The 57,671-nt window shown below is 65.3% G+C and carries 40 protein-coding genes; 24 read left to right on the forward strand and 16 right to left on the reverse strand.

From position 1 onward, the window contains the following. Positions 1-146: 146 nt before the first annotated feature. A complete protein-coding gene (locus H6718_25195; protein MCB9588731.1) occupies positions 147-323 on the reverse strand; it encodes a hypothetical protein in 177 nt (58 codons plus the stop codon). 549 nt (positions 324-872) lie between these two features. Here H6718_25195 and H6718_25200 point away from each other — a divergent pair. Further along, a complete protein-coding gene (locus H6718_25200) occupies positions 873-2,216 on the forward strand; it encodes a DUF4350 domain-containing protein (GenBank protein MCB9588732.1) in 1,344 nt (447 codons plus the stop codon). Next, positions 2,213-3,184, forward strand: a complete 972-nt coding sequence (locus H6718_25205; protein ID MCB9588733.1) for an AAA family ATPase — start codon at positions 2,213-2,215, stop codon at positions 3,182-3,184. The genes H6718_25200 and H6718_25205 overlap by 4 nt, the downstream gene beginning before the upstream one ends. Before the next feature lie 110 nt (positions 3,185-3,294). Here the strand turns inward: H6718_25205 and H6718_25210 are convergent, their stop codons facing one another. Further along, positions 3,295-4,230 (reverse strand): LysR family transcriptional regulator, encoded by a 936-nt coding sequence (locus H6718_25210; protein ID MCB9588734.1) that lies wholly within the window; start codon positions 4,228-4,230, stop codon positions 3,295-3,297. A gap of 99 nt (positions 4,231-4,329) precedes the next feature. Between H6718_25210 and H6718_25215 the strand changes: the two genes are divergently transcribed. The 4 genes from H6718_25215 (at position 4,330) to H6718_25230 (ending at position 7,287) form a co-directional block, all read left to right on the forward strand. Next, positions 4,330-4,947 carry a glutathione S-transferase gene (locus H6718_25215; protein MCB9588735.1) on the forward strand — a complete coding sequence of 206 codons (618 nt, stop codon included), beginning with the start codon at positions 4,330-4,332 and terminating at the stop codon, positions 4,945-4,947. 9 nt (positions 4,948-4,956) lie between these two features. Beyond that, the gene (locus tag H6718_25220; GenBank protein MCB9588736.1) at positions 4,957-5,922 is read left to right on the forward strand and encodes a pyridoxamine 5'-phosphate oxidase family protein; all 966 of its coding nucleotides are present in this window, start codon (positions 4,957-4,959) and stop codon (positions 5,920-5,922) included. A gap of 44 nt (positions 5,923-5,966) precedes the next feature. After that, a complete protein-coding gene (locus tag H6718_25225; GenBank protein ID MCB9588737.1) occupies positions 5,967-6,788 on the forward strand; it encodes a haloalkane dehalogenase in 822 nt (273 codons plus the stop codon). A 184-nt stretch (positions 6,789-6,972) separates the two neighbouring features. After that, entirely contained in the window at positions 6,973-7,287 is a 315-nt protein-coding gene (locus tag H6718_25230; GenBank protein MCB9588738.1) for a hypothetical protein, read from the forward strand. A 105-nt stretch (positions 7,288-7,392) separates the two neighbouring features. On the opposite strand, the gene H6718_25235 is transcribed toward H6718_25230, so the two are convergent. Together H6718_25235 and H6718_25240 are read right to left on the reverse strand one after the other, a co-directional pair. Then, positions 7,393-8,877, reverse strand: coding sequence for a GtrA family protein (locus H6718_25235; GenBank protein MCB9588739.1), 1,485 nt, complete (start codon positions 8,875-8,877; stop codon positions 7,393-7,395). Between the two features lie 591 nt (positions 8,878-9,468). Further along, a complete protein-coding gene (locus tag H6718_25240) occupies positions 9,469-11,304 on the reverse strand; it encodes a hypothetical protein (protein ID MCB9588740.1) in 1,836 nt (611 codons plus the stop codon). A 140-nt stretch (positions 11,305-11,444) separates the two neighbouring features. Here H6718_25240 and H6718_25245 point away from each other — a divergent pair, with 140 nt between their 5' ends. The 4 genes from H6718_25245 (at position 11,445) to H6718_25260 (ending at position 15,025) form a co-directional block, all read left to right on the forward strand. Then, positions 11,445-12,008 carry a hypothetical protein gene (locus H6718_25245; protein MCB9588741.1) on the forward strand — a complete coding sequence of 188 codons (564 nt, stop codon included), beginning with the start codon at positions 11,445-11,447 and terminating at the stop codon, positions 12,006-12,008. Positions 12,009-12,086: 78 nt separating this feature from the next. After that, positions 12,087-13,646, forward strand: a complete 1,560-nt coding sequence (locus H6718_25250; GenBank protein MCB9588742.1) for a DUF58 domain-containing protein — start codon at positions 12,087-12,089, stop codon at positions 13,644-13,646. A 69-nt stretch (positions 13,647-13,715) separates the two neighbouring features. Further along, a complete protein-coding gene (rsmA, locus tag H6718_25255; protein MCB9588743.1) occupies positions 13,716-14,552 on the forward strand; it encodes a ribosomal RNA small subunit methyltransferase A in 837 nt (278 codons plus the stop codon). Next, the gene (locus H6718_25260; GenBank protein ID MCB9588744.1) at positions 14,549-15,025 is read left to right on the forward strand and encodes a hypothetical protein; all 477 of its coding nucleotides are present in this window, start codon (positions 14,549-14,551) and stop codon (positions 15,023-15,025) included. Before rsmA ends, H6718_25260 begins: the two co-directional genes overlap by 4 nt. Before the next feature lie 89 nt (positions 15,026-15,114). Here the strand turns inward: H6718_25260 and atpC are convergent, their stop codons facing one another. From atpC to H6718_25275, 3 genes are all read right to left on the reverse strand, one after another. Then, positions 15,115-15,654, reverse strand: a complete 540-nt coding sequence (gene atpC, locus H6718_25265) for an ATP synthase F1 subunit epsilon (GenBank protein ID MCB9588745.1) — start codon at positions 15,652-15,654, stop codon at positions 15,115-15,117. 22 nt (positions 15,655-15,676) lie between these two features. Then, on the reverse strand, positions 15,677-17,128 hold the full coding sequence (gene atpD / locus H6718_25270) for a F0F1 ATP synthase subunit beta (GenBank protein ID MCB9588746.1): 1,452 nt from the start codon (positions 17,126-17,128) through the stop codon (positions 15,677-15,679). Positions 17,129-17,520: 392 nt separating this feature from the next. Then, complete coding sequence (locus tag H6718_25275) at positions 17,521-18,570, reverse strand: PA0069 family radical SAM protein (protein ID MCB9588747.1); 1,050 nt, start codon at positions 18,568-18,570, stop codon at positions 17,521-17,523. Positions 18,571-18,692: 122 nt separating this feature from the next. On the opposite strand from H6718_25275, the gene dnaG reads away from it, so the two are divergent. Continuing rightward, complete coding sequence (gene dnaG, locus H6718_25280) at positions 18,693-20,747, forward strand: DNA primase (GenBank protein MCB9588748.1); 2,055 nt, start codon at positions 18,693-18,695, stop codon at positions 20,745-20,747. A gap of 91 nt (positions 20,748-20,838) precedes the next feature. Then, a complete protein-coding gene (gene rpoD, locus H6718_25285) occupies positions 20,839-22,752 on the forward strand; it encodes an RNA polymerase sigma factor RpoD (protein ID MCB9588749.1) in 1,914 nt (637 codons plus the stop codon). Between the two features lie 88 nt (positions 22,753-22,840). Here the strand turns inward: rpoD and H6718_25290 are convergent, their stop codons facing one another. Then, positions 22,841-26,980, reverse strand: a complete 4,140-nt coding sequence (locus H6718_25290) for a zinc-ribbon domain-containing protein (GenBank protein ID MCB9588750.1) — start codon at positions 26,978-26,980, stop codon at positions 22,841-22,843. A gap of 212 nt (positions 26,981-27,192) precedes the next feature. On the opposite strand from H6718_25290, the gene H6718_25295 reads away from it, so the two are divergent. From H6718_25295 to H6718_25310, 4 genes are all read left to right on the forward strand, one after another. Then, complete coding sequence (locus H6718_25295) at positions 27,193-27,759, forward strand: hypothetical protein (GenBank protein ID MCB9588751.1); 567 nt, start codon at positions 27,193-27,195, stop codon at positions 27,757-27,759. 385 nt (positions 27,760-28,144) lie between these two features. Beyond that, the gene (locus tag H6718_25300) at positions 28,145-32,938 is read left to right on the forward strand and encodes a hypothetical protein (protein ID MCB9588752.1); all 4,794 of its coding nucleotides are present in this window, start codon (positions 28,145-28,147) and stop codon (positions 32,936-32,938) included. Beyond that, the gene (locus H6718_25305; protein ID MCB9588753.1) at positions 32,935-38,652 is read left to right on the forward strand and encodes a hypothetical protein; all 5,718 of its coding nucleotides are present in this window, start codon (positions 32,935-32,937) and stop codon (positions 38,650-38,652) included. Before H6718_25300 ends, H6718_25305 begins: the two co-directional genes overlap by 4 nt. A gap of 79 nt (positions 38,653-38,731) precedes the next feature. Beyond that, positions 38,732-39,490 carry a tetratricopeptide repeat protein gene (locus H6718_25310; GenBank protein MCB9588754.1) on the forward strand — a complete coding sequence of 253 codons (759 nt, stop codon included), beginning with the start codon at positions 38,732-38,734 and terminating at the stop codon, positions 39,488-39,490. A 96-nt stretch (positions 39,491-39,586) separates the two neighbouring features. Here H6718_25310 and H6718_25315 read toward each other — a convergent pair whose 3' ends face one another. Further along, complete coding sequence (locus H6718_25315; protein ID MCB9588755.1) at positions 39,587-40,006, reverse strand: acyl-CoA thioesterase; 420 nt, start codon at positions 40,004-40,006, stop codon at positions 39,587-39,589. A 235-nt stretch (positions 40,007-40,241) separates the two neighbouring features. Here H6718_25315 and H6718_25320 point away from each other — a divergent pair, with 235 nt between their 5' ends. Together H6718_25320 and H6718_25325 are read left to right on the forward strand one after the other, a co-directional pair. Next, positions 40,242-41,555: a VWA domain-containing protein gene (locus H6718_25320; GenBank protein MCB9588756.1), complete on the forward strand. Its 1,314-nt coding sequence runs from the start codon at positions 40,242-40,244 to the stop codon at positions 41,553-41,555. 468 nt (positions 41,556-42,023) lie between these two features. Continuing rightward, positions 42,024-42,953, forward strand: a complete 930-nt coding sequence (locus tag H6718_25325) for a hypothetical protein (GenBank protein MCB9588757.1) — start codon at positions 42,024-42,026, stop codon at positions 42,951-42,953. 35 nt (positions 42,954-42,988) lie between these two features. On the opposite strand, the gene H6718_25330 is transcribed toward H6718_25325, so the two are convergent. From H6718_25330 to rpsU, 4 genes are all read right to left on the reverse strand, one after another. Further along, positions 42,989-43,297 (reverse strand): DUF559 domain-containing protein, encoded by a 309-nt coding sequence (locus H6718_25330; GenBank protein ID MCB9588758.1) that lies wholly within the window; start codon positions 43,295-43,297, stop codon positions 42,989-42,991. Positions 43,298-43,878: 581 nt separating this feature from the next. Beyond that, a complete protein-coding gene (locus H6718_25335) occupies positions 43,879-45,333 on the reverse strand; it encodes a hypothetical protein (GenBank protein MCB9588759.1) in 1,455 nt (484 codons plus the stop codon). Between the two features lie 65 nt (positions 45,334-45,398). Then, a complete protein-coding gene (locus tag H6718_25340; GenBank protein ID MCB9588760.1) occupies positions 45,399-46,598 on the reverse strand; it encodes an aminotransferase class I/II-fold pyridoxal phosphate-dependent enzyme in 1,200 nt (399 codons plus the stop codon). Between the two features lie 171 nt (positions 46,599-46,769). Further along, complete coding sequence (gene rpsU, locus H6718_25345; protein ID MCB9588761.1) at positions 46,770-46,964, reverse strand: 30S ribosomal protein S21; 195 nt, start codon at positions 46,962-46,964, stop codon at positions 46,770-46,772. 211 nt (positions 46,965-47,175) lie between these two features. Here rpsU and H6718_25350 point away from each other — a divergent pair, with 211 nt between their 5' ends. Together H6718_25350 and H6718_25355 are read left to right on the forward strand one after the other, a co-directional pair. Continuing rightward, positions 47,176-47,523 (forward strand): DUF971 domain-containing protein, encoded by a 348-nt coding sequence (locus tag H6718_25350; protein MCB9588762.1) that lies wholly within the window; start codon positions 47,176-47,178, stop codon positions 47,521-47,523. Positions 47,524-47,532: 9 nt separating this feature from the next. Beyond that, positions 47,533-48,540 (forward strand): glycosyltransferase, encoded by a 1,008-nt coding sequence (locus tag H6718_25355; GenBank protein ID MCB9588763.1) that lies wholly within the window; start codon positions 47,533-47,535, stop codon positions 48,538-48,540. 23 nt (positions 48,541-48,563) lie between these two features. Here the strand turns inward: H6718_25355 and moaB are convergent, their stop codons facing one another. Then, positions 48,564-49,085, reverse strand: coding sequence for a molybdenum cofactor biosynthesis protein B (gene moaB / locus H6718_25360; protein MCB9588764.1), 522 nt, complete (start codon positions 49,083-49,085; stop codon positions 48,564-48,566). A 105-nt stretch (positions 49,086-49,190) separates the two neighbouring features. On the opposite strand from moaB, the gene H6718_25365 reads away from it, so the two are divergent. The 4 genes from H6718_25365 to H6718_25380 all read left to right on the forward strand — a co-directional run bounded on the left by H6718_25365 (position 49,191) and on the right by H6718_25380 (position 54,373). Continuing rightward, on the forward strand, positions 49,191-50,147 hold the full coding sequence (locus H6718_25365) for a DUF4013 domain-containing protein (protein ID MCB9588765.1): 957 nt from the start codon (positions 49,191-49,193) through the stop codon (positions 50,145-50,147). A gap of 263 nt (positions 50,148-50,410) precedes the next feature. Next, complete coding sequence (gene ggt, locus H6718_25370) at positions 50,411-51,988, forward strand: gamma-glutamyltransferase (GenBank protein MCB9588766.1); 1,578 nt, start codon at positions 50,411-50,413, stop codon at positions 51,986-51,988. Positions 51,989-52,154: 166 nt separating this feature from the next. After that, entirely contained in the window at positions 52,155-53,816 is a 1,662-nt protein-coding gene (locus H6718_25375; protein ID MCB9588767.1) for an NAD-dependent malic enzyme, read from the forward strand. Beyond that, positions 53,813-54,373 (forward strand): hypothetical protein, encoded by a 561-nt coding sequence (locus tag H6718_25380; protein MCB9588768.1) that lies wholly within the window; start codon positions 53,813-53,815, stop codon positions 54,371-54,373. Before H6718_25375 ends, H6718_25380 begins: the two co-directional genes overlap by 4 nt. Before the next feature lie 11 nt (positions 54,374-54,384). Here H6718_25380 and H6718_25385 read toward each other — a convergent pair whose 3' ends face one another. Both H6718_25385 and ftsZ read right to left on the reverse strand, forming a co-directional pair. After that, positions 54,385-55,824: a sigma-54-dependent Fis family transcriptional regulator gene (locus H6718_25385; protein ID MCB9588769.1), complete on the reverse strand. Its 1,440-nt coding sequence runs from the start codon at positions 55,822-55,824 to the stop codon at positions 54,385-54,387. 360 nt (positions 55,825-56,184) lie between these two features. Continuing rightward, complete coding sequence (ftsZ, locus tag H6718_25390) at positions 56,185-57,471, reverse strand: cell division protein FtsZ (protein MCB9588770.1); 1,287 nt, start codon at positions 57,469-57,471, stop codon at positions 56,185-56,187. Positions 57,472-57,671 lie beyond the last annotated feature (200 nt).

Consider the following 57,671-nt stretch of genomic DNA (forward strand, 5'->3'; position numbering starts at 1 on the left):
CACCTCTCATTGCGGCGCTGACTCGAACGGGGCTGGGCTGAAGGCCAGCTCGGCGGCGCTGCGGTGAAACGCAAAACGTAGTTGCTCCCGCGGCGTCTGCGCCTGGGCGAGCCCACGAGGCTCGCCCTGAGCTGGGTTTTGGAGCGTCAGGCGATATCCAAGATGATCACCCCACGCTCGGGTTTTTCTTCTTCACGCTCCACCTTCGGACGCGGCCGATCGTAGTCGAGGGGTAACTCGAGTCGCGGTCGGTTCCCGTCGCGCTGGCGGCGCTCCTCCTCTTCTAGTCGGCGTATTTGCTCGATGATGAAGGGCGGTAGCATCGCGACCTCGCTTCGGTTAAGAGCCTTGGCTAACCCAAGGCAGCAGTTGTTACTCTAATAACGCTGAACTGGTGGTCAAGTTCGCTCTCCGGCGGCCCCCATAAAGGTGGTCACGAGGCGGACATTGACGGCTTGTGGGGAGAACGTTCCAGTCACACCGCCGAGCGTGGCGAAGCGGCCGAGCGCCTCCAAGATCGTTGGGCTTTTTCCGTTCTTCACGACTGCACGGTCAGAGAGCAACGATTGCGCGTCCCATTCTTGGACACCGACTGAACGCTGCCTCGCTGGCTTCTGATCGGAAAACGTCCTTCTTGGTGTGCCTGGAACGCGCTGCGGAAACTTCGAACCACTCCATGTTGGACGCCCGACCCGACGGTTTGGTTCATCGGCCGCTGACTACGCTGAACGGCCGAACGCGCGTTCTCCGAAGGACAAACGCTCCTCAAAGGGGCGCGGAGGCTCGGGTGTTCATTTCTTGTATGGACGCCCGGTGCCAGCAACACCGCGCCAACCCTCCATCTCTTGGAGCGCGCTGCTATGGTTGCGCGAGTGATCCGCGAGGAGCAGAAGAGCCGCTGGAGCCGCCGCGCGTTGTGGGTGGTCCTCTCCCTGGCGCTGTTCCTCATCACCCACGCTGCCCATGCCGCGTTCAGCCTGAACGACACCAGCTGGGAGGGCACGAGCGACCTCTTGAGCCTCGCGCGAGAGAAGCTCGGCAAGCAGCGCGTCGAACTCGTCGCCACGCTGGACTGGGGTGCCCTCAAGCCAACCGATGGTGTGATCGTGATCCACCCGGAAGTGGACATCGACTACGACGAGGCGAGCGCGTTCATGCGCGACGGTGGGCGCATCGCTGTACTCGACGACCACGGCAAGGGTGCGACCTTTTTGGAGCGGTTTCAGATCCATCGCATCCCGGCGCCAATCCGCCCGGCGATTGCGCTCCGCCAAAACTCCAGCCTGCCCATCGCAATGCCAGCGGTTCAACAGGTCGCCGGTCATGAGCAAGGGCGACACCCGGTCGTGCGCGACGTCCAGCAGTTGGTGACCAACCACCCGAGCGGGTTTCGTCACCCAAACCTGACGCCAGTACTCACGATCCCAGCGGTGGGTGAACCGGACGTCACCCTCGCAGTAACAGGCATTATCGCGGACAGGGGCCGGCTCTTTGCGATGGGCGATCCCTCCGCGTTCATCAACCTGATGCTCCGCTATCCTGGCAACCGCGCGTGTGCCGAAGGGTTGATCGACTACCTCGTGGAGGACGACTCTTGGGGCAAGCGCCAGGGCCGCTTGTTCATCGTGGTGAATCGCTTCAAGCAAACGGGTCACTTCGGCGGACGTTCAGGATTAGCCCAAGAGCTGGAGGAGTATTGGGAGGGCTTCAAGGAGCTACTCGGCGATACCCACGATGACGGGTTACCCGACTGGCTTGCCCTGACGTTGGGTGGCCTGATTGCGCTCTCCGGTGTGGTCTGGATGGGGAGCGTCGCGACGCGCAGCTACAAACGTTTGGCTCCTCGCTACGCCCGAGAGACACCCCTCGTCGCGCAAGGTGGGTTGGCGGGGCGCGCGGCGGTTCTTTCTGCACCGACGACCCACCGCGCGCTAGCGATGCTCGAACTGAAGGCCGCACTAACGGAACGCCTTGCGGACCGCCTCGAACTGAATCAACCCGGAACGAGCGAGCTGCTTCATCAACTGGAGGAACGCGGCGTCTCCGCTCACTCACTGACTGAACTACGGCAAGTGCTGGCTGAGCTAGGCCGTATCGAAAACGCCGTTGTCACCTCTCAACCCTTACGCGTGACGGCGCCAGGCGTTCGGCGTATGCGGGAGCACATCACTCGTTTGTTGAGCGATGTGGAGGAACAGCTCGGGAGAGCCGCGTGAGTCAAGCACTGCAAGTTAGCGAAATCGAAGCAGCTCGGGAGCGTTTGAGCGACGTCCGACGACAAGTCGGGCGGGTATACATTGGGGCGGTCGGGCCGGTGGACCTGATGTTGGTCAGTCTGCTCGCGCGCGGGCACGTACTCCTCGAGGGCGTGCCGGGCGTAGCGAAGACCACCTTGGTCAAGGCGTTCGCCACTGCCCTCGGCTGTTCAGTACGACGCATCCAGTTCACACCGGATCTTCTCCCCGCGGATATAACGGGAACCTACGTGCTGTCGCCGAAGGACGGCACCTTCTCCCTGCGGGCGGGTCCGGTGTTCGCGAACGTCGTGTTGGCAGACGAGATCAACCGTGCGCCAGCAAAGACTCAATCCGCGCTGCTCGAGGCCATGCAAGAGCGTCAGGTGACGATCGAGGGCGATCGCTTCGAGCTGCCGAATCCGTTTTTCGTGCTCGCCACTCAAAACCCTATCGACCTCGAGGGGACGTATCCCCTACCGGAGGCTCAAATCGATCGCTTCCTAGTGCGCATCGCAATGGGATACCCGAGCACAGGTGAAGAGGTGTCCATGCTGAAGGCCCACGGCGTAGCGGCACCTGAGTTGGGAGCAGTGCTGAACTCGGCAGACGTGCTCCACTTGCAATCCATAGCGTCGCGGGTGCACGTGGAAGACGACATCTTCGAGTACGCGGTGAACCTAACCGCGTTCACCCGGAGCCATTCCAAGGTGGTTCTAGGCGCCTCGCCCCGAGCGTCGCTGGGCTTGCTGCGCGCCGCCAAGGCGCGCGCTGTGCTCACGGGGAAAGGCTACGTCTCCCCCGAGGATCTGCGGGACGTCGCAGATCCAGTGCTTGCACACCGCTTGGTCCTCGTGCCGGAGCTCGAGGGTGATCACCGCGCGCGCTCGAGCGTGGTGCAGGAAGCCCTCGCCAAGGTCGGCTACCGCCGCGCGGTTCGACCCGTGTAGATCTTCGGCAATTTTTCCGCGCGAAAACTTTCACGGTACCCGCGCGCCTCGACAATCAGGGCGCTTCGACAATCAGGGCGCTTCGACAAGGCGCCTCCCGAGAGACAGCGCTACTTTCTAGGTCGCGGTTTCGCAGTGGGCCGCTTGCCGTCCAGGAGTGGGATCGCTCGTAGGCGCGGAGTTGCGAAACTCAGAAACTCCCGTACATTCGCCGCCGCTGCCCGTCCCTCGGGGTAGACCAGGTGGACGGGCACAGCTCGCGGCTCGCCTGCCGTGAGCAGGACCCGCAAGCGGCCATCGCGGACCTCATCCGCTACCTGATAAGCGAGCGCGCGTGTCACTCCCAGGCCCGCAACGGCTGCCGCGATCTTAACGGAGTTCTCGTTCACCAGGAGTCGCTCGCTGAGCGCCACGCTGCTCCGCCGTTTGCCTCGGCGCTCCCACACTATCTGTTCCTGGCCTTCGATGCTGAGGCCGATCATCGGGTGCGCCGCTAGGTCTTCGGCCTGCCTGGGCGCTCTCGTTCGGGCCAGGTAGGCTGGCGAGGCGACCCAAACCACGCTCAGTTTTCCGAGCGGAACCGCCGTGAGGCGAGAGTCCGGCAGGTGCCCTATCCTGAGCCCGACGTCGAAACCCTCATCGATCAGGTTGACGATGCGGTTGCTAAAGAACGCCTTCGCGCGCAGCTGCGGGTGTAGCTCGAGGAACTCGAACACCAGGGGAGCGATATGGCGTTGCCCGAAGAGCTCCGGAGCCGTGATGGACAGTAGCCCCTCGGGGCGCACTCTACGTCCGCTGACGGTAGCTTCCGCGTGCTCGAGCGCGCTCAGAACTCGCCGAGCATCGACGAGAAACGCGGCGCCGACCTCGGTGAGTCGAAACGCACGAGTGGAGCGCACGATGAGCTGCACCCCGAGGTGCCCCTCGAGCGCCGCTAGGGAGCGGGTCACCGAAGGCGCGGACAACCCGCGCTGCCGCGCCCCGCCGACGAAGCTACCAGCCTCCGCGATTGCAACGAACGTTCTGAGGCCCTCGAGGTAGTCCATGATTATTTCGCTAATAACAATTCTGAACTGCTTTTAGTTAGCATTTACGCAATTACCGGACGGGGCCATGTGGATCGCACCTAACCAAAGGAGCCTTCCATGACCCAATCCACTAACGCGATTCTACTCTATGGTTTTCCGCTCTCCGGCCACGCGCACCGCGCGCGACTGATGCTCAACCTGTTGGGCTTGGCCTTCGAAGAGACGCTGGTCGACTTGGCCAAAGGTGAGCAGAAGCACCCCGAGTTCCTCGAGGTCAACGTCTTCGGCAAGGTGCCAGTCATCGTAGACGACGGCACGGTCATCGCAGACAGCAACGCGATCCTCGTCTACCTAGCCCTGCGCTACGATCCAGAGCGCTCCTGGTTGCCCAAGGACCCAGTGGTTCAAGCGGAGATCCAGCGCTGGCTCAGCATCGCCGCGGGCCCCCTCGCCTACGGACCCGCTGCAGCTCGCGTGAGCGAGGTCTTCGGCGCACCGCGGGATGAAGCTCACCCGGCCATCGCAAAGGACTTGTTCACCGCGATGGAGCGCCACCTCGCCGGTCGCGACTGGCTGGTAGCCGCCACGCCGACGATCGCCGACCTCGCGCTGTACACGTACTGCGCCCACGCGCCCGAAGGCCGCATCTCACTCGATCCGTACCCGCGGCTGCGCGGTTGGGTGGCGCGCGTGGAAGCACTTCCTCGCTTCGTTCCAATGCAACGCGCGGCGTGAGGTGTGGTGATGCGTCCAGCACCATTCCACTCAGGCGAAGAGGCTCTCCAGCTCGAGGCCGGTGTACGCGACAAGATGGCCGCGGTCGGCCCGAGGGTGATCCGAGATCGCATGCTCCCACAGCACATCGAGCTCTTCGAGAAGCTACCAACGTTGTTCGTCGGGGTGCTGGACGCCCAGGGACAACCGTGGGCCTCCATGGTCCACGGTGTCCCAGGCTTCATCGAGGCACTCGGAGATCACTCGCTCCGCATCACCGGCAAGCCGCTGTTCGGGGCCCCGCGGTTCGGTTTGCAGCCTGGGAGCGCCGTCGGACTGCTCGGACTCGAGCCGCATACTCGGAGGCGCAACCGCGCTAACGGCGCAATCGAACAACTCCTCACGGATACGTGGGTCGTCCGGATCCATCAAAGCTTTGGCAATTGCCCAAAGTACATCCACGCGCGGGAGATCGTAGGTCGACCCGAGCGCGCCCCAAGCAAACCTAGGCGTGAAGGAACGAAGCTCAGTCTGAAGGCGAGGCAGTTGATCGAGGCGAGCGATACCTTCTTCATCGCGAGCGCGAGCGGAGGGCAGCTCGCCGAGCAGGAGCTCGGCGAGTCCGCAGGCGCTGGTGTCGACATTTCACACCGAGGTGGCCCTGTCGGCTTCGTCAGGGTGGTGCAAGGCACCAGCGAAGATTTGCTGCTCGTCCCGGACTACCCCGGCAATCTGATGTTCAACACGCTCGGCAATCTGCTGGTCTGGCCGCGCGCAGGCCTGCTATTCGTGGACTGGCAGACTGGAGATCTGCTGCAGCTCGCCGCCAGTGCAACCCTTCGCGAGGCTACTGACGCGTGGAGCTCCCTCGACGCCCAGCGACAACTCGAACTGCGCATCAGCGAAGGGTGGTTCCACCCCGCCGCGATCCCCTTGAACTGGTCGCCTCCCAAAGCGCCGCCGCAGTTTTCCAGCCAACCTTCGAGGGAGCGTTGAACGATCCGTTTCCTCGACGGCGAATCGCGGTGCTCGACTCCTATATGTCCAGCGTCGACCTAGATGACGGACCCGGGCACACGCTCGTATTTCTCCACGGAAATCCCACGTCTAGCTACCTGTGGAGAAACGTCATCCCTTGGGTACGTGGCTCGCGGCGAATCGTGGCCCCAGACCTGATTGGAATGGGTGCATCCGGCAAGCCGGCGATCGGCTATCGCTTCGTCGATCACGCGCGCTATCTCGAGCACCTTCTCGATGCCCTGAACCTGGACCGTGTGGTGCTCATCACCCATGACTGGGGAACCGCTCTGGCACTCGACTGGTGGTCGCGCCACCCAACTCGAGTGCGAGGCATCGTGATCAGCGAAGGGGTGCTCGCGAGTTTCCCGACTTGGGCTGCCTTTCCGCAAGGCGGTCAAGCAACGTTCCGCGCCTTCCGGGCACCGGGGGTTGGAGAGTCGCTGATCCTCGACTCCAACACCTTCATCGAGCACAGCCTGCCCGGCGCGATCTTGCGTTCCCTGACCGCCGCAGAGCTCGCAGCCTACCGAGCCCCATTCCCCGATCGTCGGTCTCGACTCCCACTCTTGGTGTGGCCCCGCGAGCTCCCGATCGCAGGAGAACCCGAAGACGTCGTTGCTCGCCTCGCGGCCCTACGCCACGCGCTCGTCCGGTCGAGCGTTCCGAAGCTGCTGTTGACAGCAACTCCGGGCGCGCTAATCCGCGAGCCGTTCATCGATTGGTGCCGCTCACACCTGCCGAACCTGGAGATCCACGACCTGGGGCAAGCCATCCACTACCCCCAAGAGGACCAGCCCGACGCCTTCGGAAGGGCGCTGGCGCGCTGGCTGAACAATCTCTAGCGCAGGGGTGCTGTACGCTCCGGAACCGGCGCGGCTTTAACTTGGTGTAACCGGGCCGGTGCCGGCAAACTACGCAGCGCGAACGAGGGTCGCCGCTTGGTTGGCCGATCCGCAAGCGTCGGGCCCAAGGGCCTTCCGCTCTGTTTTAGCGCCTCTCGGCGCGCTCAGCGAAGGAGACTCGAACATGAAGAGTTGGTTTTGGGGATTGTCACTGTCTGGCGTTGCAGCCCTCAGCACTGCTGCCTGTGGCGGAAGCGCGATCTCGCCGGACATGGTCCAACGCGCGCAATCCCATGACGCATCGGCGTCGGAAGCCACGATGATGAAGGGCAAGCAGCTGTTTGAGGGCAAGTGCGGCACCTGCCACGCCCTGCCAGCTCCAAGCTCCCACACCGCCGAGGAGTGGCCGGAGTGGGTGAAGAAGATGGCGCCCCAGGCGAAGATCTCCGGGGACGACGAGAAGGCCGTGCTCCACTACTTGCTCGGCGCAAGCGGCTGACCCACCGCGAGCCCTGAAACGCCGCGACGGCAGGGGAAACCCGGCCGTCGCTTTGCTTTTGTTTCTCGATGCTTTTGTTTCTCGATGCGTTCGCTGAGCTGCGCCTCAGCCGGTGCGCAGCATCGGGTCGGCCGGGTTGAGGTACGGCCCGCTCTCATCCTCACGGCGCGCCTCCCTCACCCCCAAATCCCGGGCTTCGAAACCCAGACGACGCTCCAGCAATCCACGGGCGTCCGGAAGCCTGTGGGACTGATTCGACGCGGCATAGGCCAGTATCGCCTGAGTCTGAAACGGAGCCTGGAGCGCAGTCGCAACCGCGTTGGAGAGTGAGCCTTCATCGGCCTCAACGACTGCTGCGGGTTGCTCGGCGGCGTCCTCGAGGTTGACGGTCCGCTCGAATACGTAGTCCCGACTGAGGGGGTGATTCCAGGTGAGGAACACCGCCCCGCGCACCAAGAGCCATGCGAGCTGGTAAGGGACGCTCGGTAGCAGCAGCAGCACGGCGACCAGACCCGAGTTGAGCAGCGCGCTGCTCCCGCTAACGATCACGTAGCGAGAGGCTTGCTCGCTGGTTTTTAAATCCCCACGGAAAGCCCAGTAGCGCCCCAGGGTAAAGTGGATGGTGCCGCCCAGCACGCAGCCAACCAGCGTGGCGATGGGAGCCCCGAAACCACCCGCGACCAGCAGGGTAACGAGCCCGAAGTCCGCCAAGGTAGCGACCGAGGAACTGGTGAGGTTGCGAAAGATGCTTCCGCGTGAAAACACACCAGAGGGCGGAGGTGTCACGCTCAGCGCCTTGCGTCCGAAGAACAGGCGCTGAATCGCCGTGATCTGCGTCGTGGCGGCGAGCACCACCACACCAACCACCGCCAGGCGATGGATGGGCGCCGGGTCGTTCGGCACGACGATCCCCTCGATGATTGGGCTCAGCGCGACGCTTGCGCCCAAGAGCACGATGCGCTCGGGCCGTTGCATCAGGCCAATGTTTGGGAAAGCGACGCCCATCGCCTCTCCCCTCGCCTTCACGTAGGAGACCAGCAGAGAACCAACCAGCGCGAACAACACGGGGTACAGGACCCAGCTATCGCTGTAGTACGCCGCGAGGCCGAGCAGCACCGCCGCCTCGCAGTAACGATCCAGCACCGAGTCGAGCAGCGCACCGCTCTCACTCGCCTGCTTCGTCTCACGCGCGAGACGTCCATCCAGGAAGTCACACACTGCGGCCGCCACGTAGAGCCACCCACCAAGGGCGAATCGCCCGGCCGCCAGTGCAACGCCAGCGCCGCCAGCGAGCAACAACGAGAGTGTGGTGATGGCGTTTGGTGGCAACCGGCTCTTCAACACCAAGTTGAAGACCGGACTCATCAACCACGCGAAGTAGTTGCGCAGCCACGCACCGAGGAGCAGCGTGCTGCCACGCTTCTCCATTTCTCGATCGTGGAAGTCCCCACGTAGCGCATTGCGAACGCTGAAGACGAGCATGCCGCCGAACACGTAGACGACCAGCGCCAGTGCCGGAGCGGCGGCCGACCAGATACGCGCCGTCGGAGACAGATCCCCTTCAAGCCACGACGCTAGATTCGATGCCACGTCCATCTTTCGCTTCCTTGGGCCCGACCTGAGCAACGTCTACCCACTTGACCAGTTGTCCTGACAGAAATCGTGTCGCACGAGACATCAAACCGCATCGGGCATCGGCTTGGACCGTTGGCTCCGCGCGGTACGCAACGCCCACTAGTCAGCCGATGCGTTTTCCACTCGCAAACTGCGCCACGCTTCCGCGGTGTACCGGGGTGCATGCTGGCGTGATGTGCAAGCGACGTTCCGAACTCCACAAACCCGAGCTTTCAACGTCGGATATGCGCCCGAATCGCCTCGCGTAAAGTGGGGAACGTGCAGAGAAACGCTGCTGGTTTTCAGTCGCTCGAGCGCAAAAACTCGAACGACAGCCAACATGCCGCGGTCTACGCGTTTTCGATCGGTTGCCGAGTCAGACTCAGGAACGCTGCGTTTCCCTGGAGTACCCAATGGCGCCGGGTTCACGAGATGAATCAGCCGATACGCGGGCGTCGTCGTTCACCCAATGAATCGCTCGCGAGTGTGCGGCAAGTTCACGGCGTGAACCTCTGGCGTTGGGCTCAGCGTGAACTGAGCGACACGCTCAAGCAGCGAGCGATGTGCTTACTCGTCGGTCGCCGAGAGCCCCGACGTGACGCTGGAGTCTTGAGGCACGGGCAGCGGAAACGCCTGCTTGAACGTCAACACGAAGTTACCCGGCAACGTCGCGTAGCGCGGGTTGCCCACGGGGAAGCCCCAGTCGAGCCGGAACACGATGCGGTCAAACATGGGGAATAGGCCGCGCAAGCCAAGTCCAACCGCGTGGTTGAGGGCGACGTCTTCGAAGCGATTGAACGCATCCCCCATGTCGTAGAACAGCACGCTGCCGAGCTCCGCGCCGAACAGCTGCACGGAGCGACTGCGAAACTCAAGGCTGCTGGCGATGCGATCCCGGCCGATGAACGCAAAGCTTGGGTAGCCCCGCGGACGAGTGTTTCCTCCAAGGGAGTAGCGCAGGTTGAGGTAGTCCTCGAATCGGTTCGTGACCACCCCATCGTAGACCAAGCGCCCCACGCCAAAGCGCGGCGTGGCGATGCGCATCGCACCCTCCACCTCAGCGTCTGATTTGTCGAGCCGCGCGGCTTCAATCCGCGAGGAACCAAGAAGCCGGAACAGTCCGTCGCCGAGCGGCCAGGTGTAGCCGAGGACGCTGTGTACGCCGAGCAAGTCGCGAGAGGATCCAACCGAGGTGCTCGCGGGGTAGACCTTGAGCAGCGCCCTGTGCCCGAGCTGCAGGTCCTCTTGCAGCGCGAGGGTCTCGAAGTTCAGAGTGCGCAGATAGCGATTCGAATACGCCTCGAGGCCCACGAATGGACTGATACGCGTGTCGCTCTGGGGCACCTCCTCGTCCAGGAACACCTGGCGCGCGCGCGCGGCGTAACGTTCGGCGTCCGGCACACCGTAGTTCGAACGCACCGCCTCGGCGCCGAGCGTCAAGTCGAGCTTGTTCTGCCGACCGAAGGAGCGAGTGATCGAGTACTCACCTGCGAGTTGGTCACTGCGATACGCGTAGGGCAGCACACCGAACCCGGTGTCGATGCTCGACAGCTCACCGCCCACGTAGCGGCGGACAATCTCCCGACGCCACACCACCGTCGTTGTCCAAGCCCACTCGGCGCGGGTGCTGTACAGCGGTTGCCCGTACGAAAAGCCACCGTAGGAGCCCTCCGCTTCGCCGGAGTCACGATTGAAGATCACATTCGCGATTGCAGCAGCCTGGATGCGGCTGTCACCAACCCTGGGGTTCACGTAGGTCGCGCCTGCGATGTAGCGATCCAGCTGCAGCGCGAAGAGCGCGCTGATCGTACGGTGAGTACCGAAGAGGTTCTCCTCGCTCGGTTGGACCAGGAGTTGTTCGAGCTTGCCAGCTTGGAACCGCAAGTTCCAGTTGAGCCGCAGGCTCCAGACGTCCCGGGTGATAACTAAGACGCGCACCCGGTCAGGTGAGCTGCCCTTCAGGGCAACGACGAGCACGACGGAGAGCTGACGTAGCGCGCGCAAGTTGCGCTCAGTCTCCTCAATTGATTCCGCGCGGTAAATATCGCCGACGTGAAACAGGAGTTCGCGACGGATGACGTGATCCCGTGACGTGGTGTGGAAGTCGTTGACGAAGTCGGGTACCGGGTCTTGCTCGTCGAAGACCTCCAAAGGCACGATGCGCAAGGACTCGATGACCTTGCCTTCGGGGCGTGGATCTACGGCAGCGGGTTGACCCGCTTGCTTCAAGGAATCGAGCTCGCGCTGAATCGTGTACCGCTCGAGCTCCGAGTAGTCGTGTTCGTCGTCCGTCTGCTGTCCGGCCGCCGTTGAGCCAAGCAGGAGCAGAGCCCCAAGAGCACCCGCGACGAACAAAACCAGCCGCGCAGAAGCGCGGGCGGCGCTGGTGCGCTGACACTTCATGAAGCCGATCGTTTCGAGCGGTGCGTGAGGTCGGGACACGAGCAGTCAGGGCAAACGGGGGAGCTGAGGGAGAGCGCCACGCGAAGGGCGACCGTAACCGGGCTTACTGGATCAAGTCACCCGTGCGATGATGGGACACGGTGAAGATCGACCGCGGGATCTGGCTGGGAGCGCTCGCAGGAACCTGCGTGGGCGCGGTCGTGGCCGTATTGACTCACTCGACCGAGCAGCACGAGCTAGAACAGGAGCCCTTTCCTCCGCTCAGCAGCGTCACCCGTCGGCTCCCCTCCCCCCCAACCCAGTCGGCGACGAGCGCTGACGAGCGTCCGAGCGCTGAGGTCAATGCCGCGACAGCTCCGGCGACTAGCGAGCCGGCGCGCGCTCCGGCGTTGGTAGGAGAGGCGCTCAGCCAAGAGGAGCTGCGTTGTGCCCGCGGGGCCGCGGATGCCTGCCTGCGGGTCGGTGACAGCTATTCCGGGTCGTCGAGCGGGGACACGAAAGCGCTGACTTTCCGCCGACGAGCGCTGGTGCTGTACGCCGAGGGCTGCCAGCGACGGGAAGCGCACGCTTGCCGTCAACTGTCGACGCTGTACGAACATGGGATCGGCGTCTCGCGAGACGCGAACACCGCGGCGGCGCTACTGCAGCGCTATCTTGAGCTCTGCGCGAGCAGCAAGGACGGCTGCCGAGAGGGCAAGCCTTGATGCCGAGTGGAGCCGGCTGCCGTCCTCGACTATACACGAGGCTCCGCTAGCTAGCCGCCTCGACGCCTTGAGTCGCCCTTGCAACTCCACCCCACTCGATCAGCCGTAGACCTCACCCTGGCGGGCATGCTTGCCGTGGGCACGGCAGTGGTGGCACGGAGCGCGCCCGCGCTCGCGTGGAGCGGAGCGATCTTGGTGGGCCTGGCGATCGCCCGCGCCGTCACGCGGCTCTCCGTGGCGCGGATCCGAGCGGCTGGCTTCGAGATGCTGTGGCGCCAACCGGAGCGCGTACGCAGCATCGCACGCAACGAAACCCTCGAGTTGATGGCCGAGGTGCGCAACCGAGACACCCGCGCGGCACGCTACGTGGAGCTTCGCGCGGTCGGCTCACCCGATCTCGAAATCGAGGTCGAACCGAACGAGGGCGAGGTTCCCGCGGGAGGGCGCCTCGAAGTGACCGTCAAGGTCACCCCACCGAGGGTCGGTCGTCATGGCATCCACGGGCTGAGCCTCGAGGTTCAAGGCAGCCCTGGCTTGTTCGAAGTGCCGCTGACTTTCGCGAATCCGTACGGCATTGAAGTGCTACCGCGCCCATTTTCCACCGCCTTGCACACGGCGCGCGGCGGTCGCAGCCGACACGGCGCCGAAGCTGGTAGGCCTGGACCCCTGGCTGGGGAAGGTCTCGAGCTGAAGGAGCTGCGTGAGCACGCTCCCGGCGATCCATTCAAGCGCATCGCATGGAAGGCCAGCGCGCGCCGAGGCAAGCTGATGGTGCGGGAATACGAACAAGACGAGCGCGACGTAGTCTGGCTGGTCCTCGACGCATCCATCGAGCTCTGGGCGGGTACGCCAGGAAAGGCTCCCCTCGACATCGCCATCGACGAGCTCGCAGCCGTGGCGAGCAGACACCTCGCGAAGGGTGATCGAGTTGGCCTAGTGATCGTCGCGACTCGCATCCTATGCTATATCCCTGCGGATTCTGGTGTCGGTCAACTGGGACGGCTCATGGGCGCGTTGGCCCACGACACTGGGACGGTCGATGCCGATCGATCCGACCTCGACGAGTCCGACGTCGGCCTCCGCGTCCTGGAGCACCTGCGGCCGCTGGATCCCGAAGCAGCCAGTCGCGTACGCCCCACCGAACTGGACCGCATCGCGCGTCGCGTGGTGAAGGCTCTACCCCGCGCGCCCTTCCAAGTGCATGAGCCCCTCGGGAACTCGAAGCGCGAACGCACACTGCGACAATACCTGGTCGCATTTGGGATGGGCTCACCGCCCCGCCAAGAGCCGGAGCGCAACGCCACGGATCGCACCCTTGGTCAGGCGCTCGCGCGGATCACCCGTGAGAAGCCTCGGCCGAGCATGATCGCGATTTGGTCTCCTGCGCCCGACATGGAAGTGCGCCCAGACGTCGAGCGTGCCCTGAGTCAGCTGCCAAGGCGTCGCTGCCAGGTGCTCTGGGTACCAATGACCTTCGAGGCGGGTCTGCCTCGCACCGATTGGGTCGCGGAAGCCGTGGCCGAAGCGCTGAGCATGCGAGAACGCGCTGCGGCGTCCCGCGGAGAGCGCGGCCTACGCCGCCTCGGCGTACGCGTCCTGCACACGCGGCCGAAACACCAGGGGTTGGTCAACCGATGACGGCCATACGCTCCGACGTTGGCAAAGACTCCGCTGGAGCCAAGGACCAGGCTCGTGACTGACTCCGAGATCAAGCATCGGAACCCGCGGCAGCAGCTCAGCGAAGCTGGCCTGCTGGCGAAGAAGAGCTTCGGGCAAAATTTCCTCACGGATCCGAACATCTGCGCCAAGATCGCGAACCTTGCTGGCACTTCTCACGTGGTGGAGATTGGTGCCGGCCTGGGCGCGCTCACGGCGCCGCTACTCGAGCGCGCAGCGCACGTGATCGCCGTGGAGCGCGATCGAGATCTGGTGCCGTGCTTGAGGGAGCGCTTCACCCCGCAGCTCGAGCAGGGCAAGCTCGAAGTGTACGAAGCCGACGCGAAGACCTTCGACTACGAAGTTCATTTCCGCGCGGCGTCAGCCCCCAGGGTCCTCACCGGGAACCTGCCGTATCAGATCACTGGACCGCTGTTGGAGCGCGCGGTCCTGCTCGCCCCATTGATCGAGCGCGCGGTGTTCATGGTGCAGCTCGAAGTCGCGGAGCGCGTCGCCGCAGCGCCTGGCAGCAAGACCTACGGGGCGCTGAGTGTGTTCGTGCAAGCTGCCTTCGAAGCGCGCCGTGCGTTCATCGTGAAACGCACCGCGTTCCATCCCCAGCCCAATGTGGACTCCGCGGTGATCGAGCTGATATCGCGGCGCCCGGCGCTCGCCGAGGAGACGCCACTGTTCCGGGCGCTGGTAAAAGGCGCTTTCGCCGCACGTCGCAAGACGTTGCGCAACGCTTGGCGCGGCGTCGCAGGGGAGCTCCTGCAGGATGCGGCTGGCGCGGCAGAGATCGACCTGGATCGCCGCGGAGAAACCCTCGATGTGCGCGACTTCGCACGCATGGAACGGGAGCTCCTGGCCCGCGGAGGCCAGGCGTGAGGCGGCGAGCGCTGCTCCTCTGCGGCGGGTTGTTGCTCGTTGGCTGCCCCAAGGAGCAAGCTGAGCCCGAACTGGTGGAGCGTGCCGTCTTCGGCGTCTTCTTCGGTGGACAAGTGCAAGAGCGCAACGAGCTCCCCTTCGAGATCGATCGGCGGAAACAGACCCAAGGACTCCGGGTGGACTTTCAGAAGCCCCTGACGAGAGACGTTCCAGTGCGCTGGGAGTGGGACCGCCCAGCTCCGCGCGGAAAGCGCCCAACGCCATCGAGTCGGGTCACTGAGCTGGGCAACGGCACCGCTCCCAAGGGGAGCCAGCGCTTCGAAACCCAGCTCGAGCTCGCCCCAGGTGACCCCCTCGGCGAGTGGAACGTGCGACTTTTCGTCGACGACCGCCTCGTGCTGGACCAGCGCTTTCAGGTGTACAGTGAAGCCTCTCGGCGGGCCGCCGAGAAGCGCAACGAAGAAGACGACTGAACGTCGCTGGGCCAGCGCCAAGAATTCACAAAAGACGAACGCCGCCTGACCTCACGGTCGGCGGCGCCTTCATTTCTGCACGAGACTGCTCAGTTCTCTCCGTGCTCGCGCTCCGCGTCTTCTGCGGCAGCGTCGGCCTTCTCGATGTCGCTGGTGACGTGGTAGCGCTCGGGCTCCGCACCGGCAAAGGTGAAGGTCCGCACGATGGGCGGCGGCGGGTCACCGTAGAGCTCGAGCTGCACAGCAGCCCACAGCTCGTCGGCGATGAGCTGCATGTGCTCGGCGGTGCCGGGCTCTTCCTTCCAGTTGTCGAGCTTCTCGTCGGTCTCTTTCAGCTCCAGGCGAACGCGGACCGGGTCCACGTCGTCCTTGGTGATGAAGTGATCCGTGAGCAGCACGGCCTTGCCCTGGTTGACTTCGACGAAGCCATTCCCCACGGCAACGCGGACTTCCTGTCCGTCTTGCTTGTAGCTGACGATGCCCGTGGCCAGCGCCGCCAAGAGCGGGCGGTGGCCGGGGAGCACGCCGAACTCGCCATCGACACTGGGCGCGGTGAACTCGGTCACCTGCTCATCCAGGGCCAAGCCATCGGGCGTGACGATTTCGAGTTCTAGGGTTTCAGACGCCATCTATCGCTCCTGTTTGCGAGACTCAGCCAGCCGACTTCAGCTTCTGGGCCTTGGCCTTCACGTCCTCGATGTTGCCCACGAGGTAGAACGCCTGCTCCGGGAGGTCGTCCAGGGCACCGGTCAAGATCTCCTTGAACGCCGCGATGGTCTCCTTCAGCGGGACGTAACGACCCTGGAGACCCGTGAACTGCTGGGCCACGAAGAAGGGCTGCGACAGGAACTTCTGGATCTTGCGGGCGCGATCCACGACGAGCTTGTCGTCTTCGCTGAGCTCGTCCATGCCGAGGATCGCGATGATGTCCTGCAGATCCTTGTACTTCTGCAGGGTCGACTGCACCTGGCGAGCGACGCTGTAGTGCTCCTCACCAACGATGTTGGGATCCAACATCGTGGACGTGGAGTCGAGGGGGTCCACCGCGGGGTAGATGCCGAGCTCCGAGATGGCTCGCGAAAGCACCGTCGTCGCGTCCAAGTGAGCGAACGTCGTCGCGGGCGCCGGGTCGGTCAAGTCGTCCGCGGGCACGTAGATGGCCTGCACCGAGGTGATGGAGCCCTTGTTGGTCGAGGTGATGCGCTCCTGAAGCGCACCCATCTCGGTGGCTAAGGTGGGCTGGTAACCGACGGCGCTCGGCATACGACCGAGGAGCGCCGACACCTCAGAACCCGCCTGGGTGAAGCGGAAGATGTTGTCGACGAAGAGCAGCACGTCCTGGCCCTGCTCATCGCGGAAGTACTCCGCGCACGTCAGCGCGCTCAGCGCGACGCGAGCGCGGGCGCCGGGGGGCTCGTTCATCTGCCCGAAGATCAACGCGGTCTTGCTGAGCACGGGCTCCCCACTCTCGAGCTTCGACTCGGCCATCTCGAGGAACAAGTCGTTGCCCTCGCGGGTGCGCTCACCGACGCCGGCGAAGCAGCTCACACCACCGTGCGCCTTGGCGACGTTGTTGATGAGTTCCTGGATGAGCACGGTCTTACCGACGCCGGCACCGCCGAACAGGCCGATCTTGCCGCCCTTACGGTAGGGGGCGAGCAGGTCGATGACCTTGATGCCGGTCTCGAAGATTTCGACGTTCGTCGACTGGTCAACGAACTTGGGAGCGTCGCGGTGGATGGGCAGCGAGCTCTTCGCCTCCACCGGACCCGCGTCGTCCACGGGCTTGCCGATGACGTTGAGGATGCGGCCGAGCACCGCCTCACCCACGGGCATCATGATCGGGTTGCCGGTGTCCTTCACCTCGACGCCGCGAACCAAGCCTTCGGTCGCGTCCATCGCGATGGCGCGCACCACGGACTCACCGAGGTGCTGCGCAACCTCGAGGGTGAGGTTGTTCTTCTCCGCGGAGATGTTCGGGTTGGAGGTGACGATCGCGTTGAGGATCTTGGGGAGCTTGCCCGGGGGGAACTCCACGTCCACGACGGGACCAATGACCTGGGTGATTTTTCCAACCGCGCCGGCTGCTGTCGTTTCCGCCATCTTTGCTCTATCGCTTCTGCTCCGAGCCCGCGATCAACGGGCATCGTGAGTGTTGAGGGTGGTGCTTGCCGCCGCGGGGTCCGCGGAGGCGAGAGCCGCTCGAAACCAGTGACCTGGTCGCTCGAGCGGAGCTGAGTGCGTAGGGTCCAGAGTCCTTGATAAAAAGCTGGCCCGATGTCGCGCCGCGTCTAGCACGGTCGGCATGTTCTGCCAACGCGAACTGTAGGCCTGTGCAGGTCTCTGGTGGCCAGCGCGAGCAGGCTGCTTTGGGTCCTTTCGGGTGGTTTTAGGGCTCCAAACGCCGCACGTCCGCCCCAGGAACCTGGAGACTCCCATCGCGCGACACCTCGCCGCACCTCATCCTCCCCCCAAAATCCGTGAGGCACGCGAATTCAGCCAAACAGGCGCAGCTGACCACCGCGATCCGTTGGGCGACGGAAGGTTGAGGCCAGCGGGGGTGAATCGTCCTCGACCCCTTGTGCGTAGCCGAGCCGCGCACAGGTGGAGCGAAACAGGTTCCAGATCATGTCGGCGTAAGGGCCTTCCCCGCGCATGCGGCTGCCGAAGCGCGGGTCGTTCAGCTGGCCAGCGCGCGCTTCGCGAATGCGCGCGAGCACCTTGCCGGCGCGATCCGGAAGCTCTCGTTCCAAGCGCTCGACGAACACCTGCTTCACCTCGCCGGGCAAGCGCACGAGGATCATCCCGGCGCGCTTCGCTCCAGCCTCTCGGCACGCTTCGAGGATACGCACCAGATCGCGATCGGCGAGTCCAGGGATCAGCGGCGCGACGTTCACGCTGACGTCCAAGCCTGCTTCTGCCAAGCGCCGGATGGTGCGCACGCGGCGCTGAGGTGTGGCGACGCCCGGTTCGATGCAGCGGGCGACCTGAGGATCCCAGAACGGCACGCTGATGGTCACACCGCACGGCGTGTGCTCAGCGATGCCTGCGAGTAGCTCGAGGTCTCGCTCGATCAGCGGCGCCTTGGTGATGATGTGAAACGGATTTCGATATTCGCCACACACCTCGAGGCACTCGCGCGTCAGGCGCAGGCTGGCTTCGATTGGCTGATAGCAATCGGTGTTGCCGCTGAAGAGCACAGCCTCCCCGAGCCAGCTCTTGGCTTCGAACGCCTCTCTGAGCAGAGCCCCCGCGCGGGGCTTGAAGACCACCCGACGCTCGAAGTCGCTGCCCGCGCCGAAGCCGAGGTACTGGTGGCTCGGTCGCGCATAGCAGTAGGCGCAGCCGTGATAGCAACCCCGGTACGGGTTGACGCTCCAGCGCATGCCGACGTCTGGGCTGTCGTTCTTGCTGAGGATGCTGCGCGACGTGTCCTCGTACAAATGCAGACCGTGGCTGGGCGGTTCCACGCCGTCCTCCAGCAGGTACTCCACTTCCTGACCGTGAAAAGGGTTCGGGGGATTGTGCACCGGCAGCGGCCGCATGCCCCGAATGTATACTGAACATCGAAGCAGTCAAATCCACGAACGCCTAGCAAAGCCTGGATTTTGCGAGCCCCCAAACGCCCGCCCATTGCCAGGCTGCACCCGCGGAGTATGAACGAGAGATGCTCACCCCCCTCGGGCTGAGCGAGGTGCCGATGATCAGCCAGGAGACCGTCGATCGCGTCAAGAGCCGGATGAACGCCATCCGCATCATCGGCGAGTACGTGAAGCTCGAGCGCCGCGGGCGCAGTCACATCGGCCTCTGCCCTTTCCACAAGGAAAAAACGCCAAGCTTTCACGTCAGCGACGAGCGCAACTTCTATCACTGCTTTGGTTGCGGTGTCAGCGGCGACCCGATCCGCTTCATGATGGAACACGAAGGGCTCTCCTTCGTGGAAGCGATCCGCCACATCGCGGAGCGTGAGGGCATCGACGTCGTCGAGACGGGAGATGACCGCGATCGCCGCCAGGCAGCGGAGCAGCGGCGTCGCCTCGAGGAAATGTACGACGCAGGGGCGCTGGCAGCGACCTACTACGAGCGCATGCTAGTGGAGCACCCCCTCGCGGAGCTCGCGCGCCAAGAGCTGCGCAAGCGCGGGCTGGAACCCGACCAACAGACTGGCGACGCAGCAGAAGCGATGCGCGCCTTCCGCGTTGGGTACGCGCCTTACGCCTGGGATGGCCTGGCTCGCCAGTTGCGCGATCAAGGCGCGGGCGTTCAGCCGGCGGAGCGCGTGGGTCTGTTGGTACCGCGCAAGACGGGTCCTGGGCACTACGACCGCTTCCGCCATCGCCTGATGTTTGCTGTGCTCGACCTTCGCGGTCGCGTGGTGGCGTTCAGCGGACGCGCCCTGCCTGAGCCCAGCGAGGAAGAGCTAGGGCGCGCCAGCTTGTCTCCCCTCGGAAGCGGTTCGAGCGAGGCGCCAGCGAAGTACTTGAACAGCCCCGAGAGCCCAATCTATCGCAAGCGCGAGGTGCTCTTTGGCTTGTATCAGGCGCGCCAAGCGGTACGTGAACGTGACCAGTGCATCCTGGTCGAGGGCAACTTCGACGTGGTGAGCTTGCACGCGCGCGGCATCGGCAACGTGGTCGCCCCCCTCGGCACGGCGTTCACCGCGGAACAGGGCAAGGAGATCCGGCGCTACACCAATCAAGCCGTGCTGCTCTTCGACGGAGATTCCGCGGGGAGACGCGCGACCGAAGCTTCACGAGCACCCGCGCGAGAAGTTGGGCTGGTGGTTCGCGTCGCCAGCTTGCCTGACGGGATCGATCCAGATGACCTCGCCAGACAGGGTGGCGCCGATGCCGTGCGGCGGGTGGTCGGCGCGAGCAAATCGATGCTCGAGTACCTGATCGAGAGCACCCTCGACGAAAAAGTCAGCGGCGCCCTCGACAAGGGCGAACGCATCAAGCGCGTGAAGACGCTGCTCGAGGAAGAGGACGATCCGACCGTGCGCGCGATGGCCAAGCGCTACGCAGACACCGTCGCGGAGCGCCTCGGGATCGCGGATCAAACCACCCTGAGGGCGCTCGAAGTGAGTGTGGGGGTAGAACCACGGTTGCCCGCGGGCCCGCCACAGTTCTCTGGGCGCGCTGCATTCTCGCCCCCCACGGCACCCGTGGCAGAGGAGCCCCGCGGCGGCTTCGATCCTCTATCGGAGCGTCCAAGCGGCCACGGCGCACCCCAGCCCCCGGAGCGGGCTAAAAGTCGCAACCGCGCTCACGACATCGAGCAGGAAATCTTTGGCGCATTTCTCGACTTCCCCACCCTGCTGGGAGACGCTGTGAGTTGGGAGGCGGCGAACCTGTTGGAGGGCGACCTGGCGCTTGGCTATGTCGCATTGCGTCAAGTGTGGGAGAGCGTGGGGCAGACGCCAGGAACCGCAGAAAACTCATCCGCGCGCGCACACCTTGAGCCAGCGAGCATCCTTGCTGCGCTTCCCACGTCGCTCGCAGGCTACGTGAGCCAGCGCCTGGCGGCGCCGAAGCACGACCAGCTCGATCCTTGTCGCGGAGAGCTGGTGGCGAACTTGAGGCGGCTGGAAAAGCTGCAAGCCGTGCGCGAAGCAGCTCACGTGGTCGACGAGCTGCACCAGGCGCAAGCACAAGGAGACTTCGACCAAGAACTTTCGCTCTTGAGCGAACGCTTCAGGCGTGCCAGGGAACGTCGCCGTTAGCTGCCCCGGCGACCAAGAGGGAGGTTCCGGGCAGTGCACGACGGATAGCGAGTTTCTTTTAGGGGATTAAGCCGCTCGGCTAGAGCGGGACTTGAGGATTGCCTGGCGTGACCTAGGAGTCGCGCGAGGCTCGGCTGAGAGGAAAACGGTGGGAGCGAAACATCCGAACGGGGCAAAGAACGGAAGCGGCGCACACACGGGGGAACGATCGGCGGCCGATCCAGCGAATGGGGCTCAGGCACAGACCAGCGAAGAGCGCGTCAGCCAGCTGATTCACCGCGGCAAGAGCCAAGGCTTCTTGACCTTCGACGAAGTGTCTGCGGCCTTACCCGGCGACAGCGTCGACCCTGAGCAGATGGAGCAACTGCTCTCGCACCTCGAGGGAGCGGCGATCGACCTGGTGGAGACGAACGAGTCGACCCCCGCCGCGAAGCCAGAGAAGGCCCCGAAGCCCAAGCCAGCGAAAGCCGAAGCGCCCAAAGCCAAGGCCGCCAAGGCGCCAGCCGCAAGCAGCGCGGACGAGGCGCTACGCTCGAACGACCCCGTTCGCATCTACCTGCGGCGCATGGGCGGGGTCTCGTTGCTCACCCGCGAAGGCGAGGTGGAAATCGCCAAGCGCATCGAAGACGGCGAAAACGACCTGCTCAGCGCCGTCCTGGATACGCCGGTCGCCGTGCGCGAACTGGTGCTCCTCGGCGAGAAGCTCAAGGCGCACACCATCCGCGTCAAAGACATCATCCGCGAGCGCAGCGAAGACGAGCCGGAGATCGACGAAGAGGAGGCCGATCGCGCAACCATACGCCTGCTGGATAAGCTCAAGCGCCTCGACAAGAAGAGCCGCGAGGTTCGTTCTCGCAGGGAAACGGCTAGCGGCACGAAGGCAGAAGAGTTTGACGCTGAGCTGGCCTCGCTCAAGAAGGATGCAATCCGTACGCTGCGCGACCTGCGCCTGAACAAGAAGACCGTCGACAAGCTCATCTCCTCGCTCAAGAAGGCCATCCAGGCGTTCAATCGTGCGGCAGCACGACGCGGCGAGCTCGAGACGTTCCTGGGCGTGGAGCGCGGCAGCCTCGGTGGGCGCATCGCCGCTTGCCTCGGCGATATGGATGCCTGGGAGGCACTCTGTCAGGAGCACCATAAGGCCTCGCTAGACGCGCAGCGCTACATCGATGCCGTCGAAGACACCGAGCGTGAAGCCGGAGACATCGAGAACGAGCTGGGTGTGGACCGCGAAGTGACGCTGCGGCTCTACGTGCAGGTCCGCGAGGCGGAACAACGCACTGAGCGGGCGAAGGCAGAGTTGGTCGAGGCCAACCTGCGCCTCGTGGTGTCGATCGCCAAGAAGTACACGAACCGTGGCCTGCAGTTCTTGGATCTGATCCAAGAAGGCAACATCGGCCTGATGAAGGCGGTGGAGAAGTTCGAGTACCAACGCGGCTACAAGTTCAGCACCTACGCGACCTGGTGGATCCGCCAAGCCATCACCCGCGCCATCGCCGATCAAGCACGCACCATCCGCATTCCGGTGCACATGATCGAGACGATCAACAAGTTGGTGCGGACCTCGCGCTACCTCGTTCAGGAGTTGGGTCGTGAGCCCACTCCTGAGGAGCTCGCAGTGAAGATGGAGCTTCCAGTGGACAAGGTGCGCAAGGTCCAGAAGATCGCCAAGGAGCCGATCAGTCTCGAGACACCCATCGGCGAAGAAGAAGACTCGAGCCTCGGCGACTTCATCGAGGACAAGAACGCGATCAACCCCGCGGAGGCGATGATCACGAGCAACTTGGAAGAGCAAACCGCCGAGGTGCTGAAGACCCTCACACCGCGTGAAGAGAAGGTGCTGCGGCTGCGCTTCGGCATCGGCGAGAAGAGCGACCACACCCTCGAAGAGGTCGGCCAAGACTTCGAGGTCACTCGCGAACGCATCCGTCAGATCGAGGCTAAGGCGCTGCGCAAGTTGCGACACCCGAGTCGCAGCAAGGCACTCAAGACGTTCCTCGAGTAAGCGACGAACAAGCAAAAAGCAAACGGGCTCGCCGACTGGCGAGCCCGTTTGCTTTTTGGGGTTGCAGCGGTGAACTAGCGCACCAGCCTCAGGGGCCATCCCAAGGTCGGCCGAGCTTCTTGAGGGCTTCCTTGGCTTCCCCACGGTAAGCTGAGTCGCGCGGTCCGTCGCGTAAGAAGGCCTCCCAGTGCTTCACCGCCTCCTTGCGTGCGCCGAGCGCCTTCGCGTAGAGGCGGTGAGCCTCCCACAGCCAACGCGGCTTCGGGTCTTCTTTCTCGGCGTATTCCACTGCCTTCTCCAGCTGCTCTCGGGCTTCGTTGTCCTGGCGGTTTGCAGCCAAGAGCTTGCCGTAGCGGTAGCGCCAGAGCGCGTTGTCGGGATCCGCCGCGATGGCCTTCTTCAGCTCTTCCATTGCGTCGCGCTCCTGGCCGAGCGCATCGTAGGCCTCGGCCAAGTCCGCGTGGGCCTCGTAACGAGTGGGTCGCAACTCGAGAGCCTTCTGCAGGTCGACGATTGCGTCCTTCACTGCGCCCTGACGGTAGCGCAACACGCCACGTTGCCAGTAGGCGTCGGCCAGTCCCTGATCGAGCTCGAGCGCCTTGGCGAGCGCCTCCTCCGCCTTGCGGGGGTTGCCCGCTTCGTTTGCGGCCCAGCCGACGTACAAGTGGTACTCCGCGCGGTTGGGATCGAGGTCGCGTGCGCGCTCCAGGGACTTGAGGGCCTCCGCCAGAGAGTTGCCCTTGAGGAGCAAAGCGCGGCCGAGGCAATGGTTCGTCTCGGCGGAGGTCGGACGTACCTGGAGCACCTCCTTCAGGATCTTCTCTGCCTGAGCGCCACGTCCGGCGCTCACCTTGCCGCAACCCACGCGCAGCTTGAGATCTGGATCTTCCGGTGCCTTGGCGAGCGCGGCCTCGTACTCCTTCAACGCCTCCTCGCTTTGTCCTGCAGCTTCGAAGAGCAGCCCGCGCTCGAGGGCCAACCCGGGGTACTCGCGGTCCACTTCAGCTACCGCATCAAACTGTTTCCGTGAGGCATCAAACTCACGGTTGCGCCTAAACGCAACGCCCAGTCGGAACTGCGCTCCGATGTCCTTCTTGTCGAGGCTGAGCGCCTTCTGGAACTGCTTGACGGCTTCCTCATAGCGACCTTGAGCCAGAGAGACCTCGCCCAGCGCTTTGAAGATGGCTGGCGAGCTGGGCATCTTTTTTTGCGCCGCGGCCAACTGCTCCTCGGCCTCCTCGTTGCGCCCCTGCTGGCTCATCAGCATCGCCAGGCCGATGTAGGCGTCGACCACCGCGACTTCGTTTTTCCCTGTAGCAATTGCCTTCTTGTACGCCGCCTCCGCCTCCTGACGGTTACCAAGGGCGTCCTCGGCCTTCGCGAGCCACAGGCCAACTCGGGCGTCATCCGGATGAGCCACCGCCAGCTTCTTCAAGATGGCCTTCGCATCCTCCAGTCGCTCGAGCGCAATCTGCGTCTTTGCGATACCGATCGACGCAACGACGTTGTCCGGGTCCGCCTCGACGCCAGCCTTGAATCGCGCCAGGGCCTCACTGAAGCGCCCAGATCGATACAGCGCGTCACCAAGTCCTGCGAGAGCGCCGGCGGCTTTGGGCGAAATGGTCAGGGCCTTCTGATAGGCCTTTTCCGCGTGGGTGATGCGCGAGCGCGAGAGGTGGATGTCGCCTCGCAATGTCTCGCCGTCCACCACCTCTGAGGGACTCGCCGGGTTGCCCGCCTTGTCCAAGAACGACAACAGCTCGAGAGCCTTGTCCTCGTTGTGCTCGGTCCACGCGGCTCGGGCGAGCAAGATGCGCGCACCGACGTGTTCGGCGTTTTGCTTCAATACCTTCGCGGCCTGCTCCTCGGCGCCTTTGGTGTCACCACCCAGGAGCTTCGCGCGAGCTAGTCCGAACTCCGTGCGCGGCGACTGCTCGACCTGCACGGCTTTCGACCAGACGTCCGTGGCCGCTTTCGCGTCTTGAGCGAGCAGCTCGACTTCACCGAGCGCTGCCAAGGCGTCGATGTTCTGCGGGTCTTGCTGACTGATGCGAGTGAACACCTGTCGCGCGCGCGCCAGGTTGCCATCGCTGGCAGCCTCGGCTGCTCGTGCCAGCTCGAGCTGATCGACGTCGGTCGCGTCCTTCAGCTCCTGGAGCAGCACCTTCGCTCGCGCAGTGACCTTCGCGTCGACCCCAAAGCGAAGCGAACTGAGAAAGCCCGTAAACGCGGTATACGCGGCCAAGGGCTTCACGCGCTCTTGTTGCGCCCGAGTGCGATCCACAGCATCGAATGCGGTCGTCGCGGAGGCGAAAGTGTCCTTCGCCATTTCCGCGCGAGTATTCTTCACAGTGGTCTGAACCAGCTGCTTGTACTCGCCGCTCTTTACCTGGTCGAGGATCCAATAGGCACCGAAGGGCCCCACATTGGGCACCAACGCGAGCGCACCGCCACCGAGTAATCCGACGACAGCCAGCCCGAGGAAGATGCGGCCCTTACCGCGGCGCGGGGGCGCTTCGGCGGTCGCGTTGGCAACCTGGAGCTGAACATGAGTGCCTGCTGGTTGCTGAGCAGGCTTTGGTCGGGGCTGATCCTCCTGAGGGATCGCGCCGAACTCCATGTCATCCTCACCCCCGCCCTCGATCCCGACTGGCGAACCCATGCCGCCTTCGTCGCCGAGATTGACCTCGCCGTAGCTGACGCCACCTCCGGCTTGACGGGTGATCGCGTTATCCGAGGTGGGCGCGCTACTAGGACCGCCGAAGTCGTCGAATCCTTCGTCGCTGGCGTGGGAGCCAAAACTGTCCGGCGCCGGTGCACCAAAGCTATCTCGAGGCGGAGGCGCTCCAAAGCTATCTCGAGGCGGAGGCGCTCCAAAGCTATCTCGAGGCGGAGGCGCTCCGAAAGGATCGCTGTCCCGTGGAGGTGCCCCAAACGGATCCTCTCCGAATGGGTCCGACGGCATGCTTCCGCGCGGAGAAGCTCCCGGAGGCGGAGGCGTACTACCGATCTCTGGAAGGCTATCCATGCTGGCCCGAGGAGGCGGCACGCTCCCACCCAGGTCGATCTCGCCGAACGCCCCCGAGTGAGGCGTGGGTAGATTTCCACCTACTACTGGCAGCCCAGCGGCGGTCTGCGGGAGTCCAGCCGCGGTCTGCGGGAGCCCGGCTGCAACCTGGGGCAAGCCCGCTGCGGGAGAGGGCAGCGAAGCCGCTGGAGAAGGCAAATCCCCGCCGAGACTCGGCAGACCCGCCGCTGGCGACGGGAGATCGATGCCCCCGCGGCCTCCCCGGGCAACGGCTGGCAGATCGCCACCGCGCGTCGGCAAATCGTTTCCCCGAGGAGACGGAAGATCGAATCCGCCACGACCGCCCACCGCTGGCAAGTCACTGCTGCTTAGGCTCGGAAGGTCACCCCCTCCCCCCACGCTCGGAAGGTCGATGTCACCAAAGCCACGACCAGGGCTTGGAAGATCAGCGCCTCCACCGGCGGGACTCGGCAAGTCGAAATCCCTTCCGCCACCTACGCTGGGCAAATCCGCGTCGAAGCTGGCGCCTCTGGGCTTCCCTCCGCCAACCGCGGGCAAATCCGCGTTCAACTCGAAATCGGGCTGCGCCGCGCCACGTCCAACCGCCGGGAGATCGACTCCCAGATCGATTCCCGCGCGTGCGCCACTGCCACCAAGGGAGGGCAGGTCGACCTCACCAAACGACTCCATCGGAGGCCGCGGCCCGGTGCTCACGCCCGGCCGTGGCGGCGCCGCCGCGGGCAAGTCTGCTTGGGGTTTCCGCGCTGGTGCAGGCAAGTCGGCCGCGTCCCGTCGTTGTCCAACCGCGGGCAGATCCAGCTCATCAAAATCAACATCGGGAAGCGCTGGCTTCGGAGCTGCAGGCTTCGGAATCGGAGGTTTCGCGGCGGGTCCACCGGGACGTGGTAGCGCTGGCTTCGCGGTTCCAAGCCCCAATCCCGCGACGCCGACACCAACGCCAACCTGGGTCGGCTTCCGCGATCGGTGGGGCACCGGAGGCGGCTGACTTGGACCCGAGTCCATACCGAGACTGGCTCCGAGCACGGGACTCGGTCCCGTGCGTCGGTTGTCGACCGCGGGCGGTTCCACCTTGAACGTCGTGCCGCACTTCGGGCAGCGCATCTTGAGGCCACTGGGTGGCACCCGACGCTCGTCGACCTGATACGGAGCCTTGCAACCGGGACACTCGACCTTGAACATCTAGCCTCCAAGGGTAGCGGTATCGCTTGGCTTTGTCGTGGTTTCTGCGCGAGGTCCGCGGTCCTGCCAGGCGGGCATTTGCCTTTGGTGGGACCGCTCCGGGATGCTAACAGCCGGCGTGTCCAATGGTTGAGGAAGGCGGCCAAGAGCCCGCAGCGAAGTCACAGGGCGCTCGTTCTCGCCCCAATCAGCGTGGCCGTTGGGTGGGTTTGGTGAGCCTGGTGATCTTGCTGGGGCTGGGTGCACTCGCCTGGCCGGGCATGAAAAAGACGCCCTCAGCGCCAGCTCCGAGCGTGAGCGCGTCGGCGCCGCCGCCCATCGCCAACTCGACCCGTGATGGCGGCCTCGAGCTGGAGTTCGACGCGAGTCTGGCGCTCGCGGCCGCGGAGCTCTCCGACGACGATCCGTTGCTGGCCTATTCCGGCTGGTCCACCTGGCCCGACGGAGGTGCAGTGCCGCCATTGCCTCCCACCGCGCCCATCGCAGTGCGCTTCGGTGCAGTGCTTTTTCCCTACGCTGGGGCCGAGTTCGCCCCACCGGACGCCCCAACTCGCGATGTCGCGCGCAGCGAGGCTGAGGCCGTGCTTGAGATCGCCAAGCAGGACTTCAAGAAGGCGGTAAAGCTCGGACATGGGGGGGGAGAGGACCTCGGGCTCATGCGGCGAGAAGTCCTTGAACCACCAGTTGAGTATGCGTTGTTCACCCTCAAGGTGGGTAGCGTGTACCCGCACCCCGTCGACACACCGCGTGGCTATTGGGTGATTCGTCGGGTGCGCTGACCTCGCAAACGTCTCGTGCGTGCGTCCGGTGCGCCGCTGCTTCGGAATTGATGCCGCCATCAGCGAGCGCATCGCTAAGTGGTTGGTGAAGCGAACTCCGGCGCTTGCCGACAACTTTAGGAAAGCCTGTCCTTTTGGGCGCACGAATCATAGATTCGCCAGCGATGCGTGGTTGTGGGGGTCTGCGAATCGAGCGTTCTCGTTCGAGCGTTCCCTCCAGGGCGCCAATTGTTGCGCGTTCCCGCCGCTCGGGCACGAAATGGCCCCAAAGAAGGACGGGTTTGTTTGTGGGGCGAATCACAGATTCGCCGCACTAGGCACGCCGACCTAGTGTTTAATACAGTCAGTTCTGATCCATCGCCTGCCATGGCGAGGATGCCGATCGATGCCGAACCTCTCGAATCAAAACAGCTCTGGCAACGGCAACTCGCGCGAGGAAGGAACCTCCGATCCAAGCTGGATCGCCGCAACCATCGAGCGGTTGCGGGCCGAGCACGATGCCACGTCGAGTCAGGCCGCCAAAGCCATCCTGCTGCACGAGATCGGACTCCTCGAAGAGCGATCTGGAGACGAAGCGGGGGCGGCGCGCGACCAACTCCAAGCGGTGAACGCGGACTCGACCTTCCGTGAGCCTTTGGAGCGCCTGATCACCATCATCGAGCGCCGCAAGTCGTTCAAGAACCTCGGACGCTTGCTCGACCGCTTGCTGAAGATCTCCGAGCGGCCGGGAGAGCGCGCGCGAGCGCTGCTGGACAACGCCGCGTTCTTCCATGATCACGGCGAGGACCTCCATGGGGCACGTCAGGCCCTGCAGGAAGCGACGGAACTCACCCCAGAAGACCCCTCGCTCTGGCTCGCTCTCGAGTACGTAGCCTGGGCGCTCGAAGACCACGATCTGGTCGCGGACGCGCTGAACCAGCGCGCCAACCTCGAACAGGACCCGCACTGGCGTGGCCTGCTCTTGCTCGATCTCGCTGCGATGCGGGCCGAGCGCGAGGAGCACGCGGAAGCCATCGGCGCCATCGAACAGGCCGTCGAGGTCAAGGGCCCCGCGACGTTCCGGGCGTTGCTCGCCCTTGAACGAACTGCGAGGGCCGCTGCGCGTCCCGAACTGGCCGCGCGAGCTCTCGAAGCCCAGGCCACGCTGATCCTGAGCGGGCTGGAGAATCCAGATGCGGGCGCAGCGCTTGGCATACCTGAGCAACGTCTCACCAGCACCCATGCCGCGGACGCCTGGCTGCGGGCCGCAGAAGCGCTCCGCCAACACGGCGACACTTCGCAAGCGCATGAGCTACTCGGCCGCGCCCTCGAACGTCTCCCCGAGGAACCGTCCCTGCTCCATGCGCGCATGCTCACGGCGGAGTCTTTGGGCAACACCCAACAGGCCGCAGAGCTGGCGCAGCTGGAGCTGAACGCGGGTGTGACAGGCGGCGTGGCGGCGAGCCTGTGGTTGCGGGTTGCGGAGGCGGCTGCCTCTCAGGGAGACGGTCCAAAGGCGCTGGAGGCAGTAAACGCAGCGCTGGGGCACGACGCGGGCAGCATCCCAGCGAGGGTGCTCCAACTCGACCTGTTGATCGGCGGAGCGAACCCTGGTGCGCTAGCTTCGGCGCTGGAAGCGGCCGCAGCGGAACTACCCACGGACGAAGCCAAGTCACGCTATTTCCTCGCGGCAGCAGATGCGTGGGCGCGTTTGGCGGGGGACACCCAGGGCGCAAAAGCCGCGTTGTCTCAAGCCGGAATGTTCGGCGCGAGTCCAGGTGTGGTGGCGCGGGTTGCGCGCATGCTTGCGGCGCTGACCCAAGATGGGAGCTGGTTCGAGGAAGCCACTCGACGACTCCTGGCTGCGGGTGCCGAACCGGCAGAGCAGGCGAGCCTGTGGTTCGAGCTTGGCCGTCTCAGGCTGCTGCGCGGCGATCTAACCGGCGCTCGCGACGCCTTCGCGTCGTTGAGCAATGCCCCGGGCGGCAGCTGGCTGGGCCCGGCCCTCGGTGCCTTCGTACTCCCGCTCGCCCCGCGCAGCGAGGACGCGGAAACCGAGTCCCCGGCGGTGGATACGAGCGCCGCACTCACCCAGCTGACCAGTAGCGAAACGGACGCGGACGCGCGCCGCGCTTTACAAGTAGTCGCGGCGATCCGCGCACGTCTCGCTGACGACACCACCCAGGCGCGCGGCGCTCTAGAGGCGCTCCACGAGGCCAACCCAGCTGACGCTCTGGTCGCCGCCGCGCTCGCGTCTCTCCTCTCGGAAGCGCAAGAGTTCGCGGGCGCACGCGAAGCACTAGCGCGCTGTGCCAATACAACCGACGACCCGCAGCTGTCCGCCGCCCTGAATCTCGAGTGTGGATTGCTCGCTTGGCGGCAAGCGAATCGCGAGGCTGCGCTCGACGACTTCGCTCGCAGCGTCGACCTAGAGGCGGGTGCCGCAGGAACCCTGCTCGCGTGGGCACTACGCGCGGCTACCCCAGATGACGCCGACGCGCGCCGCCGAGCCCTGGAGGCGGCAAGCGAGGCCCAGGCGGAGGACCCGGACGCACTCGCAGCGCTCGCCATCGAGCGCTGGGGCGTGGAGTTCGCTGCGGGTGGCGACCCGGAAGATGGGCGGTCGGCCCTGGCGAGCATCGATCCTGGAGCTACCGATGAGCTGACCCACGCTGCGGACCTCGCAAGAGCGCTCGGCGAGGACGAGGCTGCGCTCGAACGGCTTGGCGCTCTGGGAGATCAGGCCTCGACACTCGCCAGCGCGAGCGCCTATCAGCGTGCTCTGGAGCTGGGATCGAGCGCAGGCTACCTAGAGGAGCTCGCAGCGCGCTGGGCCGAGAGGCACAACGAGCTAGGAGGCGCGAGCGCGCACCATCTAGACCCTAACTTGGAGTGGCTGGGCCAAGCGATTGCCGCAGGGAATCTAGACCATGAGGTGGAAGCACGGCGCCAGGTCGCTCGGGGGCTGTCGGGAGATGCCCGCGCGGCTCTCGACGCCAGCGCCGGCTTGCTCGAGTTGCTCTCAGGCAACGCGAGGAGCCCTTTGCTTGAGTCCCGCAGCGTGGCGGCACGACTGACGAACCTCGAGCTCGCACCTCCAGGGAGCGATCCCCGGCGCCGCGCGCGCGCGCTCGCCGGTGTGGATGACTCCCTCGGAGACGATACGTCAACCCTTGCGCTGGCCCTGGCAGGGTGGAACCAGATCGCCGCAGGCGACCTGGAGTCGGCGGAAGATTCTTTCCGCGCGGTAACGGAGGCCCTGCCAACTGAGATCCTGGGGTGGGAGGGACTGCGGGCCACTGCGGACCTGACAGGAGATCGCACCATGATGGCTGAGGCCTGTGCGGCGCTGGGCGATGCCGTCGCCGACACCAGCCTGGGCGCGGAGCTCTGGGAGCGTTCGGCGCTGATTCTGCTCGACGAGCTAGGAGACGCAGAACGCGGGGAACTGGCGCTCGCCCGCACGATCGAACGCGACATCCGTCGCGATGTGGCGTTCGACCGCCTCTTCCGCATCGTGCGAGCCCGCAAGGACGGGCCAACGCTACTTGAGCTGATCGAACGCCGACTCGAGGTGGCTGAGGATCCGGAAGAAATCGCAAAGCTCTTCTGGGAGCGCGCTCGCGTGATGCGCAAGGCGGGCGATCTAGAGGGTGCACTCACCGCCCTCGAGAACGTCACGATGCTCGAAGCCGAACACGTCGGCGCGCTGGCTTTGATGGGCGAAATCGCCATCAGCACACGGCGCTTTGAAGAGGCGGCCGAGTACCTCGGCCGGCTCGCTGAGCTCGACGAGGCTCCAGCCAAGCAACGCTTGATGAGCGGTGTCGCGGCCGTCGACCTGTACGAGAAGAAGCTCGACAACGTCGAGCAAGCGCTGAACGTGTTGTCGGCGCTCTACAAGGCCGGGCTAAGTACGTTGCCGGTACGCGAGCGACTCGCGAGAGCCGCGGGCAAGGTCGGAGCCTGGGAGCAAGCCACAGAAGTACTCGAGCAGCTGATGCAGGAGCGCGAGAGCTCTGAAGGCCGCATCGAGGCGGCCCGACTGGCGATGGCAATCCACCGCGACCGACGGGGCAAGCCCGAAGACGCAGCCTTTGCCGTCGAGAAGCTGCTGTCCGAGTCCCCCCAAGATGGCGAGGCTTTGGACTTGCTCTTGAGCGGGCTGATGCCGGAGCAGCTCCAAGTCAAGCTGGTGCCCCGCGCTCGCATGACACTGGTGGAGAGCGTCGCGCAGAACCCGACCGATATCGAGGTGGTGAATCGACTGGCTCGAGTGGCCGAAGTGATGTCAGACGCGCCGATGCGCCAAGCCGCACTGGGAGCGCTGACTGCCTTGGGGGCTGGAACTCCCGAGCTAGATCGGGAGCTGCATAGCCTCGACCAACGCGTTGCGCGAACACCGCAGATGGCAATCGAGCCCGAGGCGTTCCCAGAGCTGTTCGATCCCAACGATCGCGGGCCAATCGTAGACCTCATGGCGACCCTCGCGCCGGTGTTCGTGGAGGCGATCGGCCCGAGCTTGGCGGCGTTTGGCGTTGGCAAGAAGGACCGCATCGACCCGCGCGCCGGTGTGCCCCAGCGCAACGAACTGGCAGCCTGGACCGGCGCACTAGGCGTAGGAGATTTCGACCTTTACGTTGGCGGTCCGGATCCGCACGGAATCTCTGCCATACCAAGCGAGCGTCCGGCGATCGTGATCGGCGCCCAAGTCGGAGCGCCCTTCGATCCCGCCCGGCGCGCGCTCGCCGCCAGGGAAATCTTCGCCCTGCGTCGCGGCTCCACACTGCTCAGGCATCGCGACCCCACCGACATCGCTGCGTTGGTCGTCGCGGCTTGCCGCGTAGCTGGCGTCCAAGTGCAGTCGCCAGCGTACGCGATGCTTGGTGAGTTCGAGCGTCAGCTCAGCAAAGCCATGCCTCGCAAGCTGAAGAAGGTGCTGCCAAACTTGGCCGCTGCTTTTGCGCAATCTGGGCAGGATCCGGCCCAGTGGGTGGAGGCAGCGAGCGGCACCCTCGATCGCATGGGGGCAATCGCAGCCGGAGATGTTTCCCAGGTGTCGCTGTTGATCGAAAACGGGGCGCGCGGCGTGCCGCCTCAGACTCAGCTCGGCCAACGCCGACTGCACAATCTGCTCGGGTTCGTCCTCTCACCGGCGTACCTCGATCTTCGCGCCCGCTTGGGCATGGGTGTCCGATGAGCGACCAGGACGACGACAAGAAGCCTCGAGGTGCGGGGCGCAGCGGACGCGCTGGTGACATCGGCGCTGAACTTGGAGATCTGGACTTCGAGCCGGACGCGTTGCTCGACAGCCTGCTCGCAGACGATCCCGCGTCGACACCGCTACCCATCCCAGGCCGGAAACCAAGCTCCGTTCCCCCCGCCGCTCGCGAACCACAAGAAACGCTGCCTGACCAAGGGGAGACGGCGAACGCATTGAGAGCCCTCGGGGAGGATCCGCCAGCGACGTCACAGCGACCGGGCTCCCCTTTCCTGAGCAAGCGCCATTTCGCGACGCTCCCGTCGCGTAGCCTCGGGCCGCGCTCCACTTCCCCCCAGGCACCCCGCTCCCTGGCCCGCGAGCGCGACAGCGCACCCGACGCCGAAGAAGGCACGTTCCGCGGCTCCGGTGAGTGGTCACCGATTGGCGGCGCAGGCGAGGCAGACAGCGACGCCGCACCGGGTCCGAAGCTGCACGAGCCAGCCCACCGGCTGTTTTCCGCGGACGACGAAACGAAAACCTTCACGAATCCTCTGACCGAGGGCCAAAAGGCCCCAGCGTCGATTCCGCCCGGAGTCGTGGCTCGGCCTCGCAGCAAGCCCCCGCTGCCAGGCGCGCGGGCATCGCGCCAGGGCCCCCCTCGCCCAGCCCTGCCAGGCGCTGTGATCCCCCGACCAAGCGATGAGGCGACGCGTAAGCCCCCGGCCGTGAACCCGGCGGGACCTCCTCCCCGCGAGCCCTTCCCTCCGGCTTTCAGCCCGGACGCTCCCAAAGCGACCACGTCGGTCGATATGCCGACCCCGGTTCCCGACGGAAGCGAGGAGGCTTCAAACTACTTCAGCGACGAGGTGGCAAGCGCCATGGAGTTCGCCCGCAGCAACAGCGAACTGCCCAGCGTCGAGAGTGTCGACGATGCGGAGGCTGATGCCCTGCTGGACGCACTGGACAGCGGGCGCCCATCGCAGGCGGAACTCTGGACTGAATCCGAGGACTGGGGGGAATCCGAAGTCAACGCGCCATTCCAAGCCATTAACGGCGGCACGATGGACCCCGAGGAGGAAAGCCTCGCGGGCGAGTTCGACAGCATCCCCGCCGACGACTACGACGGCAACTACGACGACGCAGCCTTCGACGCTGAAGAAGTTGGCACCGGCGAAATCTGGGAAGACGAGCAAGAGGCCGCTCATCACCTGGCGCTCAACGGCATGCTCGACGCCTGGATCGCCAAGGCCGAGTGGTTCGAGGAAGAAGCCGAGGCCGCGGTCGACGCCGCCGCACGCACGCGTTGCCTGGTGGTCGCAAGCGAACTGTGGGCCATGGCTGGCGACGACGATCGCGCTCGCAAGGCGGCACAGGCGGCGACGAAAGGTCATAAGCATCCGCTCGCGCAACGCCAACAGCGCTGGCTCACGCAGGCAACCGAAGAGTGGAGCCAGGTGGCTGTCGCGCTCGATCAGGAAGCCATCACGAGCCCAACTCCTGAGAGTCGCGCGCACTCGGCATATTTCTGCGCAGAAATTAATCGGATCGTTTTGGAAGACGCCGATGCTGCGAGCAAGAAGCTCGACAACGCCCAACGGCTGTCGCCAACCGATCCGCGACCTTATGTATTCAAGCTGGCACGAGAGCTAGCAGCAACTGGGAGCGCCCCGAGCCTACGGCTCCCGGACAGCCCTGAGGTCGCGCCGCTTCGCGCCGCCCAGGCGAGTATCGGCGCTCGCCGAAACGCAAAGCCTGAAGCCAGTTCAGCGACGGAAGCCTACCTAACCGCCGCACGCCGCGCCCTAGCCACCGGAAACGGCAAGGAGGCTGGGCTTGCTCTGGCCAACCTGAGTCGGGTCCCCGAGCTCCGCAGCGCAGCCCGCTGGGTCTCTGCAGCGTTGCTGGCTCCCGCACCCGAAACGCGCGACAAGGCCATTGAGCTGCTCTCGGCGATCCTCTCCGAGCATTCTCACGCGGAAACCAAGCCTCCGGCATACCTACTCCATGCACTTGCGGCGCGCGCGCTGGAAGGGTCGAACTCCGAAGGCATGCGGCGCGCGCTCGCGGCGTCTGGAGACGCCTTCAGCCAAGCGGACCAGGTCGCGATGGCTCTGCTGAGCGGGAGCGATCTTCCAAGCGCCCAGCTCGCCGCTCTAGCCGAGCAACCCGGCGGCAGCGTGCTTGCTGGCGCGGCGATGGCACTGCAGAACGACTTGCAAGGACTGGGCTCGCTGGGGATTGGCGAGCCCACGCTGCGCCCGCCCCACCTTCTGGGGCGAGCCTTCAGCTCAGTCGAGGCACTCACAGCAGCGCTATCGGCGCCGACGCCCGACACCGAGCAATCCGAGGAGCACGCGGCGCTCGTCCGCCTGCTGCACATCGAGCGTGCGATCGCGAACAAGGAGTTCGCCGCCGCGGCAGACACCCTAGGCGCCCTAGCCCAGCCAGAAGCGGATACCAGCCGCCAGCTGGTCGCGGCTCTTGCACACGAACTCACGGGCGGTGCTGCGGCGGCGCTCGCGGCCTATCAACGGGCCCACGGCAAATCGCCGGCATTCGAAGCTCCTCTGCGGGCCCAAGTGGACACCAGTGGAGCGCGCAGAGCCGCGAGCCTACTGGAGCAAGGCGCCGAAGCCAGCGAGAACGAAGCACGCCGGGCGCTTCTCCTCACGGAAGCGGCGATGCGCTCCCAGCAGGACGCGCCAGAGCAAGTCATGCCCCTGCTCGAGCGAGCGAGGGATGCCGATCCTGGGCTGCCGTTTGCGTTCCGTCTGGCCGAGCTCTCGGCACGCATGGCTGGTGACCCGCAGCTGCTACTGGAGTGGATCCGTCAACGAAGAGACTCGAGCGAGGATCCGATCGAGAAGGCTCACGACCAAGTGCGTGAAGCGCTCCTCACCGCCGACGAGGACCTCTCCGGTGCCGCAGACCTGATCGCCCTTGCGGCAGAAGAGCGCCCCGGCGACGTGGGCCTCAGAGAGCTCGGAGAGCGTCTGAACCCCGGCAGCAACTTGGACCGAGGTGCCTGGCGAGAAGCCGCGGCGGCCGTCGCCGAAGGACCAGTAAAGGCCCGACTGCTGCTCGAAGCTGCGCTCAACTACGAGCGCGAGGGAGACAGCGAAGCAGCGGCCCGTGCTGCGCGAGCAGCTCTCGAGGCGGGTGGTGGGGCTCTCGCGGAGATCGCCCGTGAGCGGACCGCCGCGGGGACCTCCGAGTCCGCGGATCTCGCCGACCTCTTGCTGAGCCAGGCCAAGGCCGAGACCGATCCCGCGAAGGCGCGCGCGCTGTATGAGCGCTTGAGTCAGCTCGATCTGGCGCGCGGCGATCAATCGAGCGCGCTGCTCTGGCAGTCGGCGATCTTGGAAGACTCGCCGAGCTACCTGCCGGCGCTACGTCAGCTCGAACACGCGTACCTCGCGGCCCAACGGGACGAAGACCTCGTGTCCATCGAGCGCGCGCTCTCGACGGCGTTGCCAGGCTGGAGCGGCCACGCCCACGCCATCCTCGCCACGCGTCTAATCAAGAAGACCGACGAGTGGCTGAACGCGAAGGACGTCGTCTACGGCACGAATCACCCGACCCCGCGCCCCTACTGGCTATTGCGCCAGCTCGCGGCGTATGCGCAGGCCACGGGCGACGACGGAAAGGCGTTCGAGGTGCTGAGTGAGCTGGCGTCGCAGAGCGACGCAGATCTCGATGCGTCCACCCTGTGTCTCCGCGCGGCAGAGACCGCCGCCCGCCTCACCCAGCGGGAAGAAGCGCGTCTGCTGTTGAATCAAGCCATCGATCGCATGCCAGAGCACCTGGTTGCGCTCACCACTCGCGCCGACGTGTTGGAAGCGAGTGGGGACGGCCCCGCCGCAGCAGCTGCGCTCGAGGCGGTCGCGCAAGCCAGTAGCGTAGAGCGCCATCGGCTCGAGGCCTGGTACCAAGCTGGTTTGCTCTGGCTCGACCGTGCGGGCAACTCAGAGCGCGGGGGAGCAGCTCTCGAACAGGCCGCGAACATCGACGTCACCCACGGTGATGTCTTCGAGCGCCTGCGCCAGCTCTACGTGGATCAGAACGAGCGCTCGAAGCTCGCGGCCTTGCTCGAGTCACGCCTCGCACGCACTAGCGACCCATCCGAGCGAGTTGGGCTCGAAGTCACCCGTGCTCAGGCTCTGGCGGAGATTGGCGACCGCGGCGCTGCCCGCGCTGCCCTCGCTGCGGCACTTGACGCAAACCCCGAGCACGTCGAGGCGCTGCGTGCGTTCGCAGAACTCTGTGGTGACGAAGCCGACTGGCCAGAGGCGGAGCAGGCCTGGATCCGCCTCGCGCGGCACACTCAGGATCAAGCCAAGCAAGCGGAGATCTACCGCAAGCTTGGCGAAATCTACGAGCAGCACATCCCAACCCCTGATCGCGCTGAGCTCTCTTACCGCGAAGTGCTCAAGCGCCTGCCGCAAGACGTGCAGGCGCGCGAACGGCTGGTTCAAGTCTACTCCGCCGCAGGCAACGCCGAGCGAGCCCTGGCTATCCAAGAGGAGCTGGTTGGGATCGCTGAGAGCGCCGACGACAAGCGCACGCGCTCCCTCGAGCTTGCGGTGATCTACGAACAGGTGGCGGGGGACAAGCGCAAGGCAGAGGCCATCCTCGAGCGGACGCGCAAGGCAGCGCCGACCGATCCCCTGGTACTGCGCGCTCTGGCGGAGTTCTACTCGCGCACTGGGGAGACCCGCGCACTCAACGTGCTCTTGGATCGCACCGCAAACGACGCGCGACGCGCGCTTGGCACGGGGCGCTTTGATCCAAGCTTCTTCGAAGCGTTGGGGAGCGTCGCGGAAATCCGCGGGGATATGGATTCGGCGCTCGTGGCAAGCGCAACCCTACGTGCCATCCAAGGCGGCGACCCACTAGCCGTGCGGGGTGGGGGCGCAGTCGCTGGCCAACCGCGGTTCGACGATCTGCTGGCGCCGGATCTCCTGACGTTGCCGCTCCGCTCCTTCATTCAGAAGACCGGCAACGCCCTCGACGGCGCCTACGGCATGGACTTGCGCTCGATGCGTGCGCAGCCACTCCCCCAGGAAATGCAGGGCTTCAAGCAGCAGATCGCCCAGCTCGCGATGAGCTACGGGATCCACAACTTGGAGGTCCTGGTCGCGCCGCACATCGGCAAAGCCGTGCAGCCAGCGAGCACGAACCCACCCCAGCTCTTGATCGGTAAGGAGCTGCTCGATGCTCAGGACGAGGCGGTGCTCTACTTCCTCGTCTTCCGTGCGCTGAAGCTGATCCAGGCGAACGCTTGCGCGCTCTCCCGCACGGCCCCCATTGACCTTTGGCCGGTCGTCGCCGCGCTGCTCAGTCTCTTCGCCGACAACTGGCAGCCTCAGGGCGCAGACGCAAAGAAGTTCGCCGTCGCGCAGCAGCGCATCCGCGCGAGCTTGCCTCGCACTTTGGATGATGACGTGCCGGTACTCGCCCTCGAAGTGATCGGGAGCATCGGCAACCGCGCAAGTCAGCTCGCCACGTCCCTGCACGAGTGGGGCAACCGCACTGCACTGCTCGCGATCGGCGACCCGCGGGCGGCTCTGCGAGCGATATCTGGTGGGGAGCTCCCGGAGGACGACGCGGAGCGCGCCAAGTGGGTCACTCGCAACGCCGAAGCCCGCGATTTGGCGGTATTCAGCGTTAGCGAGAAGTACGCCCAGGCTCGCCAGGCGCTCGGCCTGTAGCGGTCGCTGTCCACAGACTGGCAGGCCTCATCCGACACACCGTGGGTGTCGCCCGGGCCAGCTGCGCTAGACTCGTCGTATGTGGCGGTGGTGGTCTCTCGGTGCGCTCTGCCTGCTATGGCCAGCCGCTCTGCATGCAGCGCCTACGGGTCGCTTCCCGGATCCGCCCGGCAAGAGCCCGAGCGAGCCGAAGCCAGTAGCTGCAAGACCTGCCGCGCATCCTCCAGCGGCGAAGCGTCCACCGCCGGCAGCGCCCGCGCCCGCGGAGAGCTGGGCGACTCGCAGCGCGCGCCTACTCTCCGAGCAAGCCGATGCGTTGGCGCGAAGAGGTGAGTTCGCTCGGGCGCTGACCGTCTACCACCAGGCGATCGTAATGGACCCGAGCTTTGCCGAGGCCTACTTCGGTCTCGGAAAGCTGCGTCAGCGCCAAGGAGACACCCAGGAGGCGGAGCGCATCTACACCCAAGCGGCGCGCCTGCGCAACGCTGGCGCCAAGGCGTTCGAACTCAGGGCGCGCCTGCGCTACGTTTCCGGACGGCAAAGCGAGGCGCTAGTCGACCTCGCTGAGTCGTTGCGGCTCGAACCGGAGCACGTCCCGCGCCTCGAGTTGGCAAGCCAGTGGTACGTGGCTCAGCAAGCCTGGCCAGCGGCGCTCGCGGTCTGGAGGCGCCTGCTCGGGGTCTACCGCGAACGGGGACAAGACGACGCCGCGCGACGCGCTCAAATCCAGGTCCAAGCCCTGACGATGCTCGCGGGAGACAGCGACCCGGTGAGCGCTCCCAACCACACCGGCTGGGTTCCGAACGCACTGCGCCACATCTCACTGCGCGGCGGTTGAACGCCTCGATGCACACCCGGTCGGGGTACAAGCAGTGGTTCTCCTCGCGGAGACGTCCACCTGGCTCCAGGGTTTGGGGGTGAGGTCAGGCGCAGCTCAATCGGCGCCCCCCACAGGCGACAGGTGCCTCGCGCACAGCTCGCGCACGTCGTCTGGCATGGGTGCGCTGACGACGCGCTGGAGATCCGTCCACACCACCGTCTGGTGGACCGTGGCGCATAGCTCCGCTCCACGCACGAATCGGTAGCTGAGCTGCAAGCTCCGACTGCCAAGCTTCGAGACGCTGAGCTCCACCTCGAACGTATCGCCGTGGCGCAACGGCGCGATGAACTGACTCTCGAGTGCTACACACGGCAGCCCTAACCCCCGCCCGCGAATCAGACCGGCGTAGCCTCCGCTGAGCTCACCGAAGAAGTCCTCCATGGCCTCATGACAAACCACGAGGAAGTTCGGGAAAAACATCAGCCCAGCGGCATCGACCTCTTGGAAGCGCACCTGGCGTTGGTAGCGAAACATCGCCGATACGTAGCCCGAATCGCGGGTGCGTTGGGGTGCGGAAGGCTGCCACGGGCTGTCCGCGGTGGCGCAAGTCTGCGCACGACATCGCCACGCAGGCATGCCGAGTACATCATCCCACATCGGTGCTGACGTGGTTGCCGAGCCGTGGATTACGCCAGATCCGTGGACGATTTTTTCCGTGTGAATGCAGGTCGGATTTGCGCTGCCACTGCGGATCTCCGAAACTACTGTCATGCGCCCCCTCTTGATCGGATCCTTGTTTCTTCTCGCCTCCCCCCTATGTCTGACGGTCGCCTGCGGTAGTTCAGGTGACTCCGCAGGGGGCGATGGTGGCTCTTCATTCGGCGGCAGCGGCGGCTCCAGCGCTGGCACGTCGAACGGTGGCTCCAGCGGCTCGAGCAACGGCGGTAGCGCTGGCTCCAGCAGCGGTGGCACCACGAACGGTGGCTCGTCCAGCGGCGGCACCGCGAACGGCGGGTCCGGCGGGAGCAGCGGTTCCGCAGGGAATGGCGGCAACGGCGGTGTAGAAGACGCGGGGATCCCGGACGTCAACTTCACGTATGACGCGCCGATCGTTACCGAGGATGCATGCGCAGCGACGCGCATCGAGGCGGACCCGATCCCCCTCGACATGTACATCGTGCTCGACGACTCCGGCAGCATGGGCAGTGACTGCAACGTTGGCAGCGGCACTGCGTCCAAGTGGTGCTACGCGGTGAACGCTCTGGACTCGTTCTTCAGTGCGCCGGAGTCGGTGGGCACGGGCATCGCGCTGAACTACTTCAACAACGGAGACAACTGCGCGAACGGGCTGTCCACACCTCCGTCGGGTGGCAGCGTCGCGTTTAACATCCTGCCCGCCCATTTGTCCGCGCTGCGTTCGTCTCTGAACTCCAACGGTCCGACTGGTTCAACCCCCACCGAAGCTGCGTTGCGTTCGATCGTCAACTACACAACCGCTCAGGCCGCGGCACGTCCCGGCCGCACGATGGTCGGTGTTCTCATCACGGACGGCCAGCCTTCAGGCTGCTCGTCCAACAACACGACTCTCAACAACATCATTCGCAACCACTTCAACAACACGGGCATTCCGACCTTCATCATCGGCATGACCGGAGCATCCTTCGGCTCCCTCGAGGCGTGGGCGAACGGTGCCGGCGCGACCCAGCACACCACGTACTGTGGTGGCGCGAACCCCTGCTACAGCTACAACGTCGCCAACGGCAACGGGACCGTGTTCATCGACGTGCTCAAGGAGATCCAGAAGGCGGCCGTCGGCTGCACGTTCAACGTGCCCACTCCGGACTCTGGCATTCTGGATCCCAACAAGGTCGACGTGGTCTACACCCCGGGCGGCGGCGGAGCGGCGCAGACCCTCACCCGCGTGACCGACCAGAGCCAGTGTGGCACTGCGCCAGGCCAAGGTTGGTACTACAACGACAACACCAACCCCACGCAGATCCTCCTGTGTCCGGATGTCTGCACCACGGTCTCTGCTGATAGCGGCGCCAAGATCGACGTGGAGCTCGGCTGCCTCGGCAGCTGACCCCTAGCAGCACTCGACCGCGCGGAAACGGGCAACCGTTTCCGCGTTTGCGCTTTGTCGCCGAGGCCAACCGAGCCGTCCCCTCACCACTCGTGTGCTCCCAGGTCGAACAGGACGTCAGTGCAAGGTCCCTGTTCGAAGAGCCTTGTGAAGAGACCTAGCATTTCTCGACGGAAACGCCCTGTGGCTGCTTGGGCACGGGATCTAGCGCTACGAGCTCGGCGCGGACAAGGCGATCGAGATCGAAACTCCCGACAACACGTAGCAGCTGGGGCAGGTCCGAGTTCGCCGTCCCATCCAATGCCTTCCCTCTCCCGTACAATCGACACACCCGCAGTTCTGCGGACCGCGCTTGTCTGCGGTCTGCTTTTGGCCTGCGCTGAGCCGCGCGCCGCACGTACACCCGAGCAGCAGTCTGCAAAGTCGAGTCCGAAGGCTGCGCTGCGCCATCCAGCGCCGGTCAATCCGTTGGACAGGGTCACGTGTCCGCAGCCGACTCAGCGCTACGAAGTCGACGGCTGGAAACACTTCGCCATCGCTGGCGACCGCACCTTCTACGTTGGCAAGGCCGACGGACCTATTGCTATCTCGAGCGACGGAGGACGGACTTGGCACAAGCACGCAACGCACATCCCCAATCTGACGTCGTTGGCCGGCCGAGTCTGGGGCTTCGAGCACGAGGTGCCGCTGCACTCTGGGACCGCTCACGGTGCGATCTACTATCCCATCCGCAAGGAAACATGGAAGCGAGTCGACGTCTTCGCTAGGGACGGCGTGCTCCCGACGGGCCTCTTCGAATGCGGAGAAGCCGTGTGCGCGACATCGAGGCGCGAGGAGAGCCTGTGGCGTGTCCCCGCTGACCTGAATGCGCCGCTCGAGCGCATACCCATCCCGCACGGGCTCTCACCGCTGGGCGAGGTGTATGCGCAGAGCCTGTTTCGCGGCAAGACGCGGGTACACCTCACCGAACGCAGCGAAAACGTGGAGCCAGGCTGGTTTGGGAACGTCAGCTGTGATGGAGGGCGCTGCTTCGCGTCAGCGCTAGACCAATACTACCGCATTGACGCCAAGAGCATGCTTGCGACCCCTTTTCTGACATTCGCTGCGCTGGACCAAGCCCTGTCCAAGTGCCGAGGCACAGCGGTCCACTTCTCCCACGGCGCAGAACTCGCGTGGAACTCACTGTTGTACGTCCCCGGGATCCTCACGGAACACGAGTCGCAGTACAGTGTCACGCTCCGCATCGCGCCAGACAGCGTCCGCGTCTTGGACGGTGGGAGCGAACCCGCGGTGCTCGGGCAGGGTTCGCTTTGGCTAGTCGGTCCTGGGTTGCGACGAGTACGCCCAAACTCGCACACTTCAGAACTCCTCTTGGATCCCGCCACAGCGGACTTTTAGCAAGACGCCGTCTTCGCCTACTCAGGACTACACAGCTAGAGCTCAACCCCGTGCAGTTCCTCGAGGATTCGACGCACCACATTGACGAGATCTTGATGGACGGCAGCCGAGCAGAAGCGCAGCGTGCGGTAGCCAAGGCGCGCGAGGTCGCGGTCCCGGCGCGCGTCCGCGGTGGCGCAGTGGCGGGGGCCATCGAGTTCGACAATGAGGCGCACATCTCGCGCTAGGAAGTCGGCGATGTATTGCCCGCCAACGACAACCTGACGGCGGAAGGTGAAGCCCAGGCGCTTGCCCCGCAGGGCGAGCCAGAGCCGCGCCTCACTGGGCGTGGGGGCGCGGCGCATCTCGTGAGCGCGAGACTCAAGCCAAGCACGCCGCCGCGCCCGCGCGCGGAGAGCATGGGGGCTACGATCACGGTGGGGATTGGGATGAGGATGGGGCATGGGGTTTTCCTTCGCTGCCTTTCCGCTCGGGGCCGCCGAGCGCGACCCCACGCGCAGAACGCATGCCGCGCTCCACCTCCCAACCCCCTACTATCCGTGCGGCAACTGCGCGGCAGGCGTTGTGCGCGCCCGAGGGCGCGGCGGCCCCGAGCGGAAAGGCGCAACGAACGCGCAGAAGCGGCCACGCCAAGCCGTTCCGCGAGTCCCCCGACCCAAACCAACCCGACCAGAAGCGGTCGCGCGAGAGCGCGCCGCGTTCACCTCACCCCAACAACCGCCCGCCCATACAAAGCAAAGGCAGAAGCGGCCGCGCGAAGCGCGCCGCGGTCGAGGCACCCGAAACCCGACCAAACCCCGACAGAAGCGGCCGCGCGAGAGCGCGCCGCGTTCAAGCCACCCGAAAAGCCCGCGATCCTTTACCGCGCGGAAAAGTATGTTCCCCCTCCAGCCGCGCGCGCGAGCCGCAGGCGAGTCGCGACCGGCTAAGGAGGGGGCGCGCCCGCCGACGCGCGAAGCGCGGCGCCGGCGCGGGGGGAGGCACCAAAGGAAGCCCCCCCATCCTTGGAAATCAGCACGGGATAGGTCATCCCTGGCTTCGGCGCGCCGCCGTACAGCATCAGGTCTTCACCCAACGCAAGCAGCCGGCTCGGCACCTTCACCGAAGTGGGTACACTGCTCGACTCGACGTCGAAGGCGACCACGAACGGTGTCCACGTCTTGCCCGCATCGCGCGTGGACGCGACGCGCACGATGCCGTGGCGCGCCGTGGCGAGCACGGTGGTCCCGTTGACCCGAGCTAGATCCACAGGGTAACGCGGCTTCTGACCTTGGGGTCCGAAATCGGGCAACTCGAACGCGCGGCACACCTGACGGTAGTCGCAATACGCAACGCTGACGTCGGAAGACTTCTCTTTGCGGGTCGCGATGACGATCGCCTCATCGTCGCACGCAGCGCTCACCAGCTGCTCCTTGGAGTAGGCGAAGCGGCTGGAGTAGGGCTCGATATCGGGCCCCTGGGAGCTGACGATCCAGTACTTGCCGCTGTCGTCGAAGCTGATCGTATAGGAGCGGCCACCAGGCGTCGGGCAGCGCTCCGCGAAGCTCGAGAGCGCGCTGTCGTTGATGGCCGCAGGCTTCCAGTTGATGCCCCCGTCTTGGGTACGATAGACAGCGAGGTTCGCCGCTGCGCCCATCGCCACGGTGTAGTCCTTGTCGGCGTTCACCTTTACCGCACGGTAACGGACGCGCCAGGCGGGTAGGCCTTGACCAACCGCAGGCTGCGGAAGGTCACTCGGATGGGGCGCTCCCTTGGCCGTCGAGCTCGGCTTGACCAAGCGGCTATAGCCACCGCGCACGAAGGGCCACCCCTCCTTGGCCAGCTTCGCGAGAGGCTTCACGGAGACCTTGAGATCGTCGAGGGTCGCGCCGCGAGCACCGCTCGTCTTGAGCGCGTCGGCGGCGTCCCCGCCGTACTCGACGAAGCTCCACGCTTGGCTCTGGTGGACGCGCTCAACGGCTTCGCTCTTGGTGAGCTCCTTGCCCAGCACCGCGCAACCCTCGAACGGTCGGTCCCCTGGGTGAGCAGACAGCAGCCTGCGACGCAGCAGCCGCCTGAACTCCGGGGGATTGTCCCGAATCAGGGAGGGTCCAGTCGGCCCGGCCATGCAGAGCGCGTAGTCAGCGAGCTTGGTGGATGAATCGTGGAGGCTCCACGCGGCCATCGCCCGGGGGTACGCCATCCAGATCCCGCCGCCGCACAAGAGCAGCACGATCAGGTGGCGCAGGCGGATCGGAAAGCCTTCGTCCTCGAGGTCTTCCTCGTCGAAGTACTCCTCGTCCTCCACCAGGTCGTCCGGCGGAGCGACGACCCGATTGCGCAGGCGTGGCCCTTGATGGATGTAGCCGGAATCGACCATAGCCCGTTGGGTTAGGCTCACGGCGCCGGAACGGACAAGTTTACGACGTGGTTTCGTGGGTTTGCGCCCACATCGCCACACGTCCTTCAGCAGCGGTTGAGGGCGTTTTCCAGGTCCAGGCGCAGGTCGGCCGCTGCCTCGATACCAACGGAGAGCCGTAGCAGTCCGTCTCCGATGTCTGCCCGGCGTCGAGTCTCGACGGGCATCGTGGAGGCCGTGGTGGACGCTGGGTGCGTGATCAGGCTCCGCACATCTCCGAGGCTCACCGCGTGTTCGACCAGCTCGACCCCCTCGAGCACTCGCCTACCTGCCTCGAGGCCGCCCCGGAGCTCGAAGGAGAGCAGCGCACCGAAGCCCTGCATTTGCCGCGCGGCAATCTCGTGACCGGGGTGCGTGGCGAGTCCGGGATAGTGGACGTGCTCCACCGCGGGGTGCTCACTCAGCCAGCGGGCAAGCTCCAACGCGCTGGCTGAAGCCTGGCGCTGACGCAGCGCGAGGGTGCGCACGCCGCGGCTGATCAGGAACGCGTTGAACGGCGCCAGCACGCCTCCGAAGCCTTTGACAACCAGCTCGGAGGCTGCGTGAACGCGCTGCCTGCTGCCGCAAATCACCCCTCCAATGGCGTCGCCGTGGCCGCCAAGCGCCTTCGTCATGGAGTGCAGCACGAGATCCGCGCCGAGCTCGATGGGACGCTGGTGGATCGGCGTCGCGAAGGTGTTGTCGCAAACGAGCTCTGCTCCGTGCTCGTGGGTGAGCTTCGCCAGCGCCTCGAGATCGCAGATCTTCATGACTGGGTTCGACGGCGTCTCCGCGTACACCACCCGCGTCTGCGGCTGGAGCGCCGCGCGATACGCGTCGACGGAGCTGCCGTCGACGAAGCTGGTCGTGATCCCAAGCTTCGGTAAGTGCTCCCGTAAGAGCCGCGAAGTTTCGCCGTAGCAGCTCCAGGGGGCGACCACGTGATCTCCAGCCACCAGTCGCGAGAGCAGCGCGCCGGTGACGGCGGCCATACCGCTCGCGGTGGCGACGGCTGCCTCTGCGCTCTCGAGGTTCGCGAGCTTGCGCTCCAGCGACTCCACGCTGGGATTCCGCCAGCGGCCGTAGATATACAGATCATTTTCCCCGCGGAAAGCAGCAGCTGCCTGGTCTGCGGTCCCGAGGTTGTACGCGCTCGACAGCACGAGCGGCGGCTCGAGGGCACGCGCCTGGGTCAGGGCGTTTTGGTCGTCGATGGCCTCCCCCGCATGCACAGCCCGGGTCCCGATGTCGTGGCTCGAGTCACTCACGGGCGCGAATCTACTACGCCGCTCCTCGACCCGGACAGGCGGACGCGGGGACCCAAGACAAAACGCGCAACACGGCCACCGCGGATGCGGTGCCGTGTTGCGCTTGCAAGCGGTCCAGTGGTTCAGGCTACCCAGTTGCTAAACGGAAGCAGCCCCAAACCCCGCCGAGGCTCATACCCCGGGGATGATCTTCTCGCGCTTACGACGACGGCGAGCGGCCTCGCTCATCTTCTTACGGCGCTTCACGCTCGGCTTCATGTAGTGCCGACGACGCTTCAGCTCGCGCAGGATGCCTTCACCGGCCATCTTGCGCTTCAAGTGCTTGATCGCACGCTCGATCCCCTTGTCTCCGACGGAGACTTCCAGGGGCTTACACTGGACTGATTCGGTAGGATTGGACACAGGGACGGGCGGTATGACAGACGCCGCCGCGTCGCGCAAGGGCTTTGGCAAAGCACTGCACTTTTGTCCCCCCTCCGTGTCCCCCCCTCCCGCGCCCTCCTCCCGCTGCGGGCAGACGGCCTCCCGCTTCGTCCAGCGTTTCGCGCTGCGAGGCTCGCGTGATAACTGGCGGCCCATGGCCGACCCCCGCAGCACACCAACCGGCGTGAAAGCTCCCCACGGCGCCCGGGTGATGGAAGTGACCTGGCAAGACGGGCACACCTCCCGCTTCCCTCATCAGCTGCTGCGCGGCTACTGCCCGTGCGCTGGCTGCCAAGGCCACTCCGGAACCATCGCGTACCAGAGCGGCGGCAACCTCGAACTGGTCAAGCTGGAAGCCGTGGGCAACTACGCGCTCTCCCTGGAGTGGGGCGATAGCCACAACAGCGGGATCTACTCCTTCAGCTACCTGCGCCTGCTCGGCGACTTGATCGAAGCTCACGGCGACCAACTCCCCACGGAACACCCAGAGCTCCCGCGCTGAAGCGTCGCCATGCGCGCCCTCGTCGTCGCCACGTCCTACCCGGAGTCCCCGGCCGATCCTTCAGGGCACTTCGTGGCGAGCGAGGTGCAGCAGCTGCTCCGCCGTGGCTACCGGGTAACGCTGGTGGTTCCCCAAGGAAGTACGACGCGTTCGGCTACGCCCGGCATCCAGCTCCGTGAAATCCCCGCAGGGGATGCGTTCGGCTTTCCGGGGGTGAGGGCGCGCCTACAACATCCCAGCCCGCTGACTCGGGCACGGCGGGCGTTAGGCGTCGTGGCGTTCATGGCGCTCGCCCGCCGAGAGATAGCGCGCCTCGTCAGGGCTCAGGGCGCGTTTGATCTAGTTCAGGCCCACTGGCTCTTGCCCGGCGCATTCCCGCTATTGCCGCACGGCATTGCACGCGAAGCGGAGTGGGTCGCTCACGGGAGCGATGTTAGGTTGCTCTTGGCGCTCGCGCCGCGCTTGGCCAAGACAGTGCTCGAGCACGCGACCCGAGCCGCAGCCGTCACGCGCCTCCGGGCGGTGTCCGGGCAGCTGCTCGAGGCGCTCGCCCCCCTCACCCCCAAGAGCATCGTGGACCGGCGGGTGGAACCATGCGCCATCGACTTGAGCGGTGTGCCTTCACGCGCCGACGCACGGAGGCTCCACGAGGTTGAAGGAGAACTGTGGTTGATCGTGGCTCGCCTGATCGCCAGCAAGCGCATCGACGTTGCCCTGAAGAAGAGCCTGGAGTTCGCGCGGCCCAGCGCTGTGGTGGTGATTGGAGACGGACCACTGCGCCAGGCGCTGGAAGCAGAGTTTCCCCACGCGCGCTTTTTGGGACAGCTCCCCCGCCCCGAGTGCCTCAGCTGGCTCGCGGCAGCGGATGGTCTGCTCAGCGCGTCGCTACTCGAGGGTGCGCCCACGGTGATCCGTGAGGCGCGCGCGCTGGGAGTCCGGGTGCTGAGCGCTCCTGCGGGCGACCTACGACACTGGGCCGAACGGGACCCTGGTCTCGAGCTCTTCACGGATCCCTAGCGCGTTAGCGCGCTGTGTTCCTTCTAGCGCGCAGTGCCGCGGATGCGCGGCAGGAGCTCTGCGAAGTTGCAGGGCTTGGTGCGCGGGTCGAGCTGGGGCAGCAGGATCTTTTCCAGCGCCAGGCGCACGGCACCCGTGGAGCCGGGGAGCAAGAACACCAACACCCCGCCACACAGCGCGGCGTCCGCGCGAGATTGAATCGTGCTGGCACCTATTTCCGTGTAGGAAAGCATGCGAAAGAGCTCACCAAAGCCGGGGATGTGCTTGCTGATGAGCGGCGACAGCGCCTCCGGCGTGACGTCTCGTGCGGTGATGCCTGTGCCCCCGGTCGCGACGATCACGTCCGTCTTTGGGTGGGCGATCCATGCGGCAAACTGCGCGCGCAACAGCAGCAGGTCATCGGGCAAGAGCGCGCGGTCCATTAGATCGTGGCCGGCTTCACCGAGCTTTTCCCACAACAGCCCTCCACTCTTGTCCGTCGACTCATCCCGGGTGTCGCTCACGGTCAACACGCGGATCCCAAGGGGCTGAAAGCTCTCTGCCATGGGCGCATCTTGGACCCCGCAGTGACGCAGCACAACGCCGCGGGGGCTGCGCACGCGCGAAGCCCGTGGGACGGCGAGTGGCCCTATGTTATGAGACCGGGTTCTATGGCAATGCCTCCGCAGTTTCAGCCACCGACCCCTGGCTACGCACCCGCCGCTGGAGTGGGCGGCGACTACGGTCCGCCTCCTGAGAAGATCGAGGTGATGCGGGCGGTGAAGTTTTTGACCAGCGATCCCGTGGATGGGCGCAGCAACTGGCTGTACGCCACGCTGGTTCAGCTGATCCCGGTGCTGGGGCCAATCGTGATGCTGGGTTGGCAAGCGGAGGTGATGCAGCGACTGGTGCGCCAGCACCCGAAGCCCATCCCGAAGTTCGACTTCGGCGATTTCACTCACTACCTCAGTCGCGGCGTGGTGCCCTTCTTGGCGCAGCTGCTGAGCGTGCTGCCCATCGTCTTCGTTTGGTACATCTTGATGTTCGTCGGCGGCATGCTCGCGGGCATCGTCGGCGGTGCCTCGGGCATCCCGGAGCTCAGCATGCTGCTGCTGCTGCTAACGATGTTGATCGGCTACGTCTCGTTGGTCACGCTGATGATGGTGTTCGTGAGCGCGATCATGCTCCGCGCGGAACTATCCGAGGACTTCAGCAAGACGTTTGCGCTCGGCGCGGTCTGGACCTACGCGGGCAAGACCTGGAAGCGCGCGCTAGGCTACGGGCTCCTGCTAGGCATGATCAGCTTCGGTTTGGCCATGCTCGGCATGCTCGCCTGCTTCATTGGGATCTACTTCGTGGTCGCGATCCTGAGCTTCGCGAACATTCACCTGCGCTATCAAATCTACGCGGCTTACCTCGCAGAGGGCGGAGAGCCCTTCCCACTCAAGGAGCCCCAGACGCTCCCAAGTGAAGGCGGCGGCGGCGGTTACCCGCAGCAGCCCATGCTCCCCCAAGGACAGGCGGGAGGCTACGGTCCTCCACCCGGGGGCGGTGGCTACGGCCCACCTCCCGGCGGTGGCTACGGCCCGCCCCCCGGCGGCGGCTACGGTCCTCCACCCGGCTACTGAGTTCCGTGCGGTACCAGTTGTCCGGGTGGCCACGAACGCCGCAGCTGATCACGTACCTGCTGTGCGCAGGGTTGGCGCTCAGTTGTTCCCGTTCGTCCCCAAGCGGCGCGGGAGGGCAACCATCGCAGAATCCCTCCCAGACGCTGAACTCCGCTGCGCCCACGCTTGCAAGCAGCGCTCCCTCACCCCCAAAAGCCGCGCCTAGCGCGGGGCCCACGTTTCAAGCAGCGCCCGCTGAGCTCAAGCTTGCGGGGGGGAACGCGGTGCATAGCAAGCTCGGAATGGTGACCAGCGTCGAGGCCCAAGCGACGCGTGCTGGCGTGGCGGTGCTCGAAGCGGGTGGCAACGCCGTCGATGCGGCGGTGGCTGTGGGCTACGCCCTCGCCGTCACACACCCCAGCGCGGGAAACATCGGCGGCGGCGGATTCCTCCTGGTGCGCCCTCCTGGCGGACCGACGGTCGCCATCGACTTCCGGGAAGTCGCGCCGCAAGGTCTGACTCAGGCTGATTTCAACGCCATGATCGAAGCCAAGGGCGTCGGCCCCGCAGCGTCAGGCGTCCCAGGCAGCGTCGCCGGGCTGAACCTCGCACAGCGGCGCTTCGGCAAGCTCAAGCTCAGCGAGGTCATGCAGCCAGCGATCGATCTCGCATCGAAGGGGCACATCATCGGCCAGCGCGAGGGACTCACCCTCGGCTGGAGCCACCGCGCGCTGCGGAACAATCCGGAGGCGCGCAAGGCCCTGGCCCCGAAGAAGAAACCACTCAAGCCTGGCCAGCGCCTGTTCCGCAAGGATCTGGGGCGCACCCTCGAGCGCATCGCTCAGCAAGGCGACGCGGGCTTCTATGAAGGCAAGACGGCCGAGGCCATCGTCGCAGCGATGGAAAAAACCGGACGCATCAGCCTCGCTGATCTCAAGGGGTACGCGGCCAAGGAGCGCAAGCTCGAAGCTTTCGACTATCGCGGCTTGCAAGTCGAGGTGATGCCGCCGCCCTCTGCTGGTGGAGTGGCCGTGCTCGAAATGCTCAAGATGTGGGAGCGCGTGGAGGCCTACAAGCATCCAGCCGATTCAGTCGCCGCCGCGCATTTCTTCGTGGAAATCGCCAAGCGCGCTCACGCCGACCGCCGCTTCGACGTCGTCGACCCCGACACGTCGGATCGCGACCCAGCGAAGGTACGCGAACGCTGGCTCGACCCCCTGCACTGGCTCACGCCCCACCCCATCGACCCACAGAAGGCGACGCCTGCGGCGGAGCTGCACTCCCTCTACACCAAGGCTGCCGAAGAGCTCGAGCACACGACCCACTTCAGCGTCGCCGATCGTGACGGCATGGTGGTGTCTTGCACAACGACGCTCTCCGCGGGCTTCGGCGCCAAGTACGTGGTGCCGGGCACTGGGATCGTGATGAACAACTCCGCTGGCGCGTTCGGCAGCGTGGGCGAGAGCACTCTCAAAGGCGGCCGACGCATGACGAGCTCGATGACGCCAACCCTCGTGTTGAAGGACGGCAAGCCGATCCTGGTGTTGGGCTCCCCCGGCGGCGACACGATCCCGAACACGGTGTTCCAGGTGTTGCGCAATGTGGTCGACTACCAACTCCCGCTGTCCGTCGCGGTGGAGCGAGGGCGCCTACACCATGGCTTCTTGCCCGACGAGGTGCGCTACGAGCGCCGCAAGCCGCCCGCGCCAGGTGTGCTGGATGGCTTGAAGGCGCTGGGCCACACCATCTCGAAGAAGACGATCCCCATCGGTGACGCCAACAACTTGATGATCATCGACGGTGAGTACTTCGGGGTGTCGGACTCCCGTGAAGGCGGTCTAGCGGCCGCCCCAGCGCGCTAACTTGGGGCGCAATGGCGTCTACGGGTCGGTTCGAAGCGCTCCGCCCAACGTAAGCTCCGCCGCGTTCTGTACCTCAGGCGCTGACGCCTTGATACAGTCCAGCACGAGGGATGCCGTGACGAAGCTGAAGTTTGAACGCACACCAGAGGGCACGCCGCGCGTCGTCGTGCATGAGCGCGGTCGCGCCTTGCTCTGCAATCCACTGCTCAACAAAGGCACAGCCTTCACCGAAGCGGAGCGCGACGCCTTCGGCTTACGGGGCCTCTTGCCACAGAACCCGACGCCCATGGCGATTCAGGCAGCGCGGGCCTACGGCAATATCTCCCGCAAGGCGGATCCACTGGAGCGCTACATCGGCATGGCGGCGCTGCAGGATCGCAATGAGACGCTGTTCTATCGCGTGCTCGGCGAGCACGTCGAAGAGCTCATGCCCATCGTCTACACACCTACGGTGGGTGAAGCCTGCAAGTTCTTCTCCCAGATCTTCCGACGTGGGCGCGGGATTTGGATCACCCCCGAGGACTCCGGGCGCATCGAGCAGGTGCTGGCGAACGCTGCTACGGACGACGTACGTCTCATCGTGGTGACGGACAACGAGCGCATCCTCGGCCTCGGTGACCAGGGCGCGGGCGGCATGGGGATCCCGATTGGCAAGCTGTCGCTTTACACGTTGGGCGCAGGCATCCATCCGAACCAAACGCTGCCCATCAGCCTCGATGTAGGCACGGACAACGAAGAGCTGTTGAACAATGAGCTGTACGTCGGCTGGCGCCACCCCAGGCTTCGCGGCCAGCGCTACTACGACCTGGTGGAGGAGTTCGTGGAGGCGGTCATGACCCGTTTCCCCAAGGCACTGCTTCAGTGGGAAGACTTCAAGAAGGCGAATGCGTTCACCCTGCTCACGAAGTACCGCAAGCGACTCTGCTCCTTCAACGACGACATCCAGGGCACCGCGGCGGTCGCGGTCGCGGGGATCTTCGCGGCCGTGCGCAAGCGCAACGCCAAGCTAACGGATCAACGCGTTGTGATCCTGGGAGCCGGCGCTGCCGGCGTGGGCATTGGACATCAGATCCGCGATGCGCTGGAGAGCGCGGGCTTGAGCGGCGCGGCGCTGACGCGTGCTGTCGCGGTGCTGGACAGCCGCGGCCTAATCGTCGACTCCCGAGACTTCCGCGACGAGTACAAGCGCGAGTTCGCCTGGCCGGAAGAGCTCGTGCGCGAGCTGGGCTTGGACCCCGCACAGCCCATCGAGCTGTTGGAGGTGGTCAAGGCGCTCAAGCCCACCGTGCTCATCGGTACCTCGGGGCAACCGGGTGTCTTCAGCGAAGAGATCGTGCGCGAGATGGCCAAACACTGCGACGCGCCGGCGATCTTGCCCTTCTCCAATCCAACCAGCAAGAGCGAGGCCGTGCCGGAGGACTTACTGCGCTGGACCGACGGTCGGGCGCTGGTGGCGACGGGGAGCCCGTTCGAGCCCGTGACGCTGCCTGACGGCCGCACCGTGCGTATCGGTCAGGGCAATAACGTGTACGTGTTCCCCGGCGTCGGCTTGGGCGCCCTGGTCGCCGAGGCCAGCGAAGTCACCGACTCGATGTTCACCGTCGCCGCCCATACGCTCGCCTCGGAGCTCACCGACGAGGATCTGGAACAAGGGGCGCTGTTCCCACGCATGCACCGGCTACGGGAGATCACCCGCAAGATCGCCTGTGCTGTGGTGAAGGACGCCGCTGAGCAAAACGTCGGAAAGTCGTTCGAACCGAACGCGATCTACGACGCGGTCAGCCAGGCGATGTGGGAGCCCGTGTACCCGGAGCTGATCCCTGCGTGAAGGCGAGCCCCCAGGCGCGCCTCAACCGTCGAGTCTTGTTTCTGAGCGTCGCCGTCGCAGGCGCCGCCGCAGTTGCTTACCGCGCGGTAACACCAAAGAAGGGTTCGTCGGGTCTCTTTGGCGCTACCCCAGCTCTGCGTACGCCCCCGCCGGATTCGGACGGGACAAGTCACGCTCCAGAGGAGCGGCGCCTGGCCATCGCGCCGCGGTCGGGTCTGCCAACTTCAGTTCTTCAGCCTTATCCGAGCCAACCGGTGAGCGATGAGCAGAGCGCTGCGCTGCCAGCCCACGCCGTGAACGCCTACAAGCTCGGCGAGTCAGATCCGCGCCTGGTGCTGCAGGTGCTGACGCCCGAGACAGGCGCGGAGCCTTGGTCCAGCCGCCTGATGTTTCAGCACAACGTGGTGTGGCAGCATGAAGGTGACGCGCGCGGCTCCCGCGGTCTGATCCAGCTCGAGCTACCGGCGCAGCGCCTCAAGACGGGCCGCTACGAACTCCTGCTACAGCGCCCGGGCAGCCGAAAGTACCTCTACCTGTTCGACGTGAAGCTGGAGTAACCGCGCCGGAGCTAGCTCACGCCGTGCTCGTTCAGCTTGTAATAGAGCGTGCGGCGACTGACGCCCAGCATCCGCGCGGCAACATTCCGATTTCCGCCAGCCTTCTTCAGGGCCCGCTCTAGCGCGAGTTTTTCTGCACGCGCAATGGCAGTCGCGAGTTCCACGACTTCCACGTCTTCGCTCTCCGGCGCGAGCGCCTCAGAAACTGCCGACTCTGGAGCAGTCCGAGCGGCACCGTAGGCGGCCATCGCCGTCTTCTGGTCGACGGCGCCGTTGTCGATGCCTGGCTGCCACATCGCGCAGTCGCGCGCCGAGATGCGCGGGCCATCGGCCAATAGAACGAGGCGCTCGATGAAGTTCTGAAGCTGGCGCACGTTCCCGGGCCAGCGGTGGCTGCGCAGCATCTCGAGGGCTGGGGCGTCGATGCCCATGGCAGTACGACCATTGTTCAGACCCGCAGTGCGAGCGAAATGCATCGCCAGCTCGGCGATATCATCCGGGCGCGCGCGCAACGGCGGCACAAATAGGGGCACAACGCTCAGACGATAGAAGAGATCCTCGCGGAAATCTCCGCTGCGCACCATGCCGTCCAGGTCGCGGTGCGTCGCCGCAACGAATCGCACATCCGCCTGCAGCGTTTGCGTTCCACCCAAGCGCTCGTACTCGCGTTCCTGAAGGACGCGCAGCAACTTCACCTGAATTGCCGGAGTGATGTCGCCGATCTCGTCGAGGAACAGCGTTCCCCCCTCCGCCAGCTCCACGCGGCCCGGCTTGCGCTGGGTCGCGCCGGTAAACGCGCCCTTCTCGTAGCCGAACAGCTCGCTCTCCAGCAGGTTATCCGGCAGCGCCCCGCAGTGCACCTTGATGAAAGGTCCGTCCTTGCGCGGGCTCTCGTCGTGGATACGCCGCGCCACCAACTCCTTCCCCGTACCGCTTTCCCCACGGATAAGCACTGTCGCAACACCGTCCGCGACACGATGGATCGTGCGCTCGAGCTCCACCATCACCGGGGAAGTTCCGATGATGTTCGAGCGGAGGCTGAGGCGCGCGCTCTTCGGGGGTTCGTCGGCGCCCGCGCGATACAGGCTCAACATCTTCTGGATGACGTACTTGACCTCCTCTTCTTCGAACGGACGGCAGAGAAAGTCATTCGCCCCCATGCGCACGGCTTTGACGCCGAGGGAGGTCTTGCCCTGATCGGTGATCACCACAACGGGCAAGGCCTCGGAGTACTGACCGAGCTTGCTCAGCAACTCGAGCCCGCTGGCATCGGGCAGCTGAACGCAGACCGCCACTCCAGAGTAGTCACGCCGAGCCAACTCATGCAGCGCGTCCTTCTGAGTGCCCACACGAGTGGCCTCCACCTGCAACTCAGCGAGAACGGCAGACAGCGCCTCCGCAGAGTCGGGGTTTGGATCAACGACGAGCAAGCTCTGCTGAAAAGGATTCATCGCGCGCAGCCGGGCCCCAGACCACGGCAACCCCAAGCGTACCCAAAGCCGACGCACTCAGCGAGGCTCAGGCCGGGGAAAGCTCGACACCCCGAGGCGCAGCTTCCGATTCAGAGGGCGTCAGGCGCCGCGAGCGCCGCTCCACCTGGCAGAACGCGGGCGATTTTCGCGTCTCGGGACACCGGGTTGACCGCCCTCGGGCGCACAAAAAAAGGCGACGCCCCCCGTGGACCAACACGAGGGGCGCCTTCGTTCGCAGGAGGTAGTGTTGTCGTTCGCGACCGCTCAGCAGCGGGCGCGAATAGGGCAACGCCGAAGCCACGCGCGCCTGAGGCGGCAGGCGCGCTCGACCTCGGAAGATCAGCCGCCGTTTCGCCGCTGGTAGGCAGGCGTGTCCCAGTCGCGGTCCACGTTCGATGGGAACGTGATGCGGTCGCGGACCGAGGGCAGTCCGGAGTTCTCGGAGCGCGCCTGGAGACTCGCTGCGGCCGCGGCGGGGCGCCTCGAGTAAACCGTCGCAGGCTCGCGGTCGAGCTCCTCGAGAGCCCGTGCGGAAATCTCGGGGCGCTGTTCACGACGTACGGGCGCGGCCTCGGAGGGACGGGCCTCCTGACGCGGAGCCGGACGCTCGAGAGGTTGGCGGCTCGCCTGACGCAAGAGCTCTTGGGGCTCTTCCGCAGCGCGCTCGAAGCCGGTCGCGATGACCGTGACCTTGATGGCCTCGGACATGTTCTCGTCGATCGTAGCGCCGAAGATGATGTTCGCGTCCTCGTGAGCCTGCTCCTGAATGTAGGTCGCAGCCTCGTTGATCTCGCGCATCTTCATGTCGGGTCCGCCGACGACGTTGATCAACACACCCGTAGCGCCGTCGACGCTGATGTTGTCGAGCAACGGACTCTGAATGGCCGCCTCTGCAGCCAGGCGCGCGCGGCCTTCACCCTTCGCGCAACCGGTGCCCATGAGCGCGCGACCCATGTTCTCCATCACAGTGCGCACGTCGGCGAAGTCGACGTTCACGATGCCTTCCTGAGTGATGAGATCGCTGATCCCCTTCACTGCTTGGTAGAGCACCTCGTCCGCCTTGCGGAAGGCGTCCACGAAGCTCAGGTCGTCGTCACCAAGCGCCACCAACTTCTCGTTGGGGATGGTGATGAGCGTGTCGACATGCTCAGCAAGCTGGGCCAGGCCCTGCTCGGCGCGGCGGGCGCGCTGACGGCCTTCGAAGACGAAGGGCTTGGTGACGACACCAACGGTGAGCGCACCTTCCTCACGCGCGAGCTGCGCGATGACGGGTGCGGCGCCGGTACCGGTACCGCCTCCCATGCCAGCGGTGACGAAGACCATGTCGGCCCCGCTGATTGCCTCCTTGAGGCGGGTCACGTCTTCGAGCGCCGCTTTGCGACCGCGCTCGGGGTCAGCACCAGCACCCAGACCGCGGGTCACTGCTTGGCCGACTGAAAGCTTTAGTGGAGCCAGGTTTGCGTTGAGCGCCTGGGCGTCCGTGTTGACGCTGACGAACTCCACGCCCTCGAGCGCGAAGGAAATCATCGTATTGATCGCGTTGTTGCCGGACCCGCCGACACCGATCACCTTGATGCGCGCTTGGTACTGCGGCGACTCGTCAGCAAACTCAATCGAGAAACTCATGTTGCCTTCCTCCCGGTGCACTCGCCCCGAAGTGATGGAGCTGTGCGGAAACACCGCAGTGCCTCGATCGAGGGGTGTTGTCCTCGAGCCTTGGGCTGCCTCTTCCCTGGACTCGAACCCGCTCTCTCGCCGGCGACCCGGTGCGTAACCCCTTACTGAACCAAAACTCCCAAACTGGCCTAATAAGTGACGTCACAAAA

Source organism: Polyangiaceae bacterium (assembly GCA_020633205.1).
Lineage (GTDB): Bacteria > Myxococcota_A > Polyangia > Polyangiales > Polyangiaceae > JAHBVY01.

What these genes read in the sequence shown, in the direction of transcription:
- H6718_25210 (MCB9588734.1), bottom strand. Translation starts at nt 4,230, where the DNA reads ATGGACTACCTCGAGGGCCTCAGAACGTTCGTTGCAATCGCGGAGGCT.
- H6718_25230 (MCB9588738.1), top strand. Translation starts at nt 6,973, where the DNA reads ATGAAGAGTTGGTTTTGGGGATTGTCACTGTCTGGCGTTGCAGCCCTC.
- ftsZ (MCB9588770.1), bottom strand. Translation starts at nt 57,471, where the DNA reads ATGAGTTTCTCGATTGAGTTTGCTGACGAGTCGCCGCAGTACCAAGCG.
- H6718_25355 (MCB9588763.1), top strand. Translation starts at nt 47,533, where the DNA reads ATGCGCGCCCTCGTCGTCGCCACGTCCTACCCGGAGTCCCCGGCCGAT.
- H6718_25385 (MCB9588769.1), bottom strand. Translation starts at nt 55,824, where the DNA reads ATGAATCCTTTTCAGCAGAGCTTGCTCGTCGTTGATCCAAACCCCGAC.
- atpD (MCB9588746.1), bottom strand. Translation starts at nt 17,128, where the DNA reads ATGGCGGAAACGACAGCAGCCGGCGCGGTTGGAAAAATCACCCAGGTC.
- H6718_25320 (MCB9588756.1), top strand. Translation starts at nt 40,242, where the DNA reads ATGCGCCCCCTCTTGATCGGATCCTTGTTTCTTCTCGCCTCCCCCCTA.
- atpC (MCB9588745.1), bottom strand. Translation starts at nt 15,654, where the DNA reads ATGGCGTCTGAAACCCTAGAACTCGAAATCGTCACGCCCGATGGCTTG.
- H6718_25305 (MCB9588753.1), top strand. Translation starts at nt 32,935, where the DNA reads ATGAGCGACCAGGACGACGACAAGAAGCCTCGAGGTGCGGGGCGCAGC.
- H6718_25215 (MCB9588735.1), top strand. Translation starts at nt 4,330, where the DNA reads ATGACCCAATCCACTAACGCGATTCTACTCTATGGTTTTCCGCTCTCC.
- H6718_25330 (MCB9588758.1), bottom strand. Translation starts at nt 43,297, where the DNA reads ATGCGCCGCGCCCCCACGCCCAGTGAGGCGCGGCTCTGGCTCGCCCTG.
- H6718_25195 (MCB9588731.1), bottom strand. Translation starts at nt 323, where the DNA reads ATGCTACCGCCCTTCATCATCGAGCAAATACGCCGACTAGAAGAGGAG.
- H6718_25290 (MCB9588750.1), bottom strand. Translation starts at nt 26,980, where the DNA reads ATGTTCAAGGTCGAGTGTCCCGGTTGCAAGGCTCCGTATCAGGTCGAC.
- moaB (MCB9588764.1), bottom strand. Translation starts at nt 49,085, where the DNA reads ATGGCAGAGAGCTTTCAGCCCCTTGGGATCCGCGTGTTGACCGTGAGC.
- H6718_25275 (MCB9588747.1), bottom strand. Translation starts at nt 18,570, where the DNA reads ATGCGGCCGCTGCCGGTGCACAATCCCCCGAACCCTTTTCACGGTCAG.
- H6718_25240 (MCB9588740.1), bottom strand. Translation starts at nt 11,304, where the DNA reads ATGAAGTGTCAGCGCACCAGCGCCGCCCGCGCTTCTGCGCGGCTGGTT.
- dnaG (MCB9588748.1), top strand. Translation starts at nt 18,693, where the DNA reads ATGCTCACCCCCCTCGGGCTGAGCGAGGTGCCGATGATCAGCCAGGAG.
- H6718_25225 (MCB9588737.1), top strand. Translation starts at nt 5,967, where the DNA reads ATGTCCAGCGTCGACCTAGATGACGGACCCGGGCACACGCTCGTATTT.
- H6718_25350 (MCB9588762.1), top strand. Translation starts at nt 47,176, where the DNA reads ATGGCCGACCCCCGCAGCACACCAACCGGCGTGAAAGCTCCCCACGGC.
- H6718_25220 (MCB9588736.1), top strand. Translation starts at nt 4,957, where the DNA reads ATGCGTCCAGCACCATTCCACTCAGGCGAAGAGGCTCTCCAGCTCGAG.
- H6718_25300 (MCB9588752.1), top strand. Translation starts at nt 28,145, where the DNA reads ATGCCGAACCTCTCGAATCAAAACAGCTCTGGCAACGGCAACTCGCGC.
- H6718_25315 (MCB9588755.1), bottom strand. Translation starts at nt 40,006, where the DNA reads ATGTTTCGCTACCAACGCCAGGTGCGCTTCCAAGAGGTCGATGCCGCT.
- H6718_25365 (MCB9588765.1), top strand. Translation starts at nt 49,191, where the DNA reads ATGGCAATGCCTCCGCAGTTTCAGCCACCGACCCCTGGCTACGCACCC.
- H6718_25310 (MCB9588754.1), top strand. Translation starts at nt 38,732, where the DNA reads ATGTGGCGGTGGTGGTCTCTCGGTGCGCTCTGCCTGCTATGGCCAGCC.